The 57,671-nt window shown below is 43.5% G+C and carries 49 protein-coding genes and 2 pseudogenes (1 of these 51 only partly in view); 20 read left to right on the top strand and 31 right to left on the bottom strand.

The window, feature by feature from the left end; translation table 11 throughout:
* Positions 1-332: 332 nt before the first annotated feature.
* Together V7R39_RS09725 and V7R39_RS09720 are read left to right on the top strand one after the other, a co-directional pair.
* Positions 333-935 (top strand): class I SAM-dependent methyltransferase, encoded by a 603-nt coding sequence (locus tag V7R39_RS09725; protein WP_334030373.1) that lies wholly within the window; start codon positions 333-335, stop codon positions 933-935.
* Between the two features lie 42 nt (positions 936-977).
* Positions 978-2,003: an HNH endonuclease domain-containing protein gene (locus V7R39_RS09720; protein WP_334030371.1), complete on the top strand. Its 1,026-nt coding sequence runs from the start codon at positions 978-980 to the stop codon at positions 2,001-2,003.
* A gap of 50 nt (positions 2,004-2,053) precedes the next feature.
* Here the strand turns inward: V7R39_RS09720 and V7R39_RS09715 are convergent, their stop codons facing one another.
* The gene (locus tag V7R39_RS09715) at positions 2,054-3,004 is read right to left on the bottom strand and encodes an IS30 family transposase (protein ID WP_334030369.1); all 951 of its coding nucleotides are present in this window, start codon (positions 3,002-3,004) and stop codon (positions 2,054-2,056) included.
* Positions 3,005-3,223: 219 nt separating this feature from the next.
* Between V7R39_RS09715 and V7R39_RS09710 the strand changes: the two genes are divergently transcribed.
* Positions 3,224-3,421, top strand: a complete 198-nt coding sequence (locus V7R39_RS09710) for a hypothetical protein (RefSeq protein ID WP_334030367.1) — start codon at positions 3,224-3,226, stop codon at positions 3,419-3,421.
* Positions 3,422-3,610: 189 nt separating this feature from the next.
* Positions 3,611-4,816 (top strand): annotated as a pseudogene (locus V7R39_RS09705) (IS256 family transposase).
* Positions 4,817-5,029: 213 nt separating this feature from the next.
* On the opposite strand, the gene dcm reads toward V7R39_RS09705, so the two are convergent.
* Positions 5,030-6,331 (bottom strand): DNA (cytosine-5-)-methyltransferase, encoded by a 1,302-nt coding sequence (dcm, locus tag V7R39_RS09700; RefSeq protein ID WP_334030365.1) that lies wholly within the window; start codon positions 6,329-6,331, stop codon positions 5,030-5,032.
* 87 nt (positions 6,332-6,418) lie between these two features.
* Here dcm and V7R39_RS09695 point away from each other — a divergent pair, with 87 nt between their 5' ends.
* Positions 6,419-7,837, top strand: a complete 1,419-nt coding sequence (locus tag V7R39_RS09695; protein WP_334030363.1) for an AAA family ATPase — start codon at positions 6,419-6,421, stop codon at positions 7,835-7,837.
* A 5-nt stretch (positions 7,838-7,842) separates the two neighbouring features.
* Positions 7,843-9,117 (top strand): LlaJI family restriction endonuclease, encoded by a 1,275-nt coding sequence (locus tag V7R39_RS09690; protein WP_334030361.1) that lies wholly within the window; start codon positions 7,843-7,845, stop codon positions 9,115-9,117.
* Positions 9,118-9,399: 282 nt separating this feature from the next.
* On the opposite strand, the gene V7R39_RS09685 is transcribed toward V7R39_RS09690, so the two are convergent.
* From V7R39_RS09685 to V7R39_RS09675, 3 genes are all read right to left on the bottom strand, one after another.
* A complete protein-coding gene (locus tag V7R39_RS09685; RefSeq protein ID WP_334030360.1) occupies positions 9,400-10,758 on the bottom strand; it encodes a hypothetical protein in 1,359 nt (452 codons plus the stop codon).
* Positions 10,759-10,763: 5 nt separating this feature from the next.
* The gene (locus V7R39_RS09680) at positions 10,764-11,885 is read right to left on the bottom strand and encodes a nucleoid-associated protein (RefSeq protein WP_334030359.1); all 1,122 of its coding nucleotides are present in this window, start codon (positions 11,883-11,885) and stop codon (positions 10,764-10,766) included.
* 257 nt (positions 11,886-12,142) lie between these two features.
* Positions 12,143-12,646 (bottom strand): hypothetical protein, encoded by a 504-nt coding sequence (locus tag V7R39_RS09675; protein ID WP_334030358.1) that lies wholly within the window; start codon positions 12,644-12,646, stop codon positions 12,143-12,145.
* Positions 12,647-13,030: 384 nt separating this feature from the next.
* Between V7R39_RS09675 and V7R39_RS09670 the strand changes: the two genes are divergently transcribed.
* A complete protein-coding gene (locus V7R39_RS09670) occupies positions 13,031-13,339 on the top strand; it encodes a hypothetical protein (protein ID WP_163106505.1) in 309 nt (102 codons plus the stop codon).
* Complete coding sequence (locus tag V7R39_RS09665; protein ID WP_334030355.1) at positions 13,329-14,645, top strand: type II toxin-antitoxin system HipA family toxin; 1,317 nt, start codon at positions 13,329-13,331, stop codon at positions 14,643-14,645. Before V7R39_RS09670 ends, V7R39_RS09665 begins: the two co-directional genes overlap by 11 nt.
* A gap of 119 nt (positions 14,646-14,764) precedes the next feature.
* Here V7R39_RS09665 and V7R39_RS09660 read toward each other — a convergent pair whose 3' ends face one another.
* The gene (locus tag V7R39_RS09660) at positions 14,765-14,905 is read right to left on the bottom strand and encodes a hypothetical protein (RefSeq protein ID WP_334030354.1); all 141 of its coding nucleotides are present in this window, start codon (positions 14,903-14,905) and stop codon (positions 14,765-14,767) included.
* Positions 14,906-15,234: 329 nt separating this feature from the next.
* Here V7R39_RS09660 and V7R39_RS17855 point away from each other — a divergent pair.
* The 3 genes and pseudogenes from V7R39_RS17855 to V7R39_RS09640 all read left to right on the top strand — a co-directional run bounded on the left by V7R39_RS17855 (position 15,235) and on the right by V7R39_RS09640 (position 17,515).
* Positions 15,235-15,719: pseudogene (locus V7R39_RS17855) on the top strand (zeta toxin family protein).
* Positions 15,720-16,080: 361 nt separating this feature from the next.
* Entirely contained in the window at positions 16,081-16,623 is a 543-nt protein-coding gene (locus tag V7R39_RS09645; RefSeq protein ID WP_334030350.1) for a plasmid pRiA4b ORF-3 family protein, read from the top strand.
* A 256-nt stretch (positions 16,624-16,879) separates the two neighbouring features.
* The gene (locus V7R39_RS09640; RefSeq protein ID WP_334030349.1) at positions 16,880-17,515 is read left to right on the top strand and encodes a hypothetical protein; all 636 of its coding nucleotides are present in this window, start codon (positions 16,880-16,882) and stop codon (positions 17,513-17,515) included.
* 324 nt (positions 17,516-17,839) lie between these two features.
* Here V7R39_RS09640 and V7R39_RS09635 read toward each other — a convergent pair whose 3' ends face one another.
* Positions 17,840-18,022 (bottom strand): hypothetical protein, encoded by a 183-nt coding sequence (locus V7R39_RS09635; protein WP_334030347.1) that lies wholly within the window; start codon positions 18,020-18,022, stop codon positions 17,840-17,842.
* 203 nt (positions 18,023-18,225) lie between these two features.
* On the opposite strand from V7R39_RS09635, the gene V7R39_RS09630 reads away from it, so the two are divergent.
* A complete protein-coding gene (locus V7R39_RS09630; protein ID WP_334030345.1) occupies positions 18,226-19,869 on the top strand; it encodes a methyl-accepting chemotaxis protein in 1,644 nt (547 codons plus the stop codon).
* A 403-nt stretch (positions 19,870-20,272) separates the two neighbouring features.
* On the opposite strand, the gene V7R39_RS09625 is transcribed toward V7R39_RS09630, so the two are convergent.
* The 7 genes from V7R39_RS09625 to V7R39_RS09595 form a co-directional block, all read right to left on the bottom strand.
* Positions 20,273-20,548, bottom strand: coding sequence for a hypothetical protein (locus V7R39_RS09625; protein ID WP_334030343.1), 276 nt, complete (start codon positions 20,546-20,548; stop codon positions 20,273-20,275).
* Between the two features lie 581 nt (positions 20,549-21,129).
* Positions 21,130-21,522 (bottom strand): OsmC family protein, encoded by a 393-nt coding sequence (locus V7R39_RS09620; RefSeq protein WP_334030342.1) that lies wholly within the window; start codon positions 21,520-21,522, stop codon positions 21,130-21,132.
* A gap of 268 nt (positions 21,523-21,790) precedes the next feature.
* Positions 21,791-22,519 (bottom strand): HugZ family pyridoxamine 5'-phosphate oxidase, encoded by a 729-nt coding sequence (locus V7R39_RS09615; protein WP_334030341.1) that lies wholly within the window; start codon positions 22,517-22,519, stop codon positions 21,791-21,793.
* Positions 22,497-23,315, bottom strand: coding sequence for a heme ABC transporter ATP-binding protein (locus tag V7R39_RS09610; protein ID WP_334030340.1), 819 nt, complete (start codon positions 23,313-23,315; stop codon positions 22,497-22,499). Before V7R39_RS09610 ends, V7R39_RS09615 begins: the two co-directional genes overlap by 23 nt.
* Positions 23,316-23,330: 15 nt before the next feature.
* Positions 23,331-24,425: a FecCD family ABC transporter permease gene (locus V7R39_RS09605; RefSeq protein WP_334030338.1), complete on the bottom strand. Its 1,095-nt coding sequence runs from the start codon at positions 24,423-24,425 to the stop codon at positions 23,331-23,333.
* Positions 24,418-25,350 (bottom strand): heme/hemin ABC transporter substrate-binding protein, encoded by a 933-nt coding sequence (locus tag V7R39_RS09600; protein ID WP_334030336.1) that lies wholly within the window; start codon positions 25,348-25,350, stop codon positions 24,418-24,420. Before V7R39_RS09600 ends, V7R39_RS09605 begins: the two co-directional genes overlap by 8 nt.
* A 119-nt stretch (positions 25,351-25,469) precedes the next feature.
* A complete protein-coding gene (locus V7R39_RS09595) occupies positions 25,470-27,707 on the bottom strand; it encodes a TonB-dependent hemoglobin/transferrin/lactoferrin family receptor (protein ID WP_334030334.1) in 2,238 nt (745 codons plus the stop codon).
* A 318-nt stretch (positions 27,708-28,025) separates the two neighbouring features.
* Between V7R39_RS09595 and V7R39_RS17850 the strand changes: the two genes are divergently transcribed.
* The gene (locus V7R39_RS17850; protein WP_438823534.1) at positions 28,026-28,193 is read left to right on the top strand and encodes a PIN domain-containing protein; all 168 of its coding nucleotides are present in this window, start codon (positions 28,026-28,028) and stop codon (positions 28,191-28,193) included.
* Here V7R39_RS17850 and V7R39_RS09590 read toward each other — a convergent pair.
* The 3 genes from V7R39_RS09590 to V7R39_RS09580 all read right to left on the bottom strand — a co-directional run bounded on the left by V7R39_RS09590 (position 28,190) and on the right by V7R39_RS09580 (position 31,904).
* Entirely contained in the window at positions 28,190-28,981 is a 792-nt protein-coding gene (locus tag V7R39_RS09590; protein ID WP_334030332.1) for a hypothetical protein, read from the bottom strand. The genes V7R39_RS17850 and V7R39_RS09590 overlap by 4 nt on opposite strands.
* Before the next feature lie 125 nt (positions 28,982-29,106).
* Positions 29,107-30,069 (bottom strand): universal stress protein, encoded by a 963-nt coding sequence (locus V7R39_RS09585; protein ID WP_334030330.1) that lies wholly within the window; start codon positions 30,067-30,069, stop codon positions 29,107-29,109.
* Between the two features lie 5 nt (positions 30,070-30,074).
* Positions 30,075-31,904, bottom strand: a complete 1,830-nt coding sequence (locus tag V7R39_RS09580; RefSeq protein ID WP_334030328.1) for a cation:proton antiporter — start codon at positions 31,902-31,904, stop codon at positions 30,075-30,077.
* Between the two features lie 194 nt (positions 31,905-32,098).
* On the opposite strand from V7R39_RS09580, the gene V7R39_RS09575 reads away from it, so the two are divergent.
* Entirely contained in the window at positions 32,099-33,631 is a 1,533-nt protein-coding gene (locus tag V7R39_RS09575; RefSeq protein WP_334030326.1) for a sensor domain-containing diguanylate cyclase, read from the top strand.
* A 170-nt stretch (positions 33,632-33,801) separates the two neighbouring features.
* Here V7R39_RS09575 and V7R39_RS09570 read toward each other — a convergent pair whose 3' ends face one another.
* From V7R39_RS09570 to V7R39_RS09555, 4 genes are all read right to left on the bottom strand, one after another.
* A complete protein-coding gene (locus tag V7R39_RS09570; protein WP_334030324.1) occupies positions 33,802-35,364 on the bottom strand; it encodes a sodium:solute symporter in 1,563 nt (520 codons plus the stop codon).
* Between the two features lie 91 nt (positions 35,365-35,455).
* Complete coding sequence (locus V7R39_RS09565) at positions 35,456-38,419, bottom strand: TonB-dependent receptor (RefSeq protein WP_334030322.1); 2,964 nt, start codon at positions 38,417-38,419, stop codon at positions 35,456-35,458.
* Between the two features lie 284 nt (positions 38,420-38,703).
* Positions 38,704-40,308: an alpha-glucosidase family protein gene (locus V7R39_RS09560; protein WP_334030320.1), complete on the bottom strand. Its 1,605-nt coding sequence runs from the start codon at positions 40,306-40,308 to the stop codon at positions 38,704-38,706.
* Positions 40,309-40,420: 112 nt separating this feature from the next.
* The gene (locus tag V7R39_RS09555; RefSeq protein ID WP_334030319.1) at positions 40,421-41,476 is read right to left on the bottom strand and encodes a LacI family DNA-binding transcriptional regulator; all 1,056 of its coding nucleotides are present in this window, start codon (positions 41,474-41,476) and stop codon (positions 40,421-40,423) included.
* A gap of 413 nt (positions 41,477-41,889) precedes the next feature.
* Between V7R39_RS09555 and V7R39_RS09550 the strand changes: the two genes are divergently transcribed.
* Genes V7R39_RS09550 through V7R39_RS09540 form a run of 3 tightly spaced genes read left to right on the top strand, consistent with a single transcriptional unit; the run spans position 41,890 to position 43,349 of the window.
* The gene (locus V7R39_RS09550) at positions 41,890-42,318 is read left to right on the top strand and encodes a YeeE/YedE family protein (RefSeq protein WP_334030317.1); all 429 of its coding nucleotides are present in this window, start codon (positions 41,890-41,892) and stop codon (positions 42,316-42,318) included.
* Positions 42,319-42,338: 20 nt separating this feature from the next.
* Positions 42,339-42,752, top strand: a complete 414-nt coding sequence (locus V7R39_RS09545) for a YeeE/YedE family protein (RefSeq protein ID WP_334030315.1) — start codon at positions 42,339-42,341, stop codon at positions 42,750-42,752.
* Between the two features lie 42 nt (positions 42,753-42,794).
* Complete coding sequence (locus V7R39_RS09540; protein ID WP_334030314.1) at positions 42,795-43,349, top strand: DsrE family protein; 555 nt, start codon at positions 42,795-42,797, stop codon at positions 43,347-43,349.
* Positions 43,350-43,496: 147 nt separating this feature from the next.
* Here the strand turns inward: V7R39_RS09540 and V7R39_RS09535 are convergent, their stop codons facing one another.
* Both V7R39_RS09535 and V7R39_RS09530 read right to left on the bottom strand, forming a co-directional pair.
* A complete protein-coding gene (locus tag V7R39_RS09535) occupies positions 43,497-44,120 on the bottom strand; it encodes an HD domain-containing protein (protein ID WP_334030313.1) in 624 nt (207 codons plus the stop codon).
* Positions 44,121-44,130: 10 nt separating this feature from the next.
* Positions 44,131-45,255 (bottom strand): TauD/TfdA family dioxygenase, encoded by a 1,125-nt coding sequence (locus tag V7R39_RS09530; protein WP_334030312.1) that lies wholly within the window; start codon positions 45,253-45,255, stop codon positions 44,131-44,133.
* A gap of 98 nt (positions 45,256-45,353) precedes the next feature.
* On the opposite strand from V7R39_RS09530, the gene V7R39_RS09525 reads away from it, so the two are divergent.
* Entirely contained in the window at positions 45,354-46,256 is a 903-nt protein-coding gene (locus V7R39_RS09525) for a LysR substrate-binding domain-containing protein (protein WP_334030310.1), read from the top strand.
* 223 nt (positions 46,257-46,479) lie between these two features.
* On the opposite strand, the gene V7R39_RS09520 is transcribed toward V7R39_RS09525, so the two are convergent.
* Complete coding sequence (locus V7R39_RS09520; RefSeq protein WP_334030309.1) at positions 46,480-47,868, bottom strand: 5-methyltetrahydrofolate--homocysteine methyltransferase; 1,389 nt, start codon at positions 47,866-47,868, stop codon at positions 46,480-46,482.
* A gap of 31 nt (positions 47,869-47,899) precedes the next feature.
* Entirely contained in the window at positions 47,900-50,446 is a 2,547-nt protein-coding gene (locus tag V7R39_RS09515; protein WP_334030307.1) for a TonB-dependent receptor, read from the bottom strand.
* A 114-nt stretch (positions 50,447-50,560) separates the two neighbouring features.
* Between V7R39_RS09515 and V7R39_RS09510 the strand changes: the two genes are divergently transcribed.
* Together V7R39_RS09510 and V7R39_RS09505 are read left to right on the top strand one after the other, a co-directional pair.
* Positions 50,561-50,830 (top strand): ZrgA family zinc uptake protein, encoded by a 270-nt coding sequence (locus tag V7R39_RS09510; RefSeq protein WP_334030306.1) that lies wholly within the window; start codon positions 50,561-50,563, stop codon positions 50,828-50,830.
* Between the two features lie 69 nt (positions 50,831-50,899).
* On the top strand, positions 50,900-51,151 hold the full coding sequence (locus tag V7R39_RS09505; protein WP_334030305.1) for a hypothetical protein: 252 nt from the start codon (positions 50,900-50,902) through the stop codon (positions 51,149-51,151).
* On the opposite strand, the gene mobA is transcribed toward V7R39_RS09505, so the two are convergent.
* From mobA to cobA, 6 genes are all read right to left on the bottom strand, one after another.
* Entirely contained in the window at positions 51,134-51,772 is a 639-nt protein-coding gene (mobA, locus tag V7R39_RS09500) for a molybdenum cofactor guanylyltransferase (protein WP_334030303.1), read from the bottom strand. The two genes, V7R39_RS09505 and mobA, sit on opposite strands and share 18 nt — an antisense overlap.
* A gap of 33 nt (positions 51,773-51,805) precedes the next feature.
* A complete protein-coding gene (locus V7R39_RS09495; protein ID WP_334030302.1) occupies positions 51,806-53,017 on the bottom strand; it encodes an alginate export family protein in 1,212 nt (403 codons plus the stop codon).
* A 91-nt stretch (positions 53,018-53,108) separates the two neighbouring features.
* Positions 53,109-53,957 (bottom strand): ABC transporter ATP-binding protein, encoded by an 849-nt coding sequence (locus V7R39_RS09490; protein ID WP_334030300.1) that lies wholly within the window; start codon positions 53,955-53,957, stop codon positions 53,109-53,111.
* Positions 53,958-53,986: 29 nt separating this feature from the next.
* Positions 53,987-54,904 carry an ABC transporter permease gene (locus V7R39_RS09485; protein WP_334030603.1) on the bottom strand — a complete coding sequence of 306 codons (918 nt, stop codon included), beginning with the start codon at positions 54,902-54,904 and terminating at the stop codon, positions 53,987-53,989.
* Between the two features lie 107 nt (positions 54,905-55,011).
* Positions 55,012-56,415 (bottom strand): CmpA/NrtA family ABC transporter substrate-binding protein, encoded by a 1,404-nt coding sequence (locus V7R39_RS09480; RefSeq protein WP_334030298.1) that lies wholly within the window; start codon positions 56,413-56,415, stop codon positions 55,012-55,014.
* Positions 56,416-56,811: 396 nt separating this feature from the next.
* Positions 56,812-57,671 carry the 3' portion of a uroporphyrinogen-III C-methyltransferase gene (gene cobA / locus V7R39_RS09475; protein WP_334030297.1) on the bottom strand. The gene runs 37 nt beyond the window's last position, so the window shows 860 of its 897 coding nt (coding positions 38-897); its start codon lies off the right edge, out of view; it ends in the stop codon at positions 56,812-56,814.

The following is a 57,671-nucleotide window of genomic DNA, read 5'->3' as shown; positions in this document are numbered from 1 at the left end:
ACTGTCTGTTTCAGCACTTGTATTTGCGGTTGCGGAATAACTTATTGCAGAAGCAATTGCCAAGGTAAGGATTGACCATTTCATAAGTACACACTTTTTGTTGTTCGGTTATTTATGGTCGCAAGATTTTACACATCGCTGCAGCAATGTAAATAGCAATAGTTATCATTTGCATAACTTTTACGGGTGATTTGGTAAGGTGATGCCCAAGTAGAAAGAGGAAGCGATAAAATTTCATGGTATGCTAATTTTTAGCTAGGCAGCGGCCAAATTAACAAACGCACACGGTGCGCAAATACACCTGCACTGCATATAAAGAGGGATTTTTAGTATTGAAAACAACCATTAACCATTACAGTGCGAATGCAGAACACTACTACTCGCTTTATCAATCGATAAGTGCAGACAGTGTGCATGGCTACCTCGAACAAGCACTTGCTAACACACAGCCCACTACTGCATTAGACGTTGGCGCAGGCAGTGGGCGCGATGCTAATTGGCTGGCCGCAAAAGGTTGGCAGGTAACGGCAACAGAGCCTGCCGAAGCATTACTGAAATTAGCCAAGCAACACTCCAAAGAAAAAGTGATTTGGTGTAACGCCGCCCTACCCGTGCTGGCAAACTTACCTACCCCACACCAACACTTCGACCTTATTTTGCTTTCCGCCGTGTGGATGCACCTGCCAATAGATGACAGGCCAACGGCTATAAAGCGCCTTGCCGAATTACTTTCTACAAATGGGCGAATTTACATAAGCCTGCGCTTTGGCCCAAGCGACCCAGAGCGGCCTATGTACCCTGTTAACTATGAAGAGCTGCAAGCATTGGCAGCAGAAAATGGTTTAACAGCGCGTAATTTGAACCCTGTTCCTAGTAAGGATGGGTTAAAGCGTAATGATGTTGAGTGGGTGACAGTTGAGTTGGTTCGCGAATGAAAATAAATTTTAGTGCCAAATACAGGATAGGAAAACATTGATGTGAGTAAGTTTTATGAACTCAATCCTAGCAACGAAAATTATTGGCGAGCTATCATATTGTTTGGTAGGAACGTGGCCTCTTATAAATTTGCTTTAGCAAAAGCACTCTACGACCTTCGCGAAACAAAAAGCGAATTGATTACGCTTGAAGAGCTAGCTCCCTATTTTGCGAAACATATCTGCGAGCATTTGAAAAGTAACGATAAGCAAGCAACGTCTAAAACCAGCAAATATCTAGATTATTGTCGTCAGTACAACTTAGGCGAAATTTCAAAAAGTGATTTAACGGAGGCTACAAGAAGGTTCGGCTTCAACAACGTTATTGATGCCTTCCATAATGTTCATAACAAAAATATCGATAATCGTTTTTTCTATGATGAACGAAAGACGAATGATGGAATTCGATTATCTGATAATTTCTTTCACGTAGCAGAATCAGACAGTTTTTACGACCTTAATCAAGAAACCGAGGCAAGATGGCGACTAGTTGAAACCGCATGGGAACTTGGTGTTTCTAAAAATGTTGTGCAGATAGAGTATGATCAACAAGCCGAAACCTTGATTACCAAAAGTGAAAAAATGAGGCGTATCGAAATAACTTCTAGCCGCAATGCACTAAATGGGTACCAGAAAGGTAAATGTTTCTACTGTTTCCGCGAAATCTCACTTGAAAAGCTTTCTGAAAATTTGGCAGATGTTGATCACTTTTTTCCTCATCGATTAAAAGAATGCTCTGACGGTAAACCTGTAGATGGCATCTCAAACTTAGTTTTAGCATGCAAAGAATGTAACCGCGGAGCTAATGGCAAGTTTGATCGCATACCGACATTAAAACTGCTGGAAAGATTACATAAACGAAATGAATATTTAATTAGTAGCCATCACCCTCTTCGAGAGACTTTGATGTTACAAACAGGGTTAAACGAGAAGAGTAGAATTAGGTTTCTTCAGGATGCCTATGATTGCTCTAATCTTACTATTGTACATAAGTGGGAGCCTCAACAAGTTAACCATATAGGTTTTTAATCAAGCATATAGAGGCGCGAATTCAAGTCCGAAGTGCACCACTCGCTAAATTATGCCGCTCCGTGTAATTTATTAAAGACAACTTCAGTTTGTTTGTAACCAAGGCATTTCCTTGGTCTTAAGTTCAGAGCACGTTGCGCTTGCGCAATCTGCTCGTCTGTTATTGTGCTCAGGTCTGTGCCTTTGCTGATGTACTGCCGCAGTAACCCGTTAAAGTTCTCATTTAAACCTCGCTCCCAAGACGAATAGGGATTGGCGAAGTAGACGTCTGTTTTCAGCTTTTCAGCGACCAGCTCATGACCACAAAATTCCGTGCCGTTGTCTGCGGTAATCGTGTGCACATGCCTGCGATAGCGCCATAACATACCAACCATTGCACGACTGACTTCCGCTGCGCTCTTCGCAGGCACCTTACGAATTAGATAAAACTTACTTTTGCGCTCAACCAAACTCACAATCGCACCCGTTCCATTTTTCCCTAATACGGTATCGGCTTCCCAATCGCCAAATCGTTTCTTTTGATCAACGATAGCAGGCCTATGCTCAATACCAATGCGGTTCGGGATAATCACGCGTGTCGCGCGACTGCCTTTTCGGTACTTACGTCGACCATGACGCAGCTGTTTACAGAGCTTGCCTCCCGCTAATTTATCACGTTGCACATAGCCGTAAATCCACTCGTGGCTTACTGAGTGACCGATAAGTTTACCCACACCTGATATTTGCCCGGGACTCCACTTTTCATTCAGCCCAAACTCGACAAAGACAATAGTGGGTGCTGATACACGATATTTTGCTGCACTTCGTCGTCGCTTTACCGTTTTTGATTGCGCTACCTCAGGAAGATAATGCGTACCGCGAATTCTATTACGCCGAACCTCTCGACTTATCGTGCTGTGGCTCACTTTCAAACGATTTCCGATTTCTCGGTAACTGAAACCCTCGCGTAAGTAGGCCTCTATCTGGTATCGTTGTCCCTCGATCAACTGCTTGTAACTCATGGTAACTACTCTTGTTTTTTGGCGATTACAGAGTACCACCAACAGGCAGTTGATCTCTTCTCACCATTTAACCAAGAGTGGTGCACTTATTATCTGAATTCGGGGGTTTGTATTTACAACTAATAATAGCTTTTGATTCATCGTAACAAACAGTACTGAAGAACAGCGGTTTAGTTTGAAAAAGAGTGCTACCTTAATATAAAAAGGAGGTAGCTAAAAATGATTGAAATACACAAAAATATGCATCCAACAGAAATAGAAAAGCTAATATATAAAGAAAATCTGAATTTAGAAAACGCAGAAGTTATCCTGATGAATCTTCTAGAACTCAAGAACCAGAGTAATACAGGGTTTGAAATACCATTCGAGGACGTATTGGTAACGATAAGGGCTGCACTCTCAATGATAAGAGGCTAAATCAAACAGATAAAAATGCCCTTGATATTAGTAATAATAACGTATAGCTGAAAACCTGAATAAAATTGCTAAACTTATACTCGAGTTTTTTGGCTGAATTGGCCGTCGTGATTGGATACGTAAACCATAGAGAGTGTAAAAATATCTGTGTAAATGGCATTCTTATCAACTCCTTAGAAGGATATCAGAATGCCAATATCAGACAAACTTATCGACCAACTGCTTGAGGGTTGTGATTCACCAGAAGACATTTTAGGCGAAGCTGGCCTGCTTAAGCAGCTCACTAAGAAGGTTGCTGAACGAGCGTTAGAGGCCGAAATGGAAGCCCATCTAGGCTATGCCCCTAACGATGCGGATGGTAACAACAGCGGCAACTCCCGCAACGGCAAAACGAAGAAGAATGTTCGCAGCACTAACGGTGATGTTGAACTCAATATTCCCCGCGATCGCAACGGCAGTTTCGACCCCAAACTAGTACGCAAAGGCGAACGTCAATTAAACGGATTTGATGAGCGCATTGTCGCACTCTATGCGCGCGGCATGACCACTCGCGACATTCAGGCTTATCTTGAGGAAGCGTACGGTGTTGAGGTCTCTCCCACCTTCATATCACAGGTAACGAACGCGGTGATGGACGAGGTTAAGGCCTGGCAGCATCGGCCGCTGGAAAAACTTTACCCGGTCGTTTATCTCGACTGCTTAGTGGTTCGTAGCCGTGATTCTGGCGCGGTGCAGAATAAGTCTGTGTATCTGGCGCTTGGCATTAACACCGACGGTGAAAAAGAGCTGTTAGGCCTGTGGATGGCCCAAACTGAGGGGGCGAAGTTCTGGCTGTCGGTGATGAACGAGCTTAAAAACCGTGGTGTTGAGGATATCTTCATCGCCTGCTGTGATGGCCTTAAAGGCTTCCCAGAAGCGATTGAAGCGGTTTACCCGAAAACTCAGGTGCAACTGTGTATTGTTCATCAAATTCGGCATTCGCTGCGCTACGTGAACTGGAAGCAGCGCAAGACCATCGCGGCAGACTTAAAACTGATTTATGGCGCGTCCACTCGCGTTGAAGCTGAGCACGCGCTGGAAGACTTCGCAATAAAATGGGATGCAGAGCACCCGACCATCAGCCGCTCTTGGTGAGCGAACTGGGAACGTTTATGCGTGTTCTTCGATTATCCGGTCGAGATACGCAAGGCCATCTACACCACCAATGCGATTGAGTCTCTGAACGCGTCACTGCGTAAAATCACCAAGACCCGCCGGTCGTTCCCGAACGACGAAGCCGTCATGAAGGTGTTGTACTTAGCCTTGCATCAGGCTTCGAAAAAGTGGACGATGCCCATACGCAACTGGAAACCGGCCATGGCGCAGTTCGAGATTATGTACCAAGATCGGATTTAACAGTGCAATCAGCCATTTACACAAAATTTTTTACAGTCTCAAACCATATTTTTTGTACCTCAGTATAGCCCACACATTTATTTCGTTGTGCTAAAACTTTAAATAAAGTGAATTTCTAAAAAAACCTTTCGAACATAGAAGAAAATAATAGCACCTAAGAATCTACTGTAAAAATATATAGGTTTAATCTTAATTTTTGCAAGGGCAGCATGGTCACGCAACTCTAAAGTCTGATTGGCTTTGTCCATTCGTCAACATAGTACTAACAATACTTTTGGCTATTTCATTTATAACGTTGACGCAAACAGAATTACCAAACTGCTTGTAGATTTGACCTTGAGATACTGCGTCAACGATAAACTCCTCAGGAAAACCTTGAAGCCTCGCACATTCTCTCGGAGTTAATTTTCGAGGGCGTTTATTCAAATCTGCTTGATCAATTAATATTTCAGACCCGTCTTTGTAGTATCTTGCACTAAGGGTGCTGGTGTACTCGCTTTCGGCATTGAAAAGGGAATAACCAAAACCATTACCTTTATTCTTATGCTCTAATTTGCGTCTCTGATGCCCAGCCCAGAGTTTTTCTGAAATAGTATATTTGTCATCAGAGTCTTTGAGATCACTGAGATTTTCCAATATATCGCCTAGTCTTGTCTTTGTCTTTGGCGGTACGGGCCAGTTGAACGCGGTATCAAAGTTTATGTTTTTAAAATAATCCTTATCAAAGCCGACAATATAAACTCTCTCCCTGTTTTGTGGTGCGCCAAAATCAGCAGCTCTCAATACTCTATAATCAACCCAGTAGTTAAGCTTCTCACTTAGTGCATGCCTAGCCTCTTCACTGATCGGAATATCATCAGTTACGTCAAACTCATGCTCTCCACGTAGTATCCCTAGAATCGTCTTCAGGGTGTTACCTTTATCATGACCTTTGAGTTGTTTAACGTTTTCCAATAGAAATGCTTTTGGTCTTTTTTCCACAAGGATTCGTTGAATCTCAAAAAACATTGTTCCTCGTGTATCGCTAAATCCTTGTTTTAAGCCAGCTTGACTGAAAGCTTGACAAGGAAAGCCACCTAGAAGCACATCATGACTTGGAATATCTGAAGCGGCGATCTTGGTAATGTCACCACTAGGCACTTCACCAAAATTAGCTAAGTAAGTCTTCTGAGCAAATTTATCCCATTCAGAAGAGAAGACACACTTACCATTTTGTCTTTGAAAAGGAAGCCTGATACCTCCAATACCAGCAAACAAATCTATGAATTTAAATGTTGGACTCGATAATTTTAAGTTATTAAACGGCGCTTTTTGATGATATTTATGCAACTCAGATTCTAAATTTTTAATAAGTTCCAGCTTAGCTTTAGAAGGCGAATGCTCTCCAGTCTCCCATCCTCGGACTGTTCTTTCTCCAGTAGTGGACATGCCTAGAAGATTTGCAAACTCAGTTCTCCCTAGGCCTAAGCTTTCTCTTGTACATTTAACATATTGAGCGATATCATTATTCTGCATTAGTTCTGCCAACTTATCCGGTTTTTCACCAGGAAAGGTAGCACTGAACATTTATACAGTCAATAATATTTTTAAGGAAGATAGCAGGTGACAGGCATACGAATTGACGAGTTCGCTCGACGCTGTAATGAATTAGATGGTGAAATGGATTTTCAATACTTGTCGGTTTCGCCCTCAATCGAATTTTCAAATACAGGCCGTAGGGGAGGGCAAAAAAAGTACTTCTCCATTTCACTCATAGAACTGATTAAGACGTTACGCGATATACATCAAAATATCTCGAGTTTTGCTGGGGCTTCACCCTATAACGAAGCGTTAATGCGACGCCTTTTCGCGGAGCATATAACATCTGTAACTACTAATGCATTGAGCACGGTACAGACGCTTCCACTGTATGGCGTCATCGCAAAAGTTATTCATTTGACCAATAATTTACCTAATCAGTTTGAAGAAAAAGAAATACCTTTTGATTCAGATAAGTTTGAAATTGCAATTGAATATTTAGAATCGCAACTACCTGATGAAGAAAAATATCTAGATACGTTAGCACTGCATTTTGCTGCTGCGGAAGATGAGAGCGAAATTAAAGGATCAAATACGATTTATTACGGTGCTCCGGGTGTCGGTAAAAGTTTTAAAATTGATCAAATCTGTAATGACAATAATTCTATAAGAACTATCTTCCATCCTGACACCCAATATAGTGACTTTGTGGGATGCTTAAAACCCAAAATGGACGGCGCTGACGTAGTTTATGAGTTTAGAGCAGGCCCATTTACAAAGGCTATAGAAAAGGCGTACACGAACGAAAATGAACATATTTATCTTGTTATCGAAGAGATAAATCGTGCAGCTTCGGCGGCAGTCTTCGGTGAGGTATTTCAGCTACTAGATCGAGATTCTGAAGGTAGAAGCGTATACCCAATTGATTTAACAGACCCAGATATGCTGGAATACTTACTTACCAACGCGCCTGAAGCTATCGAAAATGGGCAACTGAGAATCCCTGTGAACCTTTCACTGTTTGCCACAATGAATAGCAGTGACCAAGCAGTTATGCCAATGGACACTGCCTTCAAGCGACGATGGATGTTTGAATACATCCGCATCGACTTTTCAGATTGTCCAAACGGCATGCTATCGATTCCAATTAGAGATAATGGTGAAGTAAAAGTCTCTTGGGCGGATTTTGCACAGACTATTAATAATGCGCTTGTCGATAATTCGATACCAGAAGACCGCCTGTTAGGACCTTGGTTTTTGAGTAACGCAGAGTTACAAACTATTGAGAGCACACAAAAAGCATTGACAGGCAAATTATGTCTTTACCTATGGGATGATGTTTTGAGGCACGGCCAAAGCTCAATCGTATTTGATCTCGGAATAAAAAACTATGGACAATTAAATACGTCGTTTGAACCAAATAATGCTATTTTCAATGAGAGAATCGAACAAGCATTGCTTGATGCTTCCGTTGTGCAAGACAATAAGTCAGTAGAAGAGTAATTACTGTGGATTGGGAGATATCACTATACCGAGACAGAGACCATATCGGCTCGCTACCATCCGCTACTCAAAATTTAATTAGAAAACAAAAGCTCCTTACTAATGGCGGCCAAAATGTATCGTTTGTAGGCCTTCTGTTCCATGAAAAATTTGTAAGCGTATTTTTGCCGAGAAACAGCAAAAAAGCAGAAACTGATGAAGACAAAAATAATCTTGCGTCACTAATTTTGAGAACAATTCAGCTATATAGCAAAAGCTTTAATAGTCCGCTTTCCATCGAAGATGGGGAGCTTCAAAACGAAGTTGGTGGAACTTCACTAAGTCTTATTTCCGATCTACTAAATGACTATAAAAAAAACGGTATTTATTCAAAACGAAGCTCTGTAAACACGTTAAACACCGGCAAACCAAATTGGAGTAAAACTATATCGCGCAGTGTCGCTTATCCTAATAATTCCAACTACATTTATCTAGATTTACATTCGAATAAGAAGATAACGCAATCAATTTGTGAAGTGGCTAAAATTCATTTTTCAATCATTTCGGAAATAAGTGATAGATTTTCGGTGTTATTATTTGGTAGCGTTTTGAGGGTGACAGAGAATGGAATTACAAAGCCTTCAACCGATTCAATTGAAGGCCAAATACATATCTTAAACAGCGAACTGCGAACGACGTATTCTGAAAGAGACATTCAGCTAATAAAGTCACTGATATTCTACCTTAAGAAAATTAAAGGCAGCAGCGGCCGAAGCATGGTTATTGGGATAAAGCACTTCCATACAGTCTGGGAGTTTATGTTATTAAAAACACTAGCCAACACTGTGAACGTGAATCAATTGCTACCTTTACCTTCTTATAGGCTTAGGGATGATACTATAAAAAGCGCTCCATTAAAGGGCCAAAGACTAGACGTTGTACTCAAACGCCCGAATGAGGACCTCTATGCTGTCGTTGACGCAAAGTACTATTCAGCAGGAAGTGTTTCAACTGCACCCGGTTGGCCAGATTTAGTGAAGCAATTTTTCTATGCAAAGTCCCTTAAGGAAATATTGCCAAGCGCCATAATTACAAACGCTTTTGTTTTTCCGAGGAAAGAGGGGAACCTCAAGTCCGCTCACATGATTGATCGTGTTACGGGTACTGTTTTATCAGAGGAATATGTGGATATTAACTGCTTTTATGCAGACCCATTAGAAGTCATGCGCCACTTTGTCACCAATATGTTCCTACATAATTTAAGTCAACAGCTTTTAGTAATTGAAACTGAGCAAAGCTAACAGGGCCTGTTAGCTTTGGGTAAATGATGCTCTGTTTTTAGAAGATAATTTTGTGTATCACAAAATTATAGAGCAATTAAGTGGCTAGAGAAGACTGGTCGATTCAAACAGGTAAACTTAAACAAAGTTACTTTGACGGGGTGGTTTCTATCTCGCTGCGACAAATAAAGCTAGGTGACAAAAAGTTATTACTAGAATTCACGAGTGGCGCTCAGAAAATCGTGGAACTAGAGCCGCATAGCGGCTTAGACGCTTTTACTTGGAGTTCTGTAAATAAGTGTACTAAGAGTTTTTTCTAGCAACAGATATTAGTAAGGCGAAGCATGTTGAAAGAATCCCTGTGAGTAATAAGATAGAATCAAGAGGTACATCGTAGGGCCAAAATGTCTTAGTAGCACCGTAAAACATTAAGATTAAGAAGAGCCATGCAGACAACCTCACAGCAATTAGGCGTAGTGATATCGTGCGCAATCTAGCTTTCAGTTCATGATCATTGAGTGTAATAAACCTGTCGATACTGCCACCTCCGCTCTGTATCAAATCAGGGTTTTCGTAGGCCTTTCTCTTCAACAATTGAAATCTTTCGTCGACAACCGCTTTCAACTTCGAAATCATATAGTGTTGATTATCTAAGACCAAAATAACAATAGCTAATGCGAAAGTGGCAATTACTACTAGTCCCAAGTTTAAGATTATGTCTGGCTTTTCTTCTTTAATTGCTAAAAGCCACACGCCGAATAAGGAAGGGACGATTGCGATTTTATTAGCAATACTACCTAGAAGCTCATTTGCTTTGTTTGCGCTATCAACGAAAAATTCATGAACTTCGTTTTGGAATTTAGTAAATGAAAACCCTCTAATATAAAGTTCATAGGTTGCAAAGTACTTGTTTAATAATTCATTCCAGTTTTCAACGAGAAAAAACAAATCTGAACTCGATTCTTTTCTAAAGGCGAGAATCTCCCAAACTGAAACTCTAAAAGTACTAAGTTTTTCTGCTTTGTGGGCCTTTCCTTCTTCTAGATTAATAATTTCTCTAAGAGTATCTAATTCTACTTGGTCTAAGCTAAGCAATTTATTAGTAATGGATAACTCAATATATACAGGTTCCATTGACTTACTTTCTTCGTTAGAAACAACAAAAACAGCTTTAGAAGTCATAGAATCAGATCTTTGGTCTACGAAATGGCATGTTTTTTTTATTAGAAGAATTAACTCGCAGAAGTGCTCAATTTTTAAAACTTCTTCCGGAATACACGCAGCTTCACCTCTAAGGTAATCTAAATTAGCAATGTAAAACTGTTCTGGCAGAATTCCTTGATTTAACGACTTGCAACGCCTTATGAAATCAAAAAGATCTGAGTACCCGCATGGGCGATAAAAGCTTATTTCGATTGAGTCGATAACTTCAGAAACAAGGCCATTTAGTTCCGCTTCTTTTGATTGGTCTTCAAGTGTCAGCCCTCCCTTTACAATTTGAAGATTGTATTTGCTATAATCAGCCGCTCGCCATAGAGAGACTATCGCTCGGGCCATGTCGAGCGATAGAGTTATATTTGAGACGTACACAGTGCCAGATTCATCAAATTCGGCATTGTCGAGCATTCGAAATAAAGCAACAGCATGAGTCAGGGCTGACATATCACTTACTCATCAGCTAATGCAGCATTTAACTTCTGGATGATGTTTTCTGATAGATTTCTGATGGTTAGATAGCTATTTTCACCCTGTTCAACGAATTGGACATCATGATTGACAGTCGTTCCAAGTATTCTTTTTTCGACATTCAGAGACCACATCCCTTTCATTCCTCTTACGTTTACTTTTTTTGCTCTTCTAACTACCAACGCATTGGTAATAAATCTTTCGGGAAGACAATATGGTTCTTCATTCGCGAATGGAACAAAAGTATCTCGGTATTTCTCTGCGTGTTCTACAGGTAACATGGAATTGACCAAATGATTTAAATCATCAAGGGCACATGTCTTGTTCTTTGCTTTATCTTTTATTGTCGCATCAAGATAATCAACAACTTCATCTTTAGCATCCACAGCTAAAAAGTTTAAATCATCGGACCGTTCAAAAAAATTCCTTACCGCTAGTATCGCGTTTTCAGTGAGAGTTCTCGCAGGTATAGCATCAGAACAACCAAAAGCGGAGATAAAATAACCTGAAGCATCTTGATTTGCCTTAGGACTAATGAATGACAAATAGGCACTATGTGCGCCTTCCTCTTGAGCTTCTTCAGCTTCTAGGACGTGCAGGTATCGCGATAAGTTAACTTTTATAGCTTGATGTAGCTTTGATAAATCGACTTCTTGCACTGTCTCTGGCACGAGATTTTTTAGTCTGATTCCATCACGCTTTTTGACCATTGCGCCTAAAAGGAATTCTTCGGCATTTTGAGTATAAAAAGCAAATACTATGTAACCTCCAGTTGCGAAGTTTTCGTCTTTAGCTTCCTTCACAAGACTTTTCATTGCATCCAGAGTCAAATTGAAAAAATCATCATCTTCGCCAGCTGAGTCTATAAAATCATTAAATCGCTCTGGAAATACATAAGCGCCACTTCTATCAAAAGTCCCCTGTGCAGATGCATTTCCTTTAGTGCCATAAAGAGACTGAATACTTTCGATAAGCTTAATAGTCAATTCATTGGTTGAATCTAACAGCCCCTCTGCCTCCACATAGTGTGCTTTTACTTCCGGATTACCATCTTTTGCTGGCTGCTTAACGAGCTCATGGATAATTGCTCTATGTAATTCCATATCTAGTCCTTTAGTTTTTTGATAAGACTATCATAACCGTTATAGAAGTCTATTTCACTGCTACACATTTGCTACATATTTCAAAAAGAGGATCTTTTGAGGAAGAGAGTTAGGCTGCAGCCCTTTAAAAATGGCGCACCCGATAGGATTCGAACCTATGACCTTTGCCTCCGGAGGACTAAGGTCTATTACATGGAGCTATTGACTAAACTTTCACTTTGTTCCGAGAAAGCACACAAGAACTTTTCAGTGACATCTCACCCTATCCTCTGCCTCACATAACACATCAGCCTTTTTGTGGCCGTATTGCTTTTAACATCTAGGCTAACGCTTTGTTTACTGTATGCATCGGGCTGCTCTTTATACAAAAACAGGCAAACCGCCAAAAAGTTGTAATCGATATCGTTATTTATTAGGGAATTCAGCAAAGCTAGCTGTTCCAATAATATTTGCTGACTAGGGGGTAATCCATTGGTTCGCTTACTTTTCATTATTGCAAAATCTTCTGCAAGCATGGCTTCTGTATACCCAGCAGATGAAAGCGCATGGCCTAAAATCTGCTTAGCCATTGAGTCGATGCTCTCTGTATTGCGCTCACTGCCTGTTGATTTTTGAGCCACATTATTTTCGCTGCATGCCATCATAAATAGCACCGCAGGGTCGACCGCATTGAGTCGAGTAGCAATATCTTTAATAGACTGATAAAACCGTGGATTGGATATGTTGTCGATAAAGGCGTTAATAATTGCGTGGTATACCACGTTGGCTCTCCAATTATTCTGTTGTTCACTGTAACCAGATGTTATTGGATGGTACGGATTTTCACCGCTAGCGTGTAATTAAAATCTAGCAATACGCAATTGATTGGCGCTATTGTTTTTTCAAACTCAAAATAGTGAACATAAACCAAGTTACTGCCAACTATGGCAAAGTGGAGTGTTCATTGTGCAGCAAAGCGTTGTGCAGTTTTAAGGCTGTTAAACAAGTGGCTCAAATAATAGTTCACTATAGTGAACTATTTCACTCATAATTACACTTTTAGTTTACTTTCCTCTCTTTTTCCGCGTTAAAGTTCACTTAACCAAACAAAAATGATATTTTTTAAGCTAAAGTTCGCCATACATAACTTAGCACTGGTGGAATGCATGAAAAGTAATATCACAGAAATTAAGCTGCGTGTTAACGCACTCTTAAAAGAGCTTGAACGCTTAGAAGCTAGCGAGCTTGAAAACAGAGAGATGTTTCCGCTTTCTGAGTTAAAACAGCGCGTAACCCGTTATGTAAAAGACAACGATATTACTATCGACACATTTTGCGAACTTGCGATGATAAGCAAAACCACGCTATATGCTGCATTTAACTCGCCAGGTTCAACTAAGCGCGCCACTATAGAAGCTATTATCTCTGTTTTTGGAAACTACCGGTTATACGTAGGCCGTGTAGATGCAAATTAACCGTGTAGCTACCGTTTTTGTTAATGCAAATAAGGCGGGAACGCTTGCAGAGTATCGCGACGTGAATAACTTAGCTGCTCGCGAGTCTTATGTTTTTACCTATGCAGAAGAGTATCTAACCTATGGTGCTCCCATTGGCCATCACTTTCCACTAACAAAAACACGATACGAGTTTGATGCACTCCCCCCTTTCTTTTCTAATGTGCTTTCTGAGGGTTGGTTAAGAGCGCATCAGGCTGCAAAGGCAAGACTCGATAAAAGTGATGAGTTTGGTTTATTGTGCGCCAATGGAGAAGAGCTTATAGGCGCGGTTTCGGTAGTGGCTGGAGAGGTTGATACATTGCCAACAGACCGTTTTATTCAGCTTCCCATACCTAAACCACGCACTTTGAAAGACAAAGGTGTTGTTATTGTTGGTACGTCGAGAACGTTTAATGACTACGCAGTAGATCATGCGAACGGCCAATCCATTTCAGGTGTGCAGCGAAAGCTTATGATGAAGTTGCAGGGCAATCAACTTGTGCCTACTTCTCGTGGGGGTCAGTACATTGTTAAGCCCGCGCCAGAAGGGGTACCGTATTGCCCTGAAAATGAGTTTTTTATTATGAGGTTGGCCAACAAGGTGGGGTTTAATACCGCGGAATGTGGCCTTGTGCCTTTTGCAGACGGAGAGCTTGCTTACGTAACAAAGCGTTTCGACATTCTAGATGAAGGTGAGCGCTACTTAATAGAAGACGGTGCCTCCTTATGCTTAGTGCACCCCAAACATAAAGACAGCGAAGCATTAAGTTATGAAACCGTGTTAAAACGGTTAAGCCAAGTAGCAGGGAATAGCAAAGCGGTAACACTAACATTGTTCTTACACGTTGTGTTTTCTTACATTGTGGGTAACAACGACTTACATCTAAAAAACTTCTCTTTGATGCGCAAACCTCGCGGGCAAAGCACGACTATGGACATGTTAACGCCAGTGTATGACGTACTTAGTCTGGCGCCCTACCCTCGCTTTGACCGCGCTTGCTTTATGTCGATTGGCGTTCTCGCAATAGAAGAAGGAGATGATGGATATTTCAGTGATGCGTACAACTCGTTTGGTTACTATACCAAGCACGATTTTGTGCAGTTAGGTGTAAATATAGGGCTACCTAAAGCACTTGTTGAAAAACAGCTTAAACAACTCACCCGTAAAGTGTTAAAAGCGCTGGAAAGCGATGTTGAAAAACTCATGCCCAATGATATGTATCAACAAATCGTAAACCGTATTGATGAACGATGTAGCACGTTAGGGCGGAGTTTAGACAGCTAGCCGGTATTGTGGCCACGCTTTTCCCACTTTTTGAATATTTGTTAGCAAAAAACTCGATAGACAAGGAACCCTAATACCCCTTTTCTTCCCCTGAACCGTAACAACTTACAAGCGCTTAGTTATGCTTCAATCATCCCTAAACCCACCACATTCAAAACCGAGAAAAAACAAATTACCCTACTCCCCTTATTATTTATCTCATCACCCGCTTTTTCTGCCTCTAACTTCGAGCCGTCTAAATACAGTTGTTCAGGTATCAAAAAGCGCCTAGCAAAATGCGTGGTTTTGAAAGGCAACATGGATAAAAACGAGTTAAAAATGGCCTTGGTACTGGAATGAAAACGTGTCTGTTGCGATGGCTCCCGGTATTGCAGGTTATGTAAGTGGTAATTACTACAACCACAGTGGACTGAGCTTACAGGAATGTTTAACGCCTGTGATTAATATCAATAAACCTTGAGTTTTATACCGTATGACCGATTAAGAAATTATAAATAAAGCGATTGCTGAAGCTAAGGCAATGAAAAAAACTATTGCCAAAAACACGATTGATCATTTGCCAGAAGAATAAAGCGCTGTATCGGTATTTATGGCTGGTTCACCGGGCGCCGGAAAAACTGAAACTGCTAAGAGTATGATTTCTCAGTTCAAGAAAGAGCACGGTGTAGAGGTTGTTCATATTGAAAATGATGAACTAAGGAAAGAGTTTGAAGATTACAATGGATTAAATTCGCCTCTTTTTCAGAATGCAGCAACTCGTTTAGTCGAAGCTATTCCTGATCGGGCTTTGAAGAAAAAGGTAAGCTTTTTGCTTGATTCAACTCTGTCTAGTTTTGAGAAAGCAAAGTCGAATATTGAACGCTCACTAAAAAAGAGCGTTATGTTTTGATAATCTCTGTCTATCAAGATCCTGAGCAGGCATGGTGTTTGGTAAAGGCACGTGAGATTGTTGAAGGCAGAAGGGTTCCACCTGAGGTTTTTGTTGATCAATTTCTTAAATCTCAAGCCGTTGTTAGTGAGCTCAAGAAAATATCTAAAGATCAAATATTTTATTTTTATGGAGAAAAACCTTGATGGAACAAGAGAAAAGCCCTACTTTAATGTTATAAAAGAAACCGTGGCGGTACAAAAGACCATGATTGAAGAAGCTAAAGCTTGTAGATAATTAACAGATTTTATTAAGAAAGCCGTTCAAATGAACGGCTTTTTTGATTTAAAAAACAAAATTAAACCTAACCCTAGTTGCATTAATTTTATCGAGATCACCTTGGTTTTTCACACTTAATGCATCTGCGTATTCCCCACGTAAATATAGTAAAATTATGGTGTCGTCGTTTCGTACATGCACCAGTGTAGGCTGTCTAATAGCGGTAATAGTAGGATATACTTAATAACCTCAAAAGCTGTTTAACCACAAGAAAATGGTGGTAGTTCTATGAAAAACGCTCATTTTATATTAGACATTCACTTGAAAAATGTTTCGTCTCCTTTAGTGAGAAGAGTGATCTCAGTGCCGCAAAACATTACCCTGATAAAGCTCAGTAAAGTCATTAACGAAGCAATGGGTTGGTATGGCTACCATTTGCATATGTTTACGTTTGGCGATGAGCACTATGGAGAAGTTTTCGATTTAAACGATGACTATTTAATTGACCAACGCAGAAAGCAGCTTCAAAAATTATTAGGCGGTAGCAAGCGGTTTACCTATATTTACGACTTTGGTGATCATTGGGAGCATCAAATTTTCGTCAAAGAATCAACGCAATTACCGCCGCATCCGTTTTTCATCATATCGGCGGATGGGGCATGTCCACCTGAAGATTGCGGAGGTGAGCCAGGTTACGAAGAGCTGAAACGTGTGATGTCCGATCCTGAAGATGAAGAGTACGAAGAAATGATTGAATGGTGTGGTGAAGACTTCGACCCTTATCATGTTGATCTAAGCCGTATTCAAGAGCGGTTAAATTGCATCAAATAATTGATCCTACATTAAGCTGCACTGCGTAATTTAGCAAAGACGGCTTCAGGCCGTTTGTAACCTAGGCACATCCTCGCTTTTGACGTAAGAGCAGATTGTACTTGCCCAACACATTCGATTAATCGAGGCTGTCATTAAAAAAGGTCAGATATTTCTACTACTGTTAACCGCCCTAGCACTCGCTGGCGCTACTTGGTTTGTTAAAACCCAGCAAAGGGAACCTAAGCCAAGTTATACCGAGCCATGGCGCAGTAGCTTGTGGAACAGCGCCTTGTGCAGCTTTTTTACGGTAAACAGCGACAAGCGAGATGTGGCACTACTGAATGAAGCATTGACTAACGCTTTGGGTGACAAAGAGCCTGTTTATGATGAAAAGACTGTTATTAAAGAAGGCACCGCTGAACCCACAAATATTACAGAGCAAGCTTGCGCTGCAGTTACTAGTTCATCTGCTAACTTATCTGATAACTTAACTTCTGGCTTACCGTCTAATTTATCTTCGAGCCTATCGGGCCGGGAAAGCCGCTTGCTCGAAATGCTGCAAGCGGTAACGGTATTACCTAGCCCGCCATTAAACACGATGAGTACTGAGGTACTAACGCTTACCTCTTTTATTGAGCAATACGGCCAACTTGATAGTGCCGATATGCGCATTTATGAGGTAGATGTAGCTAACCAGCTTTTCGCCTACGAACTGCGCTTTGAAGATGCTCGCGCATACGTAATGTACAACTTCTCTTTTGATACCCACCCATTGCCGTTGCCCCTTGGCTTTATGGCTTCAACCAAAGTTACGCTGTATAGAACAGACAACCCAGAGTTTAAGCGCTTTGTCACTAACGGCCCGTTAAGTATTACGTATCACTCTGGCGTTGTTGTTATTGTCGACTGAATAAAATGATAGGTTGCCGGCACAATAAAAGAAGCGATTAAATTCTGAAGAGATTTCAGCCACCGGCGGCTCATAATATTTTTTGTAGTTCGTTTTTTTACCGCCTGCCTATTATTGCCCAGCGCTTATTGATCAGTTCTTGTTAATCAGTGCTGCGTTTCCTACCCGTATTTAAAACGAAGTCAAACATCCGCATCAATCAAAAATACAAACTTGAGGTGTTATATGAGGAGCTCTACTTAATAACGGGCGCACTAATAACACTGTGTCTAAAAAGCATCTCGAGGCTACAAGAACAATGCGGTTGAGTAGACAATGCGAAGACTACGCGAGTCTGTCGATAAGTACGTCTATGTAATCTAATACTTCTGCTTTTGCTTTTTCTGAAGATTTGAAGTGCTTTCTTGGCGAACTACCAGCAAAGGACTGACATGGAGTATCAAGCCACTTCTCCGTCAATTGCTTATCTTTGAAAAACAAATTCGCTTTTTGTCTTAATTTTTCCATGTTCTCTATCCAAGTATTTTTAAAAAGCTAAATCTACCGATTATAAATTAAGCGTACACATTAAATATTCACACATTCTTAGCGTAACTAAAATGACATAATGAGCAATTAAACTATAAGATTAGTGTAATAAAAAGTCGTGCCGCTAAATAGTTGTTAAGTTGTGTATAAGCGTTAACGCTTGATGTAGTAAAGGTTAAAACATGATCCCAAGAAGTTTTCGAAAACTTAAGCCTAAGCTTATAGGCTTGCTAAGTGCTGGTATTTTAGTTGTGGGATGCATAGCTATTTTTTCATTCCATAAACTATCTACTCATATTGCAAATTACAACAACTTAATGGCTGAAGAAGTAAGCGCTAAGGCCTTGGCAGATTCAATTAACCTTAATTTCAAACGGCAGGTTCAAGAGTGGAAGAACGTTTTATTAAGAGGTAAAAATACTGAAAAAAGGAACAAATACTGGAATAGCTTCAACAGGTATCACAACGTTATTCAAACTGATGTACAGCGCTATCTCGATTTAAACTTAGATAATGATTTAACCTCGCCCATGGAGGAGTTTGCAAATATTCACAGCAAGCTGCTAAGTCAATATGAAACTGGTTACAAGGAATTCGTTGGTAGTGGTTTCAATGCTTCTAGTGGAGATAATGCAGTAAGCGGCATTGATCGCGCGCCAACAAAAATAGTGGAACAGCTCTCAGACACTCTTCAAACTGAATTATTAGACGTTAGTAACACCACTCGAAACGACGCATCTTCGGCAATAATGTTTGGCACTATAGCCATTATATGCGCCACGCTGATATCTATTGGCGCTATAGCGCTATATATGAATGCTGCAGTAGTCCGCCCGCTTACCCAACTTATTTCTCATCTCAGGCAGGTCAGTAAGGGAGAATATAGCAACTCTTTAACGTTTTATCGTGAGGACGAAATTGGAAGCATGTCGAAGGCTGTGGAAACACTAAGACAAAAAATGCTGCAAGTAACTAACGAGATGACCTCAACACAAAAACGACTTGAGGATGTTTCTGAAAACCTTTTAGATAGCGCATCTGCTATTGCAAATGGTGTAAATGAGCAAAAAGAAAAAACAAGCAATGTTACTGTGGCTGCAAGAGATCTTAGTAGCGCATCGCAAGAGATCACCAGCGACGCACAGCGGGCAGCCGAGCTGATTACTAAAACCAATGTAGCTTCTCAAACCTCTATAGAGGTAATGCAGAAAACAGTATCCGTAATAAAAGAGTCGTCTTCGCAGGTAATGACGACAAGCGACGTGATTAAAGCATTAGCTGACGAAATTCAAACTATAAGCCGCGTTTTAGACGTTATAAGAGGAATAGCTGAGCAGACAAATTTATTGGCACTAAATGCCGCCATAGAGGCTGCTCGTGCGGGAGACCAAGGCCGGGGATTTGCGGTAGTAGCAGACGAAGTACGAACCCTTGCGCAGAAAACCCAAGACTCAACGGAAGAGATTGAGACAATGATCACAAGGGTTCAAGAAAGCACTCGTGGAGCTGTGTCCACTATTGAAAGCGGGCAAGTAACTGCAAAGTCGAGCGTTGCGATGGTAGAAGAGGCCGACGGACAACTGAAAAACATAGTGGAATACGTGCAAGACGTTACCAAGCTAGTTAGCCAAATATCCAACACGCTTGAGGGACAAGAGCAGGTAGTTGGTTCTGTTCAACTAAATATGGAAGAGTTAAACAAAATTGCGCAAATTAACCAAACACATGCTGACTCCTGTCAAAAAGACAATTTCACACTTACAACAGTAAAAGAACAAATGGAGCATGTGTTAGCGCGTCTTAGTGGAGTAGACAAGGCGCACTAAAAACTATACTGGCTCAATTGCTAGCTCTTTTAGGTATGCGAGCACTTCTTCTCGACGTTTGGAGCACATTTTATAGTGCCGCAGTTATTAACTCACTGGTTGCCATTTGTAGCTCTCCGCTCATCACACTAACGCGTGTCACAAATTGTAAAGGTAACATGGAAGGACGGGCCCAGTCCTTACGCATCTTCGACTTTTAACTAGGCTTGCCAGCATTCTTGTTTATAACATTTTTAATAATGTGAAGGGATGAGTTAGTGCCATACAAATGCAATATAGTGTATGTAGAGTAACAGCGTGGTTCCCCGGACCGCAAGACATAGCTTCCACATTTAAGTGCGCCCCAGGGCGCACTTTTTTATGTGTTTTATTCAAAAATTTACTTCACGCAGTGAGCATGAAGTTACAACGAGCTGAAAATCTGAAGCGAAGGCTCTTCAATTACACCAAGCTCTTTCATCATATCCTTCAGCTCATCGGCCTCTAAAAATGCATTTGCCTGATCTTCAGATTCAAACTTATGCATAACCAATACATCGTTTTCCTCATGAATCGTTTTCCATGCTGACTCATCTTTTACGCCAAATTTTTCTCGAAGCGAAGATGCTTTTTCATCCTTGTAACCAACTAAAAATGCTTCAGTATCTAATACTTTATGACGAGCGAGTAATAAAATCATAGTAAATCTCCAAAGTATAAGTATTGGTTTAACAGGGTAATTATGTTCATTGCATTGTTGTTTACTTGTTTAAGCTGTTTACTTTTGTAAAGCGCTAAACACGTCTTGTAACTATCGGCGCTAGCTCACTAATTTAAGTATTTTGTTGCAATGAAGTGCGACGTGACATTGCTTACACTGGTCGCAGGTTCATTACGAAACTAAAGTTGAATTATTAAATTTTTATGACGGCGATTTAGTTATGAAGAACTTAACGCTTAAACAATAGGTCGTTCGTTCGATGATAAGTAAAACCACGCTGTTAATGATAATTACTCAAAGCAACAATTTATACCTCGCAAGGTATAAACTGACATATACCCTAGCAAGGGTATAATTAACGTTACATACCTTTTAGGGTATCGAGAATTCATCCCATAAAAGGGGATATCAAAGGTGGTGATGGCGGAGAAAATGGTGATGCTCAATAATTTAAAAGAGCTAGCAGGTTACGTAAAGCTGCATAGAAATTACTATAAATAACGAGGCCGATTAGCTCACCGGTTGCTCGTCACTCTAAATTTCACTCATCAATTTCAATACTATTCTTCAATTTGAATAGTAAACTCTGGCATCGCCTGAATGACTTTCTTTACTGTGCAGCTGTTAGCAGACGCCAACAGTGGCTTTTTATATTTCTCTGGAAAATCGTCAGGCAACGTTACTTTAATAGCAAATGTCTTTTTAAATTTATCTTCGGCACTGCTGCTGTGGTCTTGGCTAATACTAATTCCGTCTGTGCTGATGTCTCTTGCGTCACAAAATTTGCGGATAAAAAACGCTGCACATAACGGCATGCTCGCTAAGAAGTAATCGAACGGCTCGGGATAAGACTCATCACCTCCGGCTGATACGCTTTGGTCACTAATTATTTGATGCTTGCCAAAACTGGCCTGTAGTTTCTGCCCTTCTAAAAGCGCGATATCTATTTTCATAACGGTAACCTTATATTCAATTAAGCTAATAAACGATGTGTTGATCTTGAGAGGAGTTGTGCGCGGAGTCAAGGTTATTCGAATATTACAGTAGTGACGAGTGGGTATAACAACAATGCCTGCAGATAATATCAACAAGCCCACAACATTTGCTTTACGATAACCGAGTGCGCTCGTGAAAGGTCAATAACACTAAACTTACAACGTATTTCAAGCGCCGTTAATTAACGGCGCCTTCTAATATCAGCCCGCTCACACGGCTGTAAGACTATGCGGCCTGCGATTTTCTGGCGCGATTTGTTAGCCTTACCAGCTCCATGCGTACGTCTTCGTGCTTGGTGCACACGTTTTCAAATGGCACATAGTAATTTTTATCTTGCGAGCGAATATAAAACCCATCGGTGACTACGCCTGTCATGGTGGGCGCTTCGTCTTGCACAGTGTGATGATGAGCTAATATGAGCGCCATGGCATCTTGATGGTCTTCGTTCATATGCGCAATCATGCCTGTTTCGGCATCAAAATCCCACGGGCTTGCCGGTGCATTCCATTCTTCTTGTTCCAACCAGAATATTTTACCAAACCCACCGATATAGCGAACGCGTACTATGTCCATTTGCCATATTTTAAAGTCGTGGGCCTGTTTGTAGGTTTCGGCCTCTGGAAAACGCAGAACGTACTGCTCAAGAATTTGCTTAGCCTTGTCGCCTTTAATTGGTGAAGCGTCACCTACCACGGTAACTCGGCCGTGGGCATTTTGATCGCCCTCTTCTGCCTGATGAAAAACCGTTAGGCTCATGCGGCTGTCTTTTTCTAAATTTTTAGCGTGCTGCGCAATATCACTGATGTAAAAATACAGCTTGCCTTCGCTACAGCTAATAAAGGGCGACACCGACCCAAACGGGTAACCACGTAAATTGTGCGAAATAGTAGAAATGACGCCTGTTTCACAACCGCGTAGTAGTGCTTTTGCGTCAGTTAATGCCTGCGTTCTCATTAAGGAGCTCCTTGGGTTCTGAAAATATCATTGGAATATGTAAGTCTGGGTGAGGCTGTATGTGCATCTGCGTGTTGTATACAGGCTCTAAAAATTCTGGTGTTAATACGGTGTCTTTAGCGCCAAATTTGATGAGTTCGCCACCGCTTAACAACATGACTTCATCGGCGTACAGCGACGCTAAGTTCAAATCGTGTATGGCCACTATGGCAGTATTTCCCATACTCGTAAACTTACGCACTAGCTGCATAAGGTGATGCTGAAAATGTAAATCTAACGCTGAAGTGGGTTCGTCTAATAGTAGTAGTTTGCTGTGCTTTTGCGCGGTAAATGCGTCTAGTTGTGCAAAACTTCTGGCTATATTCACCCGCTGCAGCTCACCACCAGATAGCTGCCCCGTGTGCCGGTTAACCAGTTTGTGTAAGTCTAAGTGGTCTATAAATTCAGCAACGCGCTGTCGCTTTTGCTGCTCTGACTCAACAATGGGAAAACGCCCCATAGCAATGAGCTCGGGTACGCCTAGTTGAAAGTTGAGCGCATTTTGTTGCGTCATAACTGCGCGCAAACGTGCTAACTCAGCCTCACTCCATTGCCTTATGCAGCGACCCTTAAAGTTAAGCTGCCCTTGAAAGTGTAGGTTACCGGCAATGGTGTGAATAAGCGTAGACTTACCCGCTCCGTTTTCGCCCACCAGCACGATGAGCTTGCCCTCAGGTACGTGGCATGTAACGTTGTGAAGTACGTTACGCTTACCGCGCTTAACGGTTACGTTGTTCAGTGAAAGTAGATTGGTCATGTTAGCTGCCCTCTTTTAACCATGTGGCATTAGCTGGCGTCGCAGCAACCAGATGAAAACAGGTGCGCCAATAATAGCCGTAACAATGCCAATGGGAAGTTCGGCAGGCACAACCGCCACTCTGGCAATCCAATCTGATGCCAGTAACACTAACGCACCTAGTAGCATGCTTACTGGCATCATGTATTTAAGGTTAGCGCCTACCAAAATGCGAGAAAGGTGGGGAATGACTAAGCCTAGAAAGCCGACTAACCCGGTAAGTGCAACCGCAGCACCCACGCCTATAGCCACAAAAATCACAATCTGATTTTTTAAGCTTTTTATATTAACGCCCATGTATTTGGCTTCTGACTCGCCTAATAGCAGCAAACTCATTTGCTGCCTTTTGCTCCATAACCCAATTAAGCTAAGTAGCAGTAATGGCAATGCTTGAATAAGTGAAGACCAGTTAGCCCCCGCCAGTGAGCCCATGGTCCAATAATTAATGAGCCTTAGGGAGCTGTCGTCGGCATAAAAACTGAGTAGCCCGATTAGGGCAAACCCTAGCGCGTTCATTGCCACACCCACTAAAATGAGCGAGGTAACCTGCACACCCTGCTCGCTTTGTGCAAATTGATACACCAACAGCGTGGCTACCAGTGCCCCAATAAATGCCGCGTAAGGCAGCATTAACTCGGCTTTTATGCCAAAGGTTGCCTGTAACAGTGGCCCAAGGGCAATCATGCCTACGGCCATTACCGCCGCCCCCGAACTAACCCCTATTACGGAAGGGTCTGCCAGTGGGTTTCTGCACAGGGCCTGCGTGGCAGCCCCAGTTTGCGCCAATACTGCGCCTATCAATAATCCAAGGCATAAACGTGGTAAGCGAATTTCACTAATAATGTTGAGCTGCAGCGTGCTGATTGAATGCCAGGTGTCGGGTAGAAACCACGCTACCGATAAGCGCACATCCCAACCTGCCGGCCCAAAGCTTAGCGACACCACGCTTGCTAGCAATAGCATGGCAAGTAGCCATGATAGCCAAAACCACACTTTCTTTTGCTGGCTATCAAACCAGCTTTTATGTCTGGCAGGCAAGGCGGACTGATGCGAGACAGTAAGGCTACTCATCGCTCTTTCCATAAATTGTGGGCTCATGAGCACTTTGTTTAAGAACTGTTTGCCCATTCGCGTCTTTCTCGCGCCAATTTTTCAACGTTGCAATTGCCTGGGCAAGCCTAGGCGTCATACCCAGAGATTGAAGAGAATCCATGACTAGCAAGCGGCATTCTTGCGCTGCTTTAAGTAAGCGTAAGATTGGGCTTTGGCAAAACTTGTCTTTACCACCCGCGCTCATTACCACGTGATAAGGCGCCACTAAAAAGTCGGGCTGCTGCAGTGCTAACGCTTCGTTGTTTATACCTTTAAAGCCTTTGTGCTGAGCAGCCACATTGTCAATACCGGCATAATTGAATATTAACTGCGGTACCGTTTCTGTGCCTGCGGCAATTAACCCGCGATCAGAGGCTGAGAGCAAAAATACCGCTTTGGCAGTGCTGCTTGTCGCTTTACTTGGCAAAGAGGCATTAAATTGCGCAATAAGCTGCTGTGCTTGAGCTGTTTTGCCAAGGTCTTCGCCAAGCTGTTGAATTAGCTTAACTAGGCCCTCGGGGCTGGTAGGTTTGTCATAAACAGTTACCTCTACGCCGGTACTTTTTATTTGTTGTATAACCTCACTGCGGCCCACACCTTCAATGGCCAATATTTTATCAGGGGCAAACGACAATACGCCTTCAGCGGCGAGGTCTCGGTAGTATCCCACCATGGGTAACTGCTTTACTTCCTGTGGATATTGGCTTGACTGGTCAACCGCAATAACTCTATCGCCAGCGTCAAGGGCAAACACAATTTCGGTAATAGTGCCCCCTGCCGTAATCAGCTTTTGTGAATGGTGTGCTTGCGCATGGGCGAAGCTGTGACTTAAGAGACCGAAAGCGAATAACACGCTCACGACTGACACTGAGAAAGTGTCTGAAAAAAGCTGTTGGAGTTTCATAGCAATCTGTTCCTAATGAAAGTTATCAACTTATGAGGCGTCGCAAGGCCTTTGTTTTACCGAGTAAATTGCAACTCCAGTCTGCTTATAAGGCCTAGCATTATTCCTCACGTAAAAGATTAAAAAGCGTACGTGGCATTAATGGCTGCATTTATGCCTGGCTGAGTAAGAAAGTTGAGGTTATTCGCTTCGCCAACTTCTAAGCCGCGCACCTCAGTGCCGCTCCAGCTTTTGCGATCGAAAAGGTTGAATACACCAACGTTAATGGCAAGATCTTCGCTCACATTGTAGTTAGCCAAAAGGTCGAACTGGGCATATCCAGGGGCTTCAAATAGTCGTGGCTCGGCAGGGTCTTGTGGTTGAACTTGTGAGTCAAAACGCTGTACAAATGTACCGATAAACTCGACAGACCACACATCATTGCTATCGGTATAACCAATACCTGCAACGGCTTGTGGCGGTAAAATAGATTCTACGTCTTGTCCGGTGGCTTTATCTTCGCTGTCTAACCAGGTGAGTGCGCCGCGCAGTTCCCAACCAGTCAGCCCAGCAATAGACTCGCCCAAAAACCAGCTGAATTGTGCGTCTATTCCTTCAATAACAACAGATTCGCGATTGGTTGCCTGAAACTCAATGAGCTGCGTGGCGGGGTTAAAGCCGACCGTGGCTCTCGATTCGATAAAGTTGTCGTAGTTGTTGTAATAGGCGCTTACGCTCCACTTCACCGCGTCTAATGTTTGTCTTATGCCTATCTCCCAGCTGTCTACACTTTCAGGCTTTAAGTCGGGGTTAGAAAGTGAGGTATAACCGCCGGCAAAGTTAGTAAAGCCAACGTTTAAGTCGTCGAAAGGAGGAATGCGAAAACCTTCTGCGTATTGCAACCAAACATTGGTGTTTTCGCTTAGGTCGTATACAGCTCCTAACTTAAATGATACTTGCGAATCGTCGAAGGGCACGGCAACAACACCCGGGTTTGCATTCGTAAAAATGTCATCTGGGTAAGGCGCTAATGAAAATTCGTCGTAGCGCACGCCTGGACTTAACGTTAAATCGCCATCTAGTAGGGCTATTTCATCCTGAATAAAAAACGACAATTCTCTTGCTTCAGAGATAGGAAAGTCTCGGGCGGGAAACACAGAAAATTCCGGCACCACAGCACCCGTTTCGGCTACAAATGTACTGCCCTCTCGTAGCGATTCACTGTCGGTGTATTGCAGTTCGCTACCGTAAATAAGGTAATGCTTTGAATCACCTATTTTAAATTGTTTGTCTAACTGTACAATGACACCTTCTACTGTTTGGTTAAACTCGCTATCGCGGGTTCGGCCTAGCTGCACCGGCGTAGGGTCTTGTCTTGATACTGCGCCAAAGCGCCCTTCACGTGTTGCTTGGCTATTTTGAGTTTCTTGCCAGTAAACGCGGGTAAGCACTTTGTCGAACATGGCAGTACTATCGGTATAGGTGTGATTAATTTGAAAACGCGTTCTGTCGCGCTCGTCAATACCTTGGCTTTCAGTTATGCGTACACCACGTACGAAGGTATCTACCTGAGATAAAACGTTGGTTTGAGTGTCGCCTTGTAAATGGTCGGCAAGAAACTCTAGCCTGTGCGCATCGCTTGGTTTATAGATAAGTTTTAGTTGAGCACTATCGGTACTATTGCTTTGTGGGTTTGCGGCGTCGCGATCTAACCCTGTGCCATTGCCGCTAAAGTAATTTTCGGTTTCAGCACCATCTCGTGTGGTCGCGTTTAATAACCATTCCCAGTCGCCGTTTCTTCCAAATAGCTGAGCGTTAGCCATACGCTCGTTGGCTACCGACGCATACCCTACTTTTACACGGCCGCCCATACTGTCATCGTTTTGTAGCAGCTGGCTTGGATCTTTACTAATAAAAGACACTACACCGCCAATGGCGTCGCTGCCATAAAGCGTAGACGCTGGGCCGCGAATAATTTCGACACGGTCTATCATATCTACGTCGATGAAGTCGCGACGGGCTGATAGACCAGGCCCAAAACTAAATTCATCCGCTATTGGCGCACCATCTAGCAACATAAGTACGCGGTCGGCATTTATACCGCGAATATTAAAGCCCGATAGGCCAAATCGACCGCCCCCTTCAACCACCACACCAGGCTCAAATCGCACTAAGTCGCGAATATCAGTGGCCACCATTTTATCCATTTGTTCGGTGTCGATAACGGTGACGCTAGAGGCAATTTCATCTATGTCTGAATTAAATCGAGAGGACGTAACGGTGATTTGTTCGAAGTCGGCCTCTTCTAGTGCATCGGCGAAAGAGAATGTACTGAAACCAGAAACGAGCATAGCAAGAGCAATTTTTGAAAACTTCATGTGTCTAAAACCCTACAGATAGTGCGGATGTTAATAATAATAGTTATCATTTAGATTAAATTATCACGAAGCTTTTCGGAAAACAAATTTATTAATGTGAATTTTTAGTTGCCTAGGTACCGGCGCCTAAATGAGAAATAGGCAGTAGGAAGAGAGGTTTATGGAAGGTTAAGTACGGCTAATCAGTAGATCTTTTGAGGTGCATAGAGCTAACGAACAAATTCGCCAACACACTGAAATATAGCTCACCTATCGCTCCTGTATGCGTTGATGATTGGAAGCTTGCTTAAGTGATAGTCTTAGAAACACACATTATTTGTGCCCGCAGACAATAAAGGTGCCATCGAGTCAACTCGACTGCCTGATGAATTCCATCAAGATCCCGCCGACAGGATGATTGTGGCGCTAGCAAGAACCTTGTCAGCACCTTTGATTACGGCAGACGAAAAGATTTTAAATTATCCACATGTAAGGACCATTTTTTAGTCTTCGCGCTCTTCTTTTACCCTTACCAGATAAAACCTATCTAGCGCCTCTTTTACGGTAAGGCTTTCATCGGCTCGCAGGTATTTTTTGACCTCGCGAATAACCAAATTTCTATTTTGATTGTACTGCGTTGCAAACGCTTCGCAGGGCTTTTCGATGGCATCTAATAATCGGCGTGCTTCTAGTGAGCGATGAAACGCCTCTATTGCTTTAGCAAAATTCTCACCGTTCTCAAAGTACAATTCGCTTAAGCGGCCTTTTTTGATTTGATAGGTATGGCTTGCGTATTCCAGTGCTAGTTTGAAGTTTTCAAAGGTTTCATCGAATACCTTATAGGGCTTATCTGGCGCTTTATCCACTCTGGTAGTGCTGCCGTCTACTTCGTAATCGAGGCCATTAAAGCGAAGTCGAGATATGGTTTCTTTACCTAAATTTATACCTGCACTTAAGCTAATTTGAAATGCAGCGTCCATTTCCTCCAATTCCTCTGGGCTCCACATGTTGTAAACCCTTACCGCCTTTTCGTATTTTTTTGCCAATAGCTTTTTAAGCATATCGACGCGTTCGCTTAGCGTACCGGTATTGTGCTTTTTCAATAAATCGACGCATTCGTTGCACGCAGGCACGGCAATAAATTCTGCCGCTCTGCTGCCATCGCGCCAGTCGTGAATAAACGAGATAGGAGGAATGTAATCGGGAGTTGATGCCTCGCAACCACAGTAAAAGCATTGGTTAAAGTTAACAGAGTGCACCGCCACCAGCGGTTCGTAATACTTTTTATAATCCATGTTGCTCTTAATGAGGTGCTCTTGTTGAGGCGCTATTATTGAAACGCTCTTGTTGAGGCGCTCTTACTTTGGGGGCGTTTGCATTACTTTGGTAACAGAAGTTAGACCATTGATTTCAATTAAGGTCACTGCCCTAACACTGGCGATACAAATCCGTCGGGCTTTAATGTGAGCACGTCGCAATCAACGCTAAGCAGAATTTCTTCGGCAGTGTTACCTATTAGTAAACCGGGAATACCCGTTCTAGCCACAGAGCCAATAACCAGTAAATCAGACTGGCTTTGTTTGAGCTGCTGAGGAATGAGTTGCTCGGCATGGCCTTGTATCAATAGTTGTTTTGTATGTTTATGTAAATGCGTGGGCGACAGGCTTTCACGCATAAAATGCAGTAGCAAATTGAGCTCACCAGATTTAAAGCCTTTTTCATGCGCCGCCATATCCTTTGTCATTGTGTCTGGGTCGTCGGCGAATAAGCTAACAAACCCTGCATGAGGCGCATTATACGCATTGAACAAGGTGCATCGCGTTTCTTCTTTATCGAAAAAGCGTACCAACGTACTAAGCATTTTTTTGTTTAATTCGTCGGCATGAGATGCCGGATCATCTATATCAAAATCTACTGCTACAAAAATATTCTGTGGCAATGTGGTTTCTTGCGAGCGAGCTAAGAATACGGGAACAGGACATTTACGCAGCAAGTGCATATCGTTACTCGTCATGGTGATGGCGTGTTGTAGCCAGCTCTTTTTTTCTGCATGCTTAACAATAAGTTGCGCGTTAACTAACTGCTGATACCGAATAATCTCCACAAAGGGCTTACCAAAGCGCACCTCACACGAAAGCACATGGCTATCACCCAATGCATTTAACTGCGAAACTTGCTCAAGCAATCGTTTCTTAGCTTTGTTTTTTACCGACTGAGCAGTTTCTGAGGAATAATGGAACCAATTATCCGGTAGCACACAAAGTAGCTGCAGGCTAAGCTGCTGGGTACTGGCTAACAGCTGACTTTTTCGAATAAGCGCAGCCGTCGCGTCGTTCACTTCATCAAAGACACACAATATGCATGGCGAGGCTTGATTAGTCATAGTGCTTACTCCTGGGTGCCGGTAATAATAGTGCGAATTTGCCCTGCCGATTGCGTATGTGGCAGAATTACCACATCGAAACCTGCAGCGGTTAGCCGCTCGTAGTCAGGTTGAGAATGCGCTACCGCAATGGTCTTTCCCTTGTAACCAACCTGCTTTAAATGCTGCAGCAACGCGTAGCGCCCATCTTCAAACGACACACCAGTATAATGCCAAGGGAACGTACAAATAACCCATTGCGTGTTGCCAAGCGGCAATTCGTTAGTAAACTCTGCATCGGTTACATCGCCATACACCGCTTGTAAACCTTTATTGTTCATAGCAAGCACTTCATCGGGATTAACATCAACACCCAAAACACTGTACTGCTCATTTAGCTGCGCTAACAGATAACTACCTAACCGCCCCAAACCAAAAACAATAGTGTGTGGGCTGTGTGTTTCTATGGCAGCCGAGTCGATATGCGCGTGCTTTTTCATTAGGCGTGATTCTATGGCAAGCAGCACGGGCTCAAACACCGCGTAAAGCTGATGCGAGTACGAAATCATGTAGGTTGAACACGCTATGGTAACAATACCAACCAGTGTAACTAACCCCATAACAGAGGGAGCAATATGACCAATGCTTACCCCCATGGCGATGAAAATAAGCGAAAACTCACTGATTTGAGCAACCGTGAGCCCTGCCAAAAAACCTGTTTTGGCGCGATAATTCATTTTCGTCATAATAATTAATACAATAAGGGGGTTGCCAATAAGCACAAAAAGAGAGAATACGAGCGATGCCGTAAGGTTTGCTCCCAAGTCTGACAAGTGAAGCTGCGCGCCAAGACCGATAAAGAAAAATAGCAACAAAAAGTCGCGCAGTGGTGCTAAGCGGGTTGCAATAGTTTCGCGATACGGCGTTGATGCCAAGGCAAAACCCGCCAGTAAGCCGCCCACTTCCATACCTAAACCAATAATTTTACCAACCGACGCCAATAGGGTGGCAATGGCAATAGAAAAAATAAGCAGCAACTCGGGAATGCGTGCCATCGTTTTTGTCAGCGGATTGGCAATAAAACGAATAAATACGGCTAACGCTATAATTAAACCAATCAAACCATACGTTGCGTGTAATGGCGATAACATCCCTTTACTGTTTACACCTGAATCGCCCACTGCCATGCTGGCTAACACTATCATTGAAAGCACCACTACTAGGTCTTGCACAATGAGAAAACCAAGTGCTATTTTGCCATGCAGCGTATCTATTTCGCGCTTATCAGACAGCAATTTAACAATAATGATAGTGGATGAAAACGTAAGTGCTACACCAAGATACAAACTGCTGACCGAGTCGAAGCCCAGCAGCAAGCCAATGCCGTAGCCAATGGCAGAGGTAAAAAACACTTGCCCGAGCCCAGTTGCCAGCGAGACCACACCAATGTCTTTAATCAGTTTTAAATCGAGTTTAATACCCACTAAAAACAAAAGCAGCGCAATGCCCAACTCTGAAAGTAGGTTAATTTTTTCTTCGGAATGAACCAGGTCTAATGCGGTAGGGCCCGACAAGATGCCAATGGCAATAAACGCCACAATGAGCGGCTGACGCAGCAGCATGCCAATAATACCGACACCGGCGGCTAAGCACAGCAACACAGTAATTTCAAAAAACGACGACTGAGCAATAAGCGTTTGCATATCATCTGCTCGATGTAAACAAGACTTATTTTCAGTTATATCACCTTTGGCCAATATAAAAAAGCCTCTGTGGCTATAGGTCTTATTCCCTTTACTAATTAAAGAAAAAGACGTGTCGTAGCTTTTTCTAACAATGTGAGCGCGGCTATTCATTGCGTTTAATCGCAGCTAGACGTTTATTCCAATAATTCACTTTGTATAAATAATATGGGCTAACATGTTAATTAATAGTTACTATTTCTAGTATGTTTTTGTATGCTATGAATAGTAAAACAGCGAGTTGGTCAAACGTCATGGATGTAAGACTTTTTCTTAGAAGCACGCTACTATTTCTTTTTGTATGCACGATGTCGCTATGGTTCGCAAACGCAACGTTCGCAAGTGATCATTGCGACCTTACACGCATTGCTCCAACACCTTCAAACACTGCCACACTGACTCCCTCTTCGCCATCTTCGCTATCTATTCTAAAAGGCGAGAACGTTTTCTTAATCTCTTGCCGTTTATCTGAAAATGGCGTGTTTACCTTTAATCGCCACGGTTTTGAATCTGCACTATGGATGGAAAATAATGTTAAACGCCACCCCATCCCCGCCGGAGATATGGCGTTTGTATTGCAAAATACTGATGGTTTTATTTCTACCGCGCAAATAACCATTCAATCGTCTATTGAATTTATTCCTCGATTCACATGGCATTATGAGAATGATTATTTAACCAAAGCGCAGCGTCATAGTCTCATCATGGGTGCGTTTTATGGTTTAGGGATCGCGCTATTCACATTGTCATTAGTTATCGGCTATAAAATAGGTGGGCATCATTTAAAACGCTACAGCCTTTATGTGTTCAGTTTAACGGCTTTCTTTTTACTGCAAGAAGGTCAATTGTTTTTGTTTGCCAACGAACGGTACACCCACTTATTAAACGCTGCGTATTTGTTGTCTATCGGTCTCACCGTATTCAGCGCCACTTGGTTCTTATCGTATTTTTTATTTCTACACCGAGACTTTTCTCGAGTAAATAATTTCATAATTGCTGCCGCAATCATTGTTTTTACATTAAGCGCATTGCGCACGCTTATTCATCAAGAGGTGTTTTGGTCGACAAGTGGCGCGATAATGGGATACTGCACGCTTGCTATCGTAGCGCTGCTTTTTGTTTTCTCCATTGTGCAAACGTATCGTGGCGTGCCAGAAGCGAAATTTGTGATGGTGGCACTATTATTTGTACTTATCAGTATGGTGTTCCGTATATTGCTTCATAATTACAGCCCATTTATGCAGCGCTATGGGTTCATCCTTGCGTTTGCTGTAGAGGTGTTAGTGCTCGCATACGCACTATCAAAACGCATTAGCTACATCTCTACCGAAAAGGAACGGGCCGAGAGAGATGCCTCAATAGACTCGCTGTGCGGTATTGCAAATAGAAGAGGGCTGATTAATAGCTTGCCACGCTTTGTCAACGATACTGAGTTTCAACCTACAATATATGCCGCTTTTTATATTGATATAGATGATTTTAAGCAGATCAATGACTGCCACGGTCATGCGGTTGGAGACAGTGCTTTGGTTGATGTTTCTCGTTGTTTATCTAATGCCATGCGCAGCAAAGATATACTTTGCCGACTTGGAGGCGACGAATTCATCGCTATTGCAACGTTTGGTACCATGTCGGAAGTAATGAACAAGCATCAACAATTAAAACGAACGTTTAAAGCCGTTCCTTTTAGTGTTAAGGGGAAAAAGCAGTACCTATCGGCCAGCGTTGGTTGCGCCACGTTTGAGCATTTACCGATGAGTATTGATAAGCTTGTCGCAGCAAGCGACGGCTCGATGTACACTGAAAAGGTGAGACGAAAAAGCGAACAATTAACCGTATAACGCAGTAAATCATACCCCCGCGCAGCCCTAGCCATAAAAATATTAGCCAGGATTAGCCTTTATTACATTGCCAGCAAAGAAACAGTGTATAGAACATGCAACAAGTTGGCTCGCATAAAAAACTGCAAAGCAGATTAAGCCCAATAATATAGGGCTTAATCTGCTGCTGGCTACCAAAACGCAATAAGCACAGCTAGCATGGCAAACACCAATAAAACACAGTGGAATCGATAGTCACTCATTACGCCAGTGCTGGCGCCAGGCGAAGTAATTCCCGCTCGATAAACAAGCGATGACACGTCTTTTTGATCACTTTGAATAAGTTTGCTTGAAACCACAAAAATTGCCGTACACACTGCAAATATCACTCCAATGCTGATACTGAAATGCAGCGTAACTATTTCCATTTGACGTAAAACAAACATGCCAATTCCTATCGCGAAGCCGCTTAAAAGCGTAATAAACGCTGAAGTGCCACCTGCTGATGGATAAAACACCCCCACCAAAAATATAACCGCGATGGGCGGAACGATAATAGAAAACATTTGCTGCAGATAGCTCCATAAGCCGCCAAAGTCTGCAATAAATGGAGCCCACGCCGCCGATATTATCATTGTGACTACAGTGGTAATACGACCGTATTTTGCAAGTTCTTGTGGCGTTAAATTCGGTTTCTTTGGCTTTATAAAGTCAACCACAATAAGTGTTGATGTCGAATTTAAAGTAGAGTCGACGGTAGACAAAATAGCGGAAATTAAGCCTGCCATAACAATACCTACAACCCCCACCGGCAGCACTTCAGATATTAACGTTGGGAAAACCATGTCACTATTTTCTATGTTGGGAATAACTGATATTGCCATTGCCCCAGGCAGCACCATAATAAACAGAGGCAATATTTTCATAAACCCACCAAAAATTGCTCCCCAACGGGCGTGCTCTATGCTTTTCGCTGCTAGTACGCGCTGCGTTACATATTGATTGGTGACCCAATACCAAAAGCCAAGTAATGGCACTCCCACCAAAGTGCCTAGCCATGGAAGCGTTGGGTCGTCGATGGGTTTTATTACTGACAGGTGATCATCTGGTACTGATTTTGTTACCTCGCTCCATGAAAAATCAAGGTCGTCAAAAAGCATATACGTGAGAATGGAACAACCCACAATCAGAATAATGGCCTGCAGCGCGTCGGTATACACTACGGCCTTTAAACCGCCAAAGGCCGTATAAAACCCGGCAAGTAAAGCCAGGGCTAACGCGGTATACCAAAGCTCTAAATGAGGAAAAAACACCTGCAGCACAATGGCTCCGGCGTACAGGCCGCCTGCAGTGTCAACCAGTGCACTGATAATGATAGTGATAGCAGAAAATATTTTTCGCGAACGAACGTCGTAGCGCAGTTCGAGATACTCAGGCACCGTGGTTATGCGCGCGTTTAAATAAATAGGAATGAATATGGCGGCCATAACTATCAGCGGTAAACCTGCAAGCCATTCATAGTTCGACGCTGAAATTCCGGTACTATAAGCTGCGCCAGACAGCCCGATTAATGTAGTACTGGAAATGTTAGAAGCAAAAAGCGAAAGTCCAATGACACCCCACGTTAACGAGCGCCCACCAAGAAATAAATCTTCACCTGTTTTTGTATTTCTACCTACAGCAATGCCAATTGCCAATACTACAATAAAATAAAGCCCAATAATTATTAGGTCGATGTGACTAATACCGCTCATGCTTAGAGATCCCTCATACAAAAAAACGCCCTTCAAACAAAACCTACACAAAGCATGTAAATTTTGAGAAGGACGCACACATCACACTACATTAAAACGTTCCGCGCACACCCACGTTTAGTCGGCGGCCGCGCTCTTCATAATAGCGAAGGTAGTTGGCTTGACCATCAAAAAATACAAATTCATCTTCATCGGTAAGGTTTATACCCTCTAAAAACAGCGTAAGATTTTCCATCACGTTATAACTGAACGTCGCGTCCCACTGACCATAGTCGTCGACTGTTTCTGAGCGTCCCTGCAACCCTGAAATTTCACGTATGTACTCGCCACGGAAGTTGTACGACAAACGCGCTTGAAAGTCGTCGTCCTCGTAGAATGCCGACAGGTTATACGTTACGTCAGACACGTTTTCTAGTGACGATACTTTACCATCGGCAGTCTCTGCTTCACTGTCAACTAACGTAACATTGGTTTGATACCCAAACCCAGATTCGAAAAGGTGAGTGAGTGACAACTCAACACCTACTAACTCTGCCGAATCGTTGTTAGTCGGTCTGGTAACAATAAAATCTCGACCCCAAGGTTGTCCTTCCCCAATAAATTCAGTAGTAACAACATTTGAGACAGTGTCGCTGATATCTTTATAGAAGATAGCGGCTGATGCAGTGATACTTTCACCGTAATATTCTACTGACACATCGAAGTTGTTTGCTCGAGTTGGCGCTAAGTTGGGGTTACCAGCCACAATAGATTCGGTGCTCAAGTTAGTACTTGTTACTGCTTGCACTGTGGTTAAGTTATTAAGCGTTGGTCGCGTTATGGTTTCAGCAAACGCGGCTCGAATAAATAACTCTTCGGTAGCCTCTAAATTGAAGTTAAACGAGGGCAGCACGTCAGTATAATGAGAGTTAAACGCTACAGGAGTGTCGTTGCTAAATGAAAACACTTGATCGGGCGCGCCTGGCACTAACTGCTCAATATTTACAATTTGATTGATGGCACCTGACGAGGTTAAGTCGGTACGCGCAATACGCACACCAGCATTTGCCGTCCAGTACATATCGCCTAGGCTACCTTCTAACTCTAACTGAGCGTATGCACCAAAAACCGACTCACTGATGGTATTAGACTGATCGGGGCGAGCAATCGTGGTTAAGATATCTGCACCGCTTGTGTTAGCCACACCGCTAAAATCGTGAACGCGCGGATCGCTTCCCTCCGGCAGTGGGTTGCCATTAGCATCTTCAGGCATACCTTCTGCATTTAAGATTGGCGCTCCTGGTTGAAGCGATGAATACAGCGCACGCAGTCCGTCCCGCGTAAAAGTTGGGAAGAAATTAGGCACAGACGCGCCAGAATCTCCTAAGAAATCTGAAACAGGGAATGGTTGAAACATGGCGTCATAGAGGTTTGCGTCTATTCCTCTTAATGAAAACCCTGTAGAGCCACAGAAGTAGTTACACCACCTGTCGCGATTATCGGCCACCGTGTTACTTTTTTCGCGGTCGACGTAATCCATACCGAACTTCAACGAGCCGCCCTCATCAAACAAATACTCACCGTCTACCTTCATGCTAAGCACGGTATCTTCAATAAGATTTATCGAATCTCGCGTAAAATGCCCGCGATATTGCTGCGGAGGCTGACCATTAATAACGCCATCGTTTAATGCCGACAGAGGCACTCTATCTCCTTGGGCGATATTAGGGTTTAAACCGCGAGGAAACGCCGGATTATAAGGAGCAACTAGCGAAGAAAAGTTCGCTACTGGCCCGCCCTGATAGTCGTAAGTGTTAAACGCTGGAACCGGTGTACCGATAACGTAAAATGAACCACTTCCACTTCCCGATACAATGTTGTCTCGCTGTCCGTCTGCGCGCGACCAGGCGGCATCAAACTCTAAATCAAGCTTATCGCTGTAGCGCCACTCGGTGTTCCATCCAAATTGTACGGTTTCGGTGTCTACCTCGGTAAACCGACTATTGAGCTCTGACGACTGAAGATAGTCGAAGCCCTCTAATACGCCATTATCTGCAACTCTTACGTTGTTAAGTGAGGTAACACATCCTGGACACGGATAGTGAGCGCTTGCAAAGTACTCACCCGGACTTTCAAAAGAAGTATAGAGTACGTCAAAATTGTGTTGAATGATGTCGCTTGGTCGCCATTGTAGGGCAAGCGTTCCACCTATGCGCTCTATGTCTTCGTTAGCGGTGGCAAATGACATTGAGGAATAGTCGCCAATAACTTGCTGTTGGCCGTTGCCAGTAAACACGCTTGCATCACCGGGCACATTGGCTGGATCACCATACCCGCGAAGCTCGCCATCATTCATTTGATATAAAGGAATGGAGAAGCTATCAATGCTTTCCGCTACATCAACGCGAAATACGCGATTCATGTAATTTACCGAGGCCAGTATGCCAAACTTATCGTTGAGTTGCGTGCTGTAAACGCCAGATGCTCGGCTTCCGGTATCGTCTGCAAAATCATCGTACAAACCAGCTACTGAATAGGCCGCTACCGTACCGTCATTGTCAAAAGGCCGCGCAGACACAATATTTACCCGCCCGCCTATACTGCCGTCGCCTAAACGTGCCTCCGAGGTTTTATACACTTCGGCGCGCGACACTAGTTCAGAGGCAATATTATCAAAGCTAAACTCTCGGCCAATGTTTTCAGTAGCCAGCAAGCGGCCGTTAAACGTGACAGCGTTAAATTCTTCACCTAGGCCACGTATGGTGATAAATCGACCTGCACCGCCTCGAGCACGAGCAATGGCCACACCAGGTACGCGCTGCAACGACTCGGCAATATTCACATCTGGAAACTTACCCAGTTCTTCTGCGGTGATAGCATCAACAATACCGCCCGCTTCTTGTTTTATACTGGCAGCGGTTTCTAAACTTTTTCTTATTCCTGTTACCGCTATTATTTCAACGTCTGGCTCTTCTACCTCTTGGCTTTGAGCCACACTAATATTTGTAAAGAGAGTGCTTGGAAGCGCTATTGCAAGACTGATACAACGCGCTATGTGTTTTTTACGTGTGAGCATAAACTTTTCTCTTGCGATTATCTTCGATTATTCACTAAGGTTTCAGTCTTGCTCGAGGTAGTTCTTAATATTTAGCAAGGCTGTCACATAATCTTAATATTATGTTGAAAATTATGAACCTAAACAAAAACTTAAATTAACTAAAAAGACACTTAAAACCTCTAAAATTTAACTTAATTAGCATTTGTTATCATTGGTGAACAATGCGGGTAATGAGATGTAAAAAAAAGCAATAAAAAAGCCGACGCTACAGGTCGGCTTGAAATTACTAAACATGTGCTTTTTTAGCAGTAACTATAAAACACCTGATAAGGAGGAAGAGTAATATAGCTATCGCTGACTTGCGCGTTAAAGCCATGTCCTGTTAACGGCTCTTTTAACTGCAGGGGCGCTTTTAATACTAGTTCTGAAGCGGCCAAATTTACCACTACAAGAATGCGCTCTCCTTCCCATTCTCTTATCCAGCACAAAGCATTATCTTTGGTATCGAGAACCTCCAGCGTGCCTTTTACAAGTGGCTGATGCGATTGACGCCAGTGAATAAGCTGTCGGGTTCGGTTAAGCACACTATTTGACTGTTGTTGCTGTGCATCTGCAGATCTATTTACATGTTTCACATCTAATGGAAGCCACGGCTGCGCCTTGGAAAAGCCTCCGCCCACTTCACCGCTCCATGGAAATGGCGTTCTGCATCCGTCACGACCTTTATACTCTGGCCAAAATGGTTTTCCGTATGGGTCTACAATATCGTCAAAGTCTACCTCTGCTTCTTCAAGACCCAGTTCATCACCTTGATAAATACATACAGAGCCGTGAAGCGAAATTAACATTGCCATAGCAGCAAGCGAGAAATGTTCGGGGTCTTTATTTGCTCCCCAACGGCTAGCTACGCGCACCACATCATGGTTGCCGAGCGCCCAACAGGGCCAGCCCTGGCTGGATGCACTTTCAAGTTTGCGTACTACCGATAAAATATGCTGATTGCTCGCGTCTTCACTCAACAAGTCGAAGGTATATGCCATATGTAACCGAGTATTACCGCGCGTATAATCTGCCATCAACTCAAGCGCGTTTTCACCGTTCAGCTCGCCCATGGTTGTGGTACCTGGGTATTCATCCATTAACGATCGTAGCTTCTCAATAAACGTAATGTTTTCAGGCTGGCTAATATCGTAAATATGCCGTTGTTTAGAATAGGGATTAACAGCAGCGACACCTACCGTTGTATCTTCGTTATCAGCAAGCATAGGGTTGTCACGAAGCTGAGCATCGTGAAAAAAGAAGTTAGCTACGTCAAGCCTAAAACCATCCACACCTAAATCTAGCCAAAAACGTAAATTATCAAGCTGCGCTTTCTGCACCGCTGGATTATGAAAATTCAAATCGGGTTGGCTGGTTAAAAAATTGTGAAGATAATACTGCTGACGAGTCTCGTCAAACGTCCACGCACTGCCGCCAAAAAACGAGAGCCAGTTATTGGGTGCAGAGCCATCTGGCTTCGGGTCGGCCCATACATACCAGTCTGCTTTAGAGTTATGTTTGCTGGTTCTGCTTTCTTTAAACCATTCGTGCTGGTCGCTCGAATGGCTGATCACCTGGTCGATAATGACTTTCAACTTTTTTTGGTGAGCCTGCTTCAGCAATGACTTAAAGTCATCAATGTCGCCAAACATAGCATCTACCGACCTATAGTCAGAAATGTCATAACCAAAGTCTTTCATAGGTGACTTGAAGAAAGGCGATATCCAAATGGCGTCTACACCCAAACTGGCAATGTAGCCGAGTTTCTCAGTGATACCCCGCAGGTCGCCAACGCCGTCATTGTTTGAATCTTTAAAACTGCGTGGATAAATTTGATAAATTAACGCGCCTTTCCACCATTGCGACATAGTTACATCCCCATACGTCATTGTATTACCAATAGATGGCGGAAAGTGTAGCTAAAAATTGATGAGCAATATTCTAAACAGAATCTTAATTTAACTAAAAAAACTCTTAACTTTAATCAATTGACGGGCAACTCTCTCTTATTCTCAACGGAGAGTGCAAAACAACGCTTTTTTCTTCTCTTAATCCTAAGAATATTTCCGCCGCAATTTTTCCTTTTTCAATACTTTGTTGAGCAACGGTGGTTAGTGAGGGACGATTTTGCTCTGCTTCTTCTATGCCATCAAACCCCGTGATCATAACGTCGCGTGGTACTTCTAATCCAAGGTCGTGTGCGGCTCGAATTGCACTTAGCGCACATCTATCGCTCATGCAGAGCAATAAAGACGGTCGAGGTACAAGTTGTAGTGCCTGAATAGCGGCTTGGTACGCGAGCGCCTTGTTGTTGTCGGGTATATTCCAGATATGCTCGGGTGGAATGTATACCTCAGCATTGAATGCCGCATTTTGAAAACCTTGAAGCCGCTGAACGGTAATATTTTCGTCCACCGACAGCAATGCAGCATCATTTAAAGTACACAGTTTATCGGTATCCGCAATTCGAAGACCGAGTATTGCCGCATGCTCAGGCTTATGTTTAAACGCATGTGATGCAATATCTTGCGATGCTTTTCTATTTTCGATATTTATCGACGTGACTCCCTCCATTTCAAAGTCGATAGCGATGATAGATTTGCTGTGATAGCGAATTTCATCTAACCGTTCCTGTGCGGGTGGGCCGTAAATAATGAATCCATCTACGAACGACTCAATACCGCTAAGCTGTTTTACCCCGCGCCGAGATGGCATTACCAAAAGATTAAACTCAGGTTCTTCAAAGATTTGCGATAGCCCCTGTAGCATCTGATTTGCCACGGGATCAGAAAAGCTATAGCTCAGTTGGTTAGAAAGCATAACGCCAATAACTCGGGTTTTACTGGCTCGCTTATTTCGCGATTGAGCATGAGGCCCCGCATAGCCCATATTTCTGCACTCTTGAAGAATTTCGTCGCGGAGCTCTTTTGATAGTTGTGACGGCCTATTAAACGCATTCGATAGCGTTGCTGTAGACACACTCAGTTTTTCTGCAACATGCTTAAGCGTAAGTCTATTTGTTGAGCGACGTTTCATTTTAATCTCATCTGAATTTCTAGATTTGACCTCCAAGTATAGGATTATTGAATATATATAACTACCACACATCTAAACTCGAGAAAAGAAGCGGAATGACGACTCACCAATGAAAAGAAAACGACGGTGCGCTTGAGCTCGTAGCCGATTTTAAGTGAGCTTTTTATAAAAAAAGGTCTTTCACTGGTGAAGACCTAAAAAGTTTTCACAGCGGCTTTCTTTAAGGACCTGTACAAGCCCAACATAATAAAAGCATTTTCTACATATATGTTATATTTTTCAGTTATATTAGGGCGTATTGATCTTTGCTGTGGCATGCCTGTTTGACTTACGGATAAAAAGCTATGGTGGCAAAACACGCTAACAGACTATGTCAACATACTTTGCATTGTTTGGTAATAAGGAATGGATAATTGGAAAACTGGATTACAACCCCTTTTGAGCCTCTGAACGGCGTGACAGGAGGTATTTTTATTGGGCTATCAGTGGTAGTGTTATTGCTCACTCTTGGTCGCATTGCCGGCATATCAGGAATTGCTGCTGGCGCGCTAACTCAAAGGGGATCTGAACAATATTGGCGGTTAGCATTTTTAATTGGAATGTTGTTAGCTGCGATAATTTATAAAATGTCTTTAGGCGGCTTTGAAGTACAGACTCAGTTGGGCTCTGGCTGGATGATAATAGCGGGGTTGCTAGTAGGGTTTGGAACCCGCCTTGGCAGCGGATGCACTTCTGGTCACGGTGTAGCAGGCCTTTCTCGGTTATCGCCACGTTCAATAGTGGCCACACTCACTTTTATGGCGGCCGCGGCCGCTACCACTAATATCATCAGACACCTTTAGCACAGCGGAGAAAATAGATTATGAAAGTACTTATCGCTTCGCTATTTAGCGGCCTACTTTTCGGTTTTGGGCTTGTTATATCAGGAATGAGCAACCCTGCCAGGGTGCTCAATTTTCTTGATTTTAGTGCGAACTGGGATGCTACCTTAGCTTTTGTTATGGGCGGTGCCATTTTAGTGGCGGCACCCGGTATCTATTGGGTACGCAAAAGAAGCAAGCCTTTGTTTGCTAACAAGTTCGACATTCCTACAAGCAAAACTATAGATAGTAAATTGGTTTTGGGATCTGCATGCTTTGGTATTGGCTGGGGAATAAGTGGCTTTTGTCCTGGCCCTGCCGTTGTTGCTGTTGTATCTCTTCAGTCAGATGTTCTTTTATTTATCGGCGCTATGCTTGTAGGCATGCTGGTAAACGACAAAACTGGACAGAATTAACTGTTAATAATGAATAAGTAACTCTTTAAAAAGGTACACACCATGCTAAAAATAAAAAATCTAAGCCTGATGACTTGTTGTTTAGTCACCTTATTTAGTTTTCATTTTGTGGCTCACGCTCAAATGTCGACGTTTAAAGATGGCACTGTGATTAAAGGCTTTGGAAAAAGCGCTCCCGTGCCCTCTCATGTTTTGCCAGAAAACAGTGCGTTTAACATTACCTTCGACGTTGCCAGCACCGGTGGTGAAGGTGTGGTAAACCGCAAGTTTGATAGCTTAGCGCGCTTTATTAATATGCACGCTGCGGCAGGAGTTAAAAAAGAAAATATACACCTTGCGCTTGTTGTGCACGGAAGCGCAGTTTTTGATTTATTAAATGATGCGTCTTATCAAGAAAAGTACGACACACCAAACCCTAATAAACCGCTGCTAAAAGCACTTTTAGAGAACAATGTGCGCGTAATTTTATGTGGTCAGAGCGCCGCTTCAAAAGCTGTAGAAAGCGGCCATCTGGTTGAGGGTGTAGAGATTCAATTATCAGCGATGACCGCTCATGCTTTGCTGCAGCAAGAGGGCTATACGGTAAATCCGTTTTAGCAAATGTCAGCGCCAGCCCCTAAAACTATCCGTCGGAAAGAGACCGCTCTTAAATAGTCTACCTATTAAGCGCTGGGTTCAACGCTGACCTTTTAGTATTTACACATCGTGTCTAAAAAACTCAATCACAGAGTAGCCACACATACCCTATGACTGCTCTACCCCAGACATAGCGATGTCTATCGCGCTTTTTCCCATGGTTTGATTGCCAACATATTGTGGGTCGAACGCAGTGCGAGTAAAAATACGACGAACTAAAGGCTCGAAATGCGACAGTGGCTTGGTGGGATAATCTGGGTCGAAAGACGCCTGATCCCACTTCTCACAAAAATCTACGCACGACTGATACCACGGGTGGTCTTTTAAATAGTCACGTTCATTTCTGTCGCCACCTAAATGATGGGCGTAATAGAAATTTTGAAACAAGCCGTGCTGATTAATCACCCACGTCACTTCAGGGCGCACGTAAGGACGTAAAATAGAGGCCGCAAACTGAGAGTGATTGTGCGGCGCTAAATCATCGCCTAAATCGTGAATAAGCGCAGCGAGAATCATCTCATCATCTGCTCCATCTTCTTCTGCTCGCGTCGCCGATTGCAGCGAGTGCTCTAATCGCGACACTTGATAGCCAGAAAGCGTATGCTCTAATTGCGCTAGCGCCTTTAAAATTCTATCAGGCAGCCCTTTGGCAAACTCATCTTCATGCTTATCAAGAAATTGGAACTCTTCTTTCGTGCCTTCTTTCATTTGTTTGAATGCTACGGTCTCCATAGTGCTCCCCTTATTGGCCACTCATTTTTTGCTTTAACAGCTTATAACGCCCTTTCGGTGCATCGTAGTCGATATAAGCGCCGTGCAGGTGACGCAAACCTTTGTTCGGGTCGAAGCCCGTTCTGCCGTGTAACACGCGGGTATTGTGAAACATTTGCAGCTGACCTGGCTGTAAGCAAAACTTCCATTCAAACTCTGGCGAACTCAGTAGCTGACCTAAGCGCTTACGGGCATTGTGAAACGTAATGAGGTCGTCATCGCTCAACAACGGTAAATTGTCTAAACGCGGGCTGTAGGCAATGCCGGTTACTTTTCCGGTCGCATCAGATTCAATAATGGTGCGACGCTCAACCAAATCGACTTCGCTATCGAAATGACGAAAACGCACCGGCACTTCGCTTAGCATTTTGTAGCCTTCTGGCTGTTCTTTCTTTAGCTGCCCTAGTACAGATAAACTGTCCACTAGAGTAGACAAACCCTCACCCGCTTGGTTTTGTAAGCAATGCAGTAGTTGAATACCTGGCATTGGGTCGCGATACGGGTTATCGGTGTGCGGCCCAAGTGGCACCGAGCGATACGCTAAGTCGCTTGAATTAGGGCGGGAATAAACTTCAAAAGATTTACCAAAATTGGTTTCTCTTACGTGGCCAAAAATCTCGGCAACCTCAATGGTGGCCTCAAGATTCTGCGGCACGTTATCAACAATGATAACGCCATAGGTGAGAAACTGTTCAATACCTGCAATAAGCCCTTTATCTGAATGCAGCGAATGATAGTCCACATGAAAAACCGACTTATCGATATCGCTTTTCCAAGGACGAGGGGCTGGAGCGCCATCTAAATGGTCGAAATCGGCGTTAAACTCGCTGAGGTCGTACTCACCACTGTACCCATCGCTGAAGGTTAAGCTGGCACGCAGCTCACTTCTCTTTTCCACCCGAGTGAGTGCTACGTCGGTATCTAGCTGATGCGGATCGAACAGGCGATGTTTGGTTGTCTTATCCACGTTTTCCGTATCCTGACAACGCTCTCTTAGCCACAGCGCTGGTAAGGAAATTTCTTTGCCATCAATAAAGGCCAGTACGCGAGCTTTTTGTTCATCTATGCGGTAATTGAGTGTTTGCACCTGTTGCACTTTTGATTTTTCCTCTGTGAAATGTCAGGCTGCGAGTATCAAGCAAAATTACCTAGCAACACAGTAGCTACGACTTATAGGAAACATGCAAATTCATTATGAAGCAGCGCAACGAACCACCAACACTGAATAGCCTTATTGCGTTTGATGCTACCGTAAAGCACGGCTCGATGACCCTTGCTGCTGAAGAATTAGGCATAAGCCAGCCCTTAGTGTCGCAGCGAATACGGGCTCTAGAAGAGGTACTTGGCGGTGTGTTGGTGAATAGGGAACACAAACCGACCTCTCCCACCATGGCCGGCATGAAATACTATAATGAAATAGAAAAGGCTCTTGCCACAATTGTGCGAGCCACCGATAGCGCAAAAACTGACTTTAACGATTTTAGAACCAAAATTTCTATTAGCGCCTATTTTGGGTTTGCGTTTCATTGGTTAATGCCAAGACTGCAGCGTTTGCAGCAAGCCTTTCCTGATTACCTATTTGAAATTCAGCCAACAAATAGCTTATCTGATCTTCTCGCCTCCCAAGCAGACATTGTTTTTCACTACTCAAGCTTGGCGGGTAAATATGAATACGAACATATGATGATTGAGGAAGAGGTGTTTCCGGTGTGCTCACCTGAGCTTGCCGACAAGCTGGGCCTTAAAGCGGAGCAAAATTTGACTGATTTAAGCGATATACCCTTGCTTCACAAGGATGTTGACGACCCTCGCTGGCCTAATTGGAAAAGCTGGTCGAAGGGCGTAAAACTAAAGCCTTCCACCAACCCTATTGTGTTTCGTTATAACAATTTTCCATTAATTGTTGAGGCCGCTGTAGCTGGGCAAGGTTTATGCCTTGGCTGGAAAGGCTTAATTACCTCGTTTATTGAAGAGGGAAAGCTCATTCCACTTGGCCCAAGCTTAACGTCGCCAGGCCGTGGCTATACCATTTGCTCTAACTATCACTCTACCTTCGCTATTGGCAATGTTATCAAATGGCTGGTGAACGACGCATAAGTTAACACGCACTAATACTGTCTGTAATCGCTAGCTCAGTTTCAATACGTTCAGCAAATTGCTCAATGACATCAGCATCACTTGAAATTAGCTCAATCCTTGTATCAGCAGCGCCCTCTAGTACCTGCGGGCCTGTAACGCTTCAGACGGCGCTGCCTTTTAAGCTAGCTATAGCGTCATCGAGTTGAGTACCGCTATACCTAGCATCGATTAACTGAGACGATTAATCGTGATCGTGGTCATGCTCGTCTTCTTCAATACCTACCCACACGATACCTGATGGCACTACATCTAGCTCTGTATCAGATTCTATTTCCAACGTGTCTATATTGATATGCAAAACATGCTGCGCAATAGGATCTGCAACAAAAACTATGTGATCGTTTTGTGCCATGGTCATGGAGAAGTTCATGCCCTCTGGCATGCTGCTTACATCATCAGCAATTTGAAGCTGCCCTTCAAATTCAAACTCTACCTCGCCATCATGCATGTGTAGTTCATACTTTGATACATAACCTGCATCATCAAGAATCAGCAAGGCTTCTCCATCATATGAAAATGCATAAGAAAGCGGGCTAGCATTAGCTTCACTCTCCCAATCTACTACTTCCATTTCATTGCTTGATGGGTTGATGCTTACTAGTACTCGTTCCCCAGTGGCACGTGAACTGGCCACGCCAAGAAACAATTCTGCTTCTTTGTGTCCGTATACAGAACCCACTCTGAGTCCGTCTAGCTCAGAAATATTGGCAACTTTAACAGACTCAAACTCGTCATCATGAGCGTGCGCAATAATGACCCCATCTGCGCAACCAAATACAAAGAAGGTTTCGTTTTGTGCTGCGCCGTGTAGGTCAGGACAGGCTTGCTCCAGCGTTTGCTCTAGCTCATATTCACCATCGTGCAGATGGTATACACCAATTTGATCAGGTAATACTTTTGTATTTGACGTACTTTCGCTATCGTCTCTACGAATAGTAGAAAGAAGAATGTCGTCGTGCGCCTTAGCAACGCCATGCATGTTGACGTTGTAATTTAGTGTCGGTATAGCGTCGTTCTCAGACGTAACGTCACCGTCAGTTAGCACCTGAACTGACGCAGGAATTCCCGCTTCGCTATCGCCGTCGTAAAACACCGTCATCTGCCCATCAAATGAACCGATATGGGTTGGTCGGCTACCTGTTAGTACAAAATCACTCATTGCTGGGGCTTGCTCGTAGTCATGTAAATGCGCAACATGATCTTCACGCCATAACCCGCCATCAATAAATTCCACTACGTCATTATTACGCGATGATATCACCACGTATCGAGAGTCAGCTGATGTGTACATGCTGCTGCCATCGAACGTCAAGCTAAACGTATCAAGCTGCATGCCGTCGTCTAAATCAACAATTGATATTCCCATATCAGACATTACCGCCAAGCGCCCGACACTTTCTATTGTAAAATCACCGCCTGACGCTCCGCCTTCGCCAACATCAGAATCATCTGGCGCTTCCACAATTGGGTCGCGTTCGATAATGAGTGTTTCAGCATCGCCACCACACCCGGTAAGTAGCGCGCTTAATATCGCAATGCTGAGGCCACTGAGTTTTTTGTATGAATTCATTTTTCGTTCCTTACTTAAAAATGGTTTTAATTTAGAAATAGCCCTGTATGCCAACGGTCAAGTTTCGACCTGGACGGGGTGCTATATCTTTTAAAAATGAGGTATGAACACGCGCTTCTGTATCTGTTAAGTTTTCGCCGCGGAAAAAGAGAGAGGTATCTTGATCGAAAATGGCTAAATCGTAGGTTACGTGCAGATCCACAAGCGTGTAGCCGTCAGTTTCCGTCTCGAAATCGGCGATACGGTTTTGAGATTGAAAGCGTGTAATTTCGAGGTGGGCACTGAGCGCTTCATTTTCATAGCTAAGCTGCGTGCCAAAACGAAGGGGTGGCGTTCTTGGCAAATCCCCACCATTTTGCAAGCGAGCTCGCACAAAATCACCAAATGCAGATGCTTTAAATGAATCGGTGACCTGCCAGGCTACTTGCGTTTCAAATCCATGCAGGATCACGTCATCAGTTTGAAAAAGGAATACGGGCAACTCGCCAGAGTGATCATCTTCTGACTCTGAAGCATGTTGCGCGTGATCGTGCCCCTCGTGAGCGTCTCCATGGTCGTGGTTATGGCCATCGTCAGCAAACAAACCTGTATTGATTTGATAATAATAGTTATCAATCTGGTTGTAGAATAAGTTGGCAATAAAGCTGACATCACCCTGGGTTTTTCTGAATGTCAGGTCAATATTGTTTGCAGTTTCCAAATCGATAACTTCGTCGGTCAGGGTAATCTCCGACTCGCCGTCGTGCTGCTCTAGCGCAAAAAGGGCACCCACTTCATACGTTCGCGTGCCGATATGCGGGCCAAAGGACAGCAGTTCAGATGCAGAAGGTGCTCGCTGAGAACGAGAAACCGAAAGACCTACATTATAACCAGGCGCAAAGTCCCATACGATTCCGGCTGACAAGCTCATGGGAGTAAACTCATGATCGGCATAAAAAGCACGCGTTATGTCGGCGTCGCTATTTCCATGGTCATGCTCGTGGTCATGGTCGTGAGCATCATGGTCGTGACTATCTTCAGTACCGCTATGGTCATCGTGCCCATGGGCGTCAATGGTGGGAAGTAGTACTTGGTCAGCATTTAATGTAACTCGTTCAATACGTCCACCGAATTGCAGCAGTACATCACCAAAATGACGTTCTTCTAATAGCGACAGCGCCAGCATTTCTGTTTCAGATGGCGGCGTAAATGCTTCACTTCCCTGCGCTTCTACATCGCTTGCTTTGTAATGAATACTAAGGCCACCGTTGAAACCTGCAAAAGTTTGATGCAATAAGTCGAGGCGTAGTTCGTAGGTTTCATTTTTAAACGTTGTACCGGCTATGCCTGCTTCAATTTCTGCGTGTTCATAATCGGTATAACCGGCACGCATATTCACCTTACTGAGGATTGAGTCGTCAAACGTAAGCTCGCTCAATAATTGAATTTTGGTTTGTTCTAAATCGGCAAACACATCACCATGCTCAGACTCGCCGCCATGGTCGTGCTCGTCATCGTGAGCGTGGTCACCACCGTGCTCGTCGTCATGATCATCGTGTCCTTCTTCACCATGACTATGACCGGGAATACCGTATTCACGATTAAACTGTTCAACCGATATACCAACGTATCCGTTGTCTAACAAATAACTTGTACCCAATGTGAAGCCTGAAGACTCTTCAGCACTGTTGGCAACGGTATTCGCGCTGTCGTGTTCTTCGCCATGATCTTCGTCGTGCTCTAATTCTGGGTTAACGGGTACTTCATAATCATTGGCATCTCTGAAAAAGCCATCAGCATAAAACGCCACATTGCCCGTGCCTGTGGTGGCATTGAAACTGGCCAAGTTTTGATCGTCAACGCTGCTATGCTGCACTAACCATTCGCCTTGAGTGTCTTTACTCGTTGGAACCCGTTTATCTACTACGTTCACCACACCGCCAATGGCACCACTTCCATAGAACAGCGTTGCTGGACCACGTAGCACCTCAATTTGCTGAGCCGTTGATGCCTCTGAAGCGACAGAGTGATCCGGGCCAACACGTGAGACATCACTCACATCTAACCCGTTTTGCGCTATAAGGACACGGGGGCCACTGAGGCCTCGAATAATCGGCGTGCTCGCTACTTTTGCATGAAAGTTGGTGTGAACTCCTGGTAGTTGCTCTAGCGTGTCACCTAGAGTGGCGGCTTGCTGCCTGCGAAGCGAATCTCCGCCTAGAACATTTACCGGTATTGCCGACTCCATAGAAGACAAATGAATTGGCGATGCATATACGTCGATAACTTCAATAGGACTGCGTTCTAATACAAACGATACCTCAGTGCTTTCATCACTGCTTATCGTTATGTCCTTATGTAGGTGGGCGTAATCAGATGCCCGAATATGTAATTCTGTTACGCCTTTGCTTGCATCTTCAATGACGAATTTGCCATTTTCATCGGTGGTCACTTCTAAACCAGAGCCCTCTAGTTCAACAAGCGCTCCCGCTACAGGCAAACCCTTTTTGTTTGTCACTTGACCTTGAATAGTTTGAGCAGTAGCTGTCGCGCACAGACTTGAACAGACTATCAAAGCAACCTTGGATAACTTTCTCATCCACTCCCTCACCTTTTAATATGTTATACTATAACACTTGTTAATTTTAGGTAATGTTATATTATATCAATTGCATCGGCAACGCCTTATTCACAAAAACCACCTTGCGAGGTAATGATGACCTTTAAGCGCTTTTATTTACTATTGTTCATCTGTGCTTCGGGACAATCTTTAGCAAATGTCCATGTTCACGGAGCAGGTTCGCTGTTTATCGCTCAAGATAACAATATTTGGCTTTTTCACTACGAGCTTCCCTCAGCGGATGTTTTCGGGTTCGAGCATCAACCTGAAAACGATAAGCAGCGCGACATCGTCCTATCTCGTAAGCACTTGCTTAACAATGCAAAGCACTTAATGCAAGTGCCAGCCGGTTGCAGTATTTAACGTTGTCTGGGCTACTAATGCAGGGCAAGGCTGTCAAACTGCGACCATACAAACGGCGACAGTGAGGATATGATGACAGTAGCCAACCGCACGCCAAAGTATGTGGCGAAAGCTAGAAGTTTGATTGAAAGTAGCGCAAATAAACCCACGGTTTTAGTTGGGCTAGAAAATCGATTTGCTGCTTTTACATTGCAGCGGCAACTCAATAACTTTAAGGACGACCGTTTGATAGCGGTCCTACTTGAGGTAGCAATGACTCAGCTGTGGCAACTGATGGGCAATATTGATTGGTGGCTTTGCATTTTAACTTATCGCGGTTAGCAGTTCAGCTAATTCCGCTGGACTATTTATATTGGCAAATTCTTTTTCATCGCCTCTGTATTTTGCGGCGCTAGCACCAACAGCATTGATAACATTGCGTACCGACGGTGAAGGCGTTTGCATGACTAGTTCACTCAGTGTATTTGAGTTGCTAGCCGATATTGGTATCACTAAAGGTAAGTAATATTGCTCATAATAATAAGCGCATTGATGTTGTTGTGATAGTTGGATGAGCGTAGTCAGATTTTTGGGCTGTAAAAAAGGCATATCGACGGGAATGAATAAAGCATACCCCTTTATAGCTTGGGTTTGCGCCAAACAGTCCTCGCTTTCAAGGCAATGCGAATATGAGTGCGTTACTAACTCACAAATAGCCCGACCAGGCCCTAAACCTTTTGTATTTTCATGAACATCAGCAAAGCGACCACCCACTACAATATGGCGGTGTACCTGCGTGTGGTTCATCACGTCGCGTGCGGTTTGCAGCATACTGCGCCCCGCAACGGTGACCGTTGCCTTGTCTTGGCCCATTCGCGAGGAACGTCCGCCAGCCAGAATAAAGCCAAGGCAACGTTGCAACGGCGTTTTTGTATAAGGTTGAATACTTAAATCATCTAGCATGGGCGTTACCCTAGTAGACTTAGATTTTGGCGATTAAAACTTCGTTGAAACCCACACCCATACTCGCTCGGTATCAACACTGAAATCTTGCGCTGAATAATTTGCATATTTGACACCTAAATTGAACTTTTCAGCCACTTTAGTTGTGTACAAAAAGTTTATTTCATTACCAAAATCATCAATGGCAATGGCTGCCTCATCGGCGTCGAATTGATGGTAAATCGCAGTCCATTTACCTCCTGCAAACCTCGTTGAAATTGTGGCAGAAAAATCTTTCAGACCCTGAGTTGGCGTATTCAAAAATTGATCAGACCAACCATTGAATTTATGCAATGTGGATAAGGGAGTAGCAAAACCGTAGTTGCCGTCGTCAGAGCCAAGTACCTCGTACCCTAATTTCGCCGTAATGCCAGATACAACAGCACCGCCCTCAAGCAACGTGTACGTAGCATCGAAATCTGTAGTGTCGGTTTGCGCGCTTTGCGTTGCCACCTCTGCGGTATAAAGCCATTTAATAGTATCTGTTTTATAAGCACCCGCAAAACGCAGGCCGTAAGTATCAAGGGCGTTCTCAACATCGTTATCTATTTCGAGTAAATACGCATAGGCCGTTAACTTACCTATATTGTTGCTATAACTTACATTTAGAAAATGATCCTTTGAATCAAAATCTGCGGCTTCTGCAAAAATACGATTGCGCTGATTAACATAAGCATAAAAGGCGTTGATGTTATCGCTCACTTTATAATTTACAGATATCCCATCAAAGGTTTGACGGTCTTGACGCCATGCAACGCTACCAATAAAGCGGTGAGTGTCTAGTGCGATAACTTGCCGCCCCGCTTTTACTTTTATGTTGTCACTTTTGTATTGGATGTAAGCTTGGTCAAGCTCGGTGGTTTCAGGGTCGGGTATAACTGAGAACTCACCTACATTGTATCCCGTAGGACCAACAGTATAGTCGCCTTGACCCATCACTATTCGGCTGTCCTCCATTTCAATTTTAAATGAAAAACCCTTGTACTCGCCCGATTCAATACCGGCAAATGTACGTAATGTTAATGCATTGGCATCACGCAAGGCGTTGTCTTGAGAGGCACCTTCGTATCGTAAATATAGGTCTGCGCTTGCTTTAATGTCTGATAGCGCGTCGTACCATTCTGCTGCGTGAGCAATGGGGGTTAGTGCCGCTGTTAAACTGAATGCGATTATTGTCTTATTGATCATTTTTGCTGTAGTTTTCATAGTGAGTTCCTAAATTTTGTGTGAGAAAACCTGACCCGGTCTCAGAGAGTCGAGTTAACCTTTTGTTTTTATTATTTGTTGCTTTTAAGTGCTATGCAGCGTCGCTATTGTTTGACGCCTTCTGCTGTTTCGCTTTTTTATAGTGTGAAACCGGCTCTACTTTTTTTTGCTTTTCGTACAAGAAGGTGAGCACCTCATGCCGGTAACGATTGTATTCTGGGTTATCTGCTAATATTAAGCGGTCTCGAGGGCGAGGTAGATTTACCTCTAGAATTTCGCCAATAGTGGCCGAAGGTCCATTTGTCATCATTACAATGCGGTCGGAAAGCAACACAGCTTCATCCACATCATGGGTGATCATGATGACGGTGTTACCAAGTTCGGCATGGATATCCATTAATGAGTCTTGTAAGTGCGCGCGGGTAAGAGCATCTAACGCCCCAAAGGGCTCATCCATCAGCAATACTTTTGGCTCCATGGCTAACGCTCTGGCAATACCTACCCGTTGCTTCATACCGCCCGAAATCTCTGACGGCAGCTTATCAAGTGCATGGGTCATATGAACGAGTTCAAGGTTATGCAAAATCCAATCGCGAATATCCTTTTTCGATTTATCCTTCTGCGTTTGTTTAACCGCAAGCTCCACGTTTTTGTACACAGATAGCCACGGCAGCAACGAATGATTTTGAAACACAACAGCACGTTCTGGACCGGGCTCTTTTACCTCGCAACCATCTAAAATAACACCACCATTTGTAGCCTGATGCAGGCCTGCAACAATGTTTAATACTGTCGACTTACCGCAGCCTGAATGACCAATTAGCGAGATAAATTCGCCCTTCTTTATTTTCAGATTTACGTCGGTAAGGGCGGTAAAAGGCCCTTTAGGCGTGGGAAAATCAATACCTACTTGTGATAGCTCTAAATGTCTGTTTTGCATAATTTATTCCTCTTATAATCGTTGCTTAATTATCGCAACACCGAGTTTTTATCCCAGCTTGCGAAGCGCTGAACGACTAACATCAAACGATCGAGCATGAAGCCAATAATACCGATGGTAATAACTGCCACCATAATTCTGGCTAACGACTCAGAGCTACCATTTTGAAATTCATCCCACACAAACTTACCTAACCCCGGGTTTTGAGCCAGCATTTCAGCAGCGATAAGCACCATCCAGCCGATGCCTAAGGACAAACGCAGACCTGTGAATATCATGGGAATAGAAGCCGGCAACACAATTTTTTGTACATGCTTTAAAGGTGTTAATCGCAATACTTTACTCACGTTAACTAGGTCTGAATCGATATTGGATACACCTACCGCCGTATTGACCAACGTTGGCCATAAGCAGCACAAAGACACAGTGACTGCCGAGGTGATAAACGATTTTGAAAACATGGGGTCGTTGCTGACATAAAGGGCACTAACTACCATCGTTACCAACGGCAGCCAGGCCAAGGGAGAAACAGGTTTGAATATTTGAATGAGCGGATTCATCGCAGCATAAGCAGACTTACTGAGTCCGCACAAAATACCTGCCGGCACTGCTATTACGCTAGCAATAAAAAAGCCCACCATGACCGTGTACAAGCTAGTCCAAATTTGGTCAAAAAAGGTTGGAGCACCGGTAAACTCGCGAATTTTAGGCACGTAGCTTTCGTCCTGCGCCAAACGCTTGGCATTTCGTACCTCTTGGCGTTCATAGAAGGCGTCTGCTTTCTCTCGCTGCGTGTTGTGCTCGCTAACAAGCACAATACTCTGTTCCCATACCTGTGCAGGCCCTGGAAATTGCCCTAACGACGTATCAATAGATTTTGAAATGCCATTCCAAACGGCTAAAAATAATAGTATACCGACCAATGGCATGAGCAATTTAGGTAGCATTGAAACAAGTTGAGTTATCTTGCTTTTGCCGTCTAGCTGGCCAATTTGGCTTATTGCCTGTACCGATTTACTCATGGTTATGCCTCTTTGTGTTTAGGTCAACACGGTTAAAGTACCGTGTCGTCTTTAAGTCCAATTGAAAATTGCTTGAGATAACCATTTGGCTTCGTTCCATCAAACGTCACATTATCGATAAATTCAGTTTGCGGCGGTTTAAAACCAGTCTCAGAGGCGAAGTCGGGAAAGTCTGACGCTTTTGCTAAGCCATCCTTGATAAGCGCTTTTGCAGCCCTAGTGTAGATATCAGGTCGGTAGACATTTTTGGCCGTCTCTAGATACCAGTCATCAGATTTAGGCTCAGAAATTTGGCCCCAGCGACGCATTTGTGTGAGATACCAGATAGCATCACTGTAATAGGGGTAAGTAGCGTTATGACGGAAAAATACGTTGAAGTCGGGTATGTCTCGCTTATCGCCTTTTTCATATTCGAAAGTGCCGGTCATACTGTTGGCGATAACTTCTTCATCGGCACCTACATAGCTGCTTTTCGCAAGCATTTTTACTGCTTCCGGCCTGTTGGCGTTGTTATTGGCATCAAGCCACATAGCAGCACGGATCATCGCCTTTACCACGCGAATGTGAGTGTTTGGGTTTTCTTCTGCCCATGAACTGCTTACACCGAATACTTTTTCTGGGTTGTTTTTCCAGATTTCATAGTCGGTGATCACCGGCACACCGATGTCTTTAAATACCGCCTGCTGATTCCATGGTTCGCCCACGCAGTACCCATTAATAGTGCCTGCCTCCATTGTGGCAGGCATCTGAGGTGGTGGTGTTACAGATAGAAGTGCTTGGGCATCGATTTGACCTGAGGTATCCCCTTTATGCGGTGCGTAATAGCCGGGATGAATTCCTCCTGCCGCTAGCCAATAACGAAGTTCGTAATTATGCGTAGAAACCGGAAACACCATACCCATTTTAAAAGGTTTGCCCGCTTCTTTATAACTGTCTACAACGGGTTTTAGGTAATCAGCTTTAATAGGGTGAACTGGCTTTCCATCTTCATGAGGAATCGCCTTTTTCATATCAGCCCACACATCGTTCGACACGGTAATGCCGTTGCCGTTTAAGTCCATGCTAAAAGCAGTAACAATATGAGACTGCGTACCATAACCAATAGTGGCGCCTAGTGGTTGCCCGGCTAACATATGCGCACCATCAAGCTGACCATCTATCACTCTGTCTAACAGGACCTTCCAGTTTGCTTGCGCTTCCAACGTGACATACAGCCCTTCATCTTCGAAGTATCCTTTCTCGTAAGCTACTGCCAGTGGTGCCATATCAGTCAGCTTAATAAATCCGAATTTAAGCTCTTCTTTTTCTGGCCATCCAAGTTCTTGCGCGTTCACAGTAGTAACCGATGCCAACAGCGATACTGAAAATAATGCAGCTACTAAAGAGAGTGCACCGGCTGGTTTTCTGCGTTTTCTATTTACAATAATTGATAACATTTACTTTCCTTTAGCCAAAAAAAAACCCACCCGCTATGGATAACCGTGTTATCAATCGCGGGTAGGCTTCGTTGCCGAATGTTTCGTTACTAATATGAAGTAACAAAACACTAAATTTTGTTTAAAACCTCGCCCTAATAAAAAACAAGCATTATGGCGGAGCTTTCTGTGTGTGCCAAAAGTGAATTAAACACTTTTAATAACACCACCTACTTTATACTATTCACGTTTAGTGCCAAAAGTATAAAGCCATATTTTTCAAAGCCTTAGATTGTGCACCTCTTTTTACACTCATTGGTTTGACTGAATTTAGTGCATTTGCTGCACAATAATCATCCGTTGCTTTTCTTTTCTTTTCTTTAAGTCAGTTCATTCAACTTTCAGCTAAAGATGTCTCTACTGACTTATTGTGCTCTTGTTCATTAGTTCTGCCGACACCGGTTGTCGCGCTGTTACCACCTCACCAATAATCACCAGTGCAGGACCGGCTACTACCGCATCAAGAACCCGTTGATAAATAGTTGTTATTGTCCCCGTTACCACCTGCTGCTCAGGGCAACATGCATTTTCTATTACCGCAACAGGTAACCCACTATCAATACCTTCGTCAATAAGCTTTTCAGAAAGTTGCTGCAACCGTTTAAGCCCCATGTAAATAACGGTTGTTTCATGTTTTGCACTGTTAGCAATAGCGGTCCAATCGGCCTGCGTTTCTGGGTTTTGAAATTGCGCAGTCATAAATTTTACCGACTGGGCAAACCGTCTATCGGTAAGGGGAATACCCGTATAGGCAGAAGCGCCCGAGGCGGCCGTGATCCCAGGCACAATGGCAAACTTTATGCCTGCATTGTGAAGCGCCATTGTTTCTTCACTGGTACGCGCAAAAATAGCAGGGTCGCCCCCTTTTAGTCTTACCACTCGCTTGCCTTCAAGGCCTAGTTCAACCAAGCGCTGACAAATCATAGTTTGTGGCATGCTGTGTTTACCGCACCGCTTACCCACAAACTCTTTACTTATATGCCGTGGTATACAGTCTAATACTGACTGGCTAACCAACCAATCAAACAGTACCACATCAGCAGTTTGTAAAAGGCGGTGCGCTTTAAGGGTTAAAAGCTCGGCGTCACCGGGGCCGGCACCAACGATAAATACCTCGCCCCTGTGTTTTCTATTGCTTTGTGTAGCAGAAGGCGTAGAAGTATCAATGCCCGTATCGCGATTGATAAATGCGCTTTGAATACGAAATAAGGCACTGT

Origin of the sequence: Alteromonas sp. P256 (genome assembly GCF_036864455.1) — a bacterium.
In the GTDB taxonomy this organism is placed as follows: Bacteria; Pseudomonadota; Gammaproteobacteria; order Enterobacterales; family Alteromonadaceae; genus Alteromonas.
This window is presented reverse-complemented; position numbering and strand designations above follow the sequence as displayed.

Excerpts from the sequence above, each read along its gene's own strand:
- V7R39_RS09715 (WP_334030369.1), bottom strand. The coding sequence starts at position 3,004 with ATGAGTTACAAGCAGTTGATCGAGGGACAACGATACCAGATAGAGGCC.
- V7R39_RS09710 (WP_334030367.1), top strand. The coding sequence starts at position 3,224 with ATGATTGAAATACACAAAAATATGCATCCAACAGAAATAGAAAAGCTA.
- dcm (WP_334030365.1), bottom strand. The coding sequence starts at position 6,331 with ATGCAGAATAATGATATCGCTCAATATGTTAAATGTACAAGAGAAAGC.
- V7R39_RS09685 (WP_334030360.1), bottom strand. The coding sequence starts at position 10,758 with ATGTCAGCCCTGACTCATGCTGTTGCTTTATTTCGAATGCTCGACAAT.
- V7R39_RS09680 (WP_334030359.1), bottom strand. The coding sequence starts at position 11,885 with ATGGAATTACATAGAGCAATTATCCATGAGCTCGTTAAGCAGCCAGCA.
- V7R39_RS09670 (WP_163106505.1), top strand. The coding sequence starts at position 13,031 with ATGAAAAGTAATATCACAGAAATTAAGCTGCGTGTTAACGCACTCTTA.
- V7R39_RS09665 (WP_334030355.1), top strand. The coding sequence starts at position 13,329 with ATGCAAATTAACCGTGTAGCTACCGTTTTTGTTAATGCAAATAAGGCG.
- V7R39_RS09645 (WP_334030350.1), top strand. The coding sequence starts at position 16,081 with ATGAAAAACGCTCATTTTATATTAGACATTCACTTGAAAAATGTTTCG.
- V7R39_RS09635 (WP_334030347.1), bottom strand. The coding sequence starts at position 18,022 with ATGGAAAAATTAAGACAAAAAGCGAATTTGTTTTTCAAAGATAAGCAA.
- V7R39_RS09630 (WP_334030345.1), top strand. The coding sequence starts at position 18,226 with ATGATCCCAAGAAGTTTTCGAAAACTTAAGCCTAAGCTTATAGGCTTG.
- V7R39_RS09625 (WP_334030343.1), bottom strand. The coding sequence starts at position 20,548 with ATGATTTTATTACTCGCTCGTCATAAAGTATTAGATACTGAAGCATTT.
- V7R39_RS09620 (WP_334030342.1), bottom strand. The coding sequence starts at position 21,522 with ATGAAAATAGATATCGCGCTTTTAGAAGGGCAGAAACTACAGGCCAGT.
- V7R39_RS09615 (WP_334030341.1), bottom strand. The coding sequence starts at position 22,519 with ATGAGAACGCAGGCATTAACTGACGCAAAAGCACTACTACGCGGTTGT.
- V7R39_RS09610 (WP_334030340.1), bottom strand. The coding sequence starts at position 23,315 with ATGACCAATCTACTTTCACTGAACAACGTAACCGTTAAGCGCGGTAAG.
- V7R39_RS09605 (WP_334030338.1), bottom strand. The coding sequence starts at position 24,425 with ATGAGTAGCCTTACTGTCTCGCATCAGTCCGCCTTGCCTGCCAGACAT.
- V7R39_RS09600 (WP_334030336.1), bottom strand. The coding sequence starts at position 25,350 with ATGAAACTCCAACAGCTTTTTTCAGACACTTTCTCAGTGTCAGTCGTG.
- V7R39_RS09595 (WP_334030334.1), bottom strand. The coding sequence starts at position 27,707 with ATGAAGTTTTCAAAAATTGCTCTTGCTATGCTCGTTTCTGGTTTCAGT.
- V7R39_RS09590 (WP_334030332.1), bottom strand. The coding sequence starts at position 28,981 with ATGGATTATAAAAAGTATTACGAACCGCTGGTGGCGGTGCACTCTGTT.
- V7R39_RS09585 (WP_334030330.1), bottom strand. The coding sequence starts at position 30,069 with ATGACTAATCAAGCCTCGCCATGCATATTGTGTGTCTTTGATGAAGTG.
- V7R39_RS09580 (WP_334030328.1), bottom strand. The coding sequence starts at position 31,904 with ATGAATAGCCGCGCTCACATTGTTAGAAAAAGCTACGACACGTCTTTT.
- V7R39_RS09575 (WP_334030326.1), top strand. The coding sequence starts at position 32,099 with ATGTCGCTATGGTTCGCAAACGCAACGTTCGCAAGTGATCATTGCGAC.
- V7R39_RS09570 (WP_334030324.1), bottom strand. The coding sequence starts at position 35,364 with ATGAGCGGTATTAGTCACATCGACCTAATAATTATTGGGCTTTATTTT.
- V7R39_RS09565 (WP_334030322.1), bottom strand. The coding sequence starts at position 38,419 with ATGCTCACACGTAAAAAACACATAGCGCGTTGTATCAGTCTTGCAATA.
- V7R39_RS09560 (WP_334030320.1), bottom strand. The coding sequence starts at position 40,308 with ATGTCGCAATGGTGGAAAGGCGCGTTAATTTATCAAATTTATCCACGC.
- V7R39_RS09555 (WP_334030319.1), bottom strand. The coding sequence starts at position 41,476 with ATGAAACGTCGCTCAACAAATAGACTTACGCTTAAGCATGTTGCAGAA.
- V7R39_RS09545 (WP_334030315.1), top strand. The coding sequence starts at position 42,339 with ATGAAAGTACTTATCGCTTCGCTATTTAGCGGCCTACTTTTCGGTTTT.
- V7R39_RS09540 (WP_334030314.1), top strand. The coding sequence starts at position 42,795 with ATGCTAAAAATAAAAAATCTAAGCCTGATGACTTGTTGTTTAGTCACC.
- V7R39_RS09535 (WP_334030313.1), bottom strand. The coding sequence starts at position 44,120 with ATGGAGACCGTAGCATTCAAACAAATGAAAGAAGGCACGAAAGAAGAG.
- V7R39_RS09525 (WP_334030310.1), top strand. The coding sequence starts at position 45,354 with ATGAAGCAGCGCAACGAACCACCAACACTGAATAGCCTTATTGCGTTT.
- V7R39_RS09520 (WP_334030309.1), bottom strand. The coding sequence starts at position 47,868 with ATGAATTCATACAAAAAACTCAGTGGCCTCAGCATTGCGATATTAAGC.
- V7R39_RS09515 (WP_334030307.1), bottom strand. The coding sequence starts at position 50,446 with ATGAGAAAGTTATCCAAGGTTGCTTTGATAGTCTGTTCAAGTCTGTGC.
- V7R39_RS09510 (WP_334030306.1), top strand. The coding sequence starts at position 50,561 with ATGATGACCTTTAAGCGCTTTTATTTACTATTGTTCATCTGTGCTTCG.
- V7R39_RS09505 (WP_334030305.1), top strand. The coding sequence starts at position 50,900 with ATGATGACAGTAGCCAACCGCACGCCAAAGTATGTGGCGAAAGCTAGA.
- mobA (WP_334030303.1), bottom strand. The coding sequence starts at position 51,772 with ATGCTAGATGATTTAAGTATTCAACCTTATACAAAAACGCCGTTGCAA.
- V7R39_RS09495 (WP_334030302.1), bottom strand. The coding sequence starts at position 53,017 with ATGAAAACTACAGCAAAAATGATCAATAAGACAATAATCGCATTCAGT.
- V7R39_RS09490 (WP_334030300.1), bottom strand. The coding sequence starts at position 53,957 with ATGCAAAACAGACATTTAGAGCTATCACAAGTAGGTATTGATTTTCCC.
- V7R39_RS09485 (WP_334030603.1), bottom strand. The coding sequence starts at position 54,904 with ATGCTACCTAAATTGCTCATGCCATTGGTCGGTATACTATTATTTTTA.
- V7R39_RS09480 (WP_334030298.1), bottom strand. The coding sequence starts at position 56,415 with ATGTTATCAATTATTGTAAATAGAAAACGCAGAAAACCAGCCGGTGCA.